Source organism: uncultured Anaerobiospirillum sp., assembly GCF_902485895.1.
GTDB lineage: Bacteria > Pseudomonadota > Gammaproteobacteria > Enterobacterales > Succinivibrionaceae > Anaerobiospirillum > Anaerobiospirillum succiniciproducens.
This window is the reverse complement of record NZ_CABTML010000068.1, coordinates 1-46,636: the sequence shown is the minus strand read 5'-3', so window position 1 is coordinate 46,636 and position 46,636 is coordinate 1. Positions and strand designations below refer to the sequence as shown.

Annotated in this window: 27 protein-coding genes, 1 tRNA gene and 1 pseudogene; 7 read left to right on the top strand and 22 right to left on the bottom strand. The window is 43.6% G+C overall.

All coding sequences use genetic code 11. From position 1 onward, the window contains the following. Nucleotides 1–938: 938 nt before the first annotated feature. Nucleotides 939–2,591, top strand: a complete 1,653-nt coding sequence (locus tag RDO37_RS05750) for a methyl-accepting chemotaxis protein (RefSeq protein WP_308498410.1) — start codon at nt 939–941, stop codon at nt 2,589–2,591. 722 nt (nt 2,592–3,313) lie between these two features. On the opposite strand, the gene RDO37_RS05745 is transcribed toward RDO37_RS05750, so the two are convergent. The 9 genes from RDO37_RS05745 to RDO37_RS05705 all read right to left on the bottom strand — a co-directional run bounded on the left by RDO37_RS05745 (nt 3,314) and on the right by RDO37_RS05705 (nt 15,850). Then, nucleotides 3,314–4,291, bottom strand: coding sequence for a hypothetical protein (locus RDO37_RS05745; protein ID WP_308498409.1), 978 nt, complete (start codon nt 4,289–4,291; stop codon nt 3,314–3,316). A gap of 724 nt (nt 4,292–5,015) precedes the next feature. Then, nucleotides 5,016–6,173 (bottom strand): pyridoxal phosphate-dependent aminotransferase, encoded by a 1,158-nt coding sequence (locus RDO37_RS05740; protein WP_027939871.1) that lies wholly within the window; start codon nt 6,171–6,173, stop codon nt 5,016–5,018. A 627-nt stretch (nt 6,174–6,800) separates the two neighbouring features. Next, on the bottom strand, nt 6,801–8,198 hold the full coding sequence (locus RDO37_RS05735; RefSeq protein ID WP_308498408.1) for an FAD-binding oxidoreductase: 1,398 nt from the start codon (nt 8,196–8,198) through the stop codon (nt 6,801–6,803). A gap of 584 nt (nt 8,199–8,782) precedes the next feature. Further along, nucleotides 8,783–9,445 (bottom strand): methionine ABC transporter permease, encoded by a 663-nt coding sequence (locus RDO37_RS05730; RefSeq protein WP_308498407.1) that lies wholly within the window; start codon nt 9,443–9,445, stop codon nt 8,783–8,785. A gap of 2 nt (nt 9,446–9,447) precedes the next feature. Further along, entirely contained in the window at nt 9,448–10,536 is a 1,089-nt protein-coding gene (locus RDO37_RS05725; RefSeq protein WP_308498406.1) for an ATP-binding cassette domain-containing protein, read from the bottom strand. A 184-nt stretch (nt 10,537–10,720) separates the two neighbouring features. Further along, nucleotides 10,721–11,716 carry a MetQ/NlpA family ABC transporter substrate-binding protein gene (locus RDO37_RS05720; protein ID WP_308498405.1) on the bottom strand — a complete coding sequence of 332 codons (996 nt, stop codon included), beginning with the start codon at nt 11,714–11,716 and terminating at the stop codon, nt 10,721–10,723. A gap of 914 nt (nt 11,717–12,630) precedes the next feature. Next, a complete protein-coding gene (gene pal, locus RDO37_RS05715) occupies nt 12,631–13,233 on the bottom strand; it encodes a peptidoglycan-associated lipoprotein Pal (protein WP_027939873.1) in 603 nt (200 codons plus the stop codon). A 52-nt stretch (nt 13,234–13,285) separates the two neighbouring features. Continuing rightward, on the bottom strand, nt 13,286–14,587 hold the full coding sequence (gene tolB / locus RDO37_RS05710) for a Tol-Pal system beta propeller repeat protein TolB (protein WP_044121810.1): 1,302 nt from the start codon (nt 14,585–14,587) through the stop codon (nt 13,286–13,288). 468 nt (nt 14,588–15,055) lie between these two features. Next, nucleotides 15,056–15,850, bottom strand: coding sequence for an MBL fold metallo-hydrolase (locus tag RDO37_RS05705; protein WP_308498404.1), 795 nt, complete (start codon nt 15,848–15,850; stop codon nt 15,056–15,058). A 120-nt stretch (nt 15,851–15,970) separates the two neighbouring features. Between RDO37_RS05705 and RDO37_RS05700 the strand changes: the two genes are divergently transcribed. Continuing rightward, the gene (locus tag RDO37_RS05700; protein WP_308498403.1) at nt 15,971–16,867 is read left to right on the top strand and encodes a LysR family transcriptional regulator; all 897 of its coding nucleotides are present in this window, start codon (nt 15,971–15,973) and stop codon (nt 16,865–16,867) included. A 100-nt stretch (nt 16,868–16,967) separates the two neighbouring features. On the opposite strand, the gene RDO37_RS05695 is transcribed toward RDO37_RS05700, so the two are convergent. The 9 genes and pseudogenes from RDO37_RS05695 to ruvC all read right to left on the bottom strand — a co-directional run bounded on the left by RDO37_RS05695 (nt 16,968) and on the right by ruvC (nt 27,028). Then, nucleotides 16,968–18,788 carry an IS1634 family transposase gene (locus RDO37_RS05695; RefSeq protein WP_308498402.1) on the bottom strand — a complete coding sequence of 607 codons (1,821 nt, stop codon included), beginning with the start codon at nt 18,786–18,788 and terminating at the stop codon, nt 16,968–16,970. 283 nt (nt 18,789–19,071) lie between these two features. Beyond that, nucleotides 19,072–19,551 (bottom strand): hypothetical protein, encoded by a 480-nt coding sequence (locus RDO37_RS05690; protein WP_308498401.1) that lies wholly within the window; start codon nt 19,549–19,551, stop codon nt 19,072–19,074. A gap of 333 nt (nt 19,552–19,884) precedes the next feature. After that, a complete protein-coding gene (gene tolA, locus RDO37_RS05685; RefSeq protein ID WP_308498400.1) occupies nt 19,885–20,826 on the bottom strand; it encodes a cell envelope integrity protein TolA in 942 nt (313 codons plus the stop codon). Nucleotides 20,827–21,066: 240 nt separating this feature from the next. After that, nucleotides 21,067–21,507, bottom strand: a complete 441-nt coding sequence (tolR, locus tag RDO37_RS05680) for a protein TolR (RefSeq protein ID WP_027940056.1) — start codon at nt 21,505–21,507, stop codon at nt 21,067–21,069. 710 nt (nt 21,508–22,217) lie between these two features. After that, nucleotides 22,218–22,898: pseudogene (gene tolQ, locus RDO37_RS05675) on the bottom strand (protein TolQ); the annotation flags it as partial. A 611-nt stretch (nt 22,899–23,509) separates the two neighbouring features. Next, nucleotides 23,510–23,953, bottom strand: coding sequence for a YbgC/FadM family acyl-CoA thioesterase (locus tag RDO37_RS05670; protein ID WP_308498399.1), 444 nt, complete (start codon nt 23,951–23,953; stop codon nt 23,510–23,512). 380 nt (nt 23,954–24,333) lie between these two features. Continuing rightward, complete coding sequence (gene ruvB / locus RDO37_RS05665; RefSeq protein WP_303074541.1) at nt 24,334–25,410, bottom strand: Holliday junction branch migration DNA helicase RuvB; 1,077 nt, start codon at nt 25,408–25,410, stop codon at nt 24,334–24,336. Nucleotides 25,411–25,720: 310 nt separating this feature from the next. Further along, nucleotides 25,721–26,383, bottom strand: coding sequence for a Holliday junction branch migration protein RuvA (gene ruvA / locus RDO37_RS05660; RefSeq protein ID WP_027940058.1), 663 nt, complete (start codon nt 26,381–26,383; stop codon nt 25,721–25,723). A 96-nt stretch (nt 26,384–26,479) separates the two neighbouring features. After that, complete coding sequence (ruvC, locus tag RDO37_RS05655; RefSeq protein WP_308498398.1) at nt 26,480–27,028, bottom strand: crossover junction endodeoxyribonuclease RuvC; 549 nt, start codon at nt 27,026–27,028, stop codon at nt 26,480–26,482. Between the two features lie 1,350 nt (nt 27,029–28,378). Here ruvC and RDO37_RS05650 point away from each other — a divergent pair. Together RDO37_RS05650 and RDO37_RS05645 are read left to right on the top strand one after the other, a co-directional pair. Further along, nucleotides 28,379–30,895, top strand: coding sequence for a ribonucleoside-diphosphate reductase subunit alpha (locus RDO37_RS05650; protein WP_308498397.1), 2,517 nt, complete (start codon nt 28,379–28,381; stop codon nt 30,893–30,895). 707 nt (nt 30,896–31,602) lie between these two features. Further along, on the top strand, nt 31,603–32,643 hold the full coding sequence (locus RDO37_RS05645) for a ribonucleotide-diphosphate reductase subunit beta (protein ID WP_027940061.1): 1,041 nt from the start codon (nt 31,603–31,605) through the stop codon (nt 32,641–32,643). Between the two features lie 229 nt (nt 32,644–32,872). Here the strand turns inward: RDO37_RS05645 and RDO37_RS05640 are convergent, their stop codons facing one another. From RDO37_RS05640 to RDO37_RS05630, 3 genes are all read right to left on the bottom strand, one after another. Then, the gene (locus tag RDO37_RS05640; RefSeq protein ID WP_308498396.1) at nt 32,873–33,280 is read right to left on the bottom strand and encodes a hypothetical protein; all 408 of its coding nucleotides are present in this window, start codon (nt 33,278–33,280) and stop codon (nt 32,873–32,875) included. A 221-nt stretch (nt 33,281–33,501) separates the two neighbouring features. Next, nucleotides 33,502–34,209, bottom strand: a complete 708-nt coding sequence (locus RDO37_RS05635; protein WP_027940063.1) for a response regulator — start codon at nt 34,207–34,209, stop codon at nt 33,502–33,504. A gap of 322 nt (nt 34,210–34,531) precedes the next feature. After that, complete coding sequence (locus RDO37_RS05630) at nt 34,532–38,749, bottom strand: ATP-binding protein (protein ID WP_308498395.1); 4,218 nt, start codon at nt 38,747–38,749, stop codon at nt 34,532–34,534. Nucleotides 38,750–39,668: 919 nt separating this feature from the next. Here RDO37_RS05630 and RDO37_RS05625 point away from each other — a divergent pair. The 3 genes from RDO37_RS05625 to RDO37_RS05615 all read left to right on the top strand — a co-directional run bounded on the left by RDO37_RS05625 (nt 39,669) and on the right by RDO37_RS05615 (nt 43,487). After that, a tRNA-Thr gene (locus RDO37_RS05625) sits at nt 39,669–39,744 on the top strand. 1,696 nt (nt 39,745–41,440) lie between these two features. Further along, on the top strand, nt 41,441–41,821 hold the full coding sequence (locus tag RDO37_RS05620; RefSeq protein WP_027940458.1) for a RidA family protein: 381 nt from the start codon (nt 41,441–41,443) through the stop codon (nt 41,819–41,821). A gap of 493 nt (nt 41,822–42,314) precedes the next feature. Then, nucleotides 42,315–43,487 carry a PatB family C-S lyase gene (locus RDO37_RS05615; protein ID WP_308498394.1) on the top strand — a complete coding sequence of 391 codons (1,173 nt, stop codon included), beginning with the start codon at nt 42,315–42,317 and terminating at the stop codon, nt 43,485–43,487. 1,794 nt (nt 43,488–45,281) lie between these two features. On the opposite strand, the gene galK is transcribed toward RDO37_RS05615, so the two are convergent. After that, entirely contained in the window at nt 45,282–46,466 is a 1,185-nt protein-coding gene (gene galK, locus RDO37_RS05610) for a galactokinase (RefSeq protein ID WP_308498393.1), read from the bottom strand. Nucleotides 46,467–46,636 lie beyond the last annotated feature (170 nt).

The following is a 46,636-nucleotide window of genomic DNA, read 5'->3' as shown; positions in this document are numbered from 1 at the left end:
TTCAGACGTGTGCTCTTCCGATCTTTAATTATTTATGTATGGATAAAAACTCCAAATATATGGGATTGCTCAAACAAAACAAAACATACAGGCCATCTTTTTGAGTGAGTTGTGTTTGTCAAAGCGAATTGGCAGTGGTAACATGCTTGAGAGAACAAATGTCTTGCGAATTTTTATCAAGTATGAATACATAAAGCTTTGTGTAATTTACTCATACTATGCTTTACAATTTGCACGACACTCAAGTATACATTTTGCCTATCTAGGCTTATGTTTACTTGTTTCTTAGTTATGTTGATACATTTGCATTAACATAACTTATACACAAAGCAAATAGCCGTTTTGTCAGTTTTGACTTTATACAGCTATCGCCTTAGTCGTGATTTTAAATTAGCTGACTATAGCTGCTTTGTGCGCATTGATCTGAGTTGTTAGTTGAGCGACTCTCTTCAATGCGAGGCCGTCAACTTGATCGACGATGTTATGCATTGCTAGTCTTGCTTCTCTCTGATGCTTAGCACCTTAAGTCTGCTTGAGACTGCATTGTATAGCATCAACAAGTACTGCTATCCGTTTTAGTATCTTGTTGGCATAACTTTAAATTGTGAATTCATATTTTGTAACACTGTAGCCCTTGCTAAGTTGCGCTTGGATTGGCTGTCAACCTATGTACTAGCCAGGCTGATTTTAGTTAGTCTTGGCAATACGTTGTTGATTTGCTGCCTGTGCTCTCTTTGCAAGCATAGGTCTGTCCTCTTGTTTAGGTCACGACCTATTCACACCTTGTACTTGAGCTTTAGCTAAGATTACATAACTTGTAATACTACTTGCTAGTGCATATGAATGCTTATTTATAGGCATCTAATGTGATAATAAATAAAGCTTAAGGCACGATAGCGTTGCGTCATTGAATTTGCGAGCTTAAAAAGGCAAAACCTATGCTTTTCTTTTTCAATATGAGCACAAGAGCGAAGCTTCTAACTAGCTTCTTAGTTGTTATTCTCATCAACTTAGTTGTTTCTGTAACTACTATCGTCTCTTTAAACAATGTTCAAAAGAACGCAACTACAGTAGAAGATGTACTTAACGGTGCATTTACCCGTATTTACAATATCAAAGAGAGCCTCGAGAACCTTGAGCATCTTTTAAGCTCCGACTTATCTGACGCAGCAGCTGGCGAAAGCTTCCCTAACTTACAATCAGAGACTGTGGCAGCAGTAAACGATCTGCGTAAAGCCGCTGATGTTATCAACGTAGATTATTTAGGTACTATTCAGTACAACCAAACTGCTAGTGCTCTGCGTAACAATATCTACACTGCCTTAGGCTTCGTCGATAAAGAAGTCATCCCTCGTCTGCGTGGCAACAATATCGACCTGCAAAAAGCCTACGAAATCTACATGGAGAAGGCTGAGCCTGTTGTCTTTAAGGGCATTCAGAACGCCTCTGAGATCTTCAAGCTCCAAAATCAGTACTGTATTGAGCTTTTTGCTAAGTCTACTGACAAGGCAACTATCTACGTCGACATTGCTATGACCATTTTAGGCGCAATCGTAGCTTTGTCTTTAGCCATGATGATATCTAACTACATCTCCAAATCACTCGAACACCAAATTGCACTTTTAGATAACCTAAACAAGGGTGACTTCTCTGTAAGCATTCAAGATGGTTACAAAGATGAGTTTGGCAAGAGTCAGAAGATGCTCAAGGCCATGCGTAATACCTTATCAGACGTCATCTCTATGACTAAGACTGACTCTGAGAAACTACAAAAACAGATGCAGGATCTGCAGCAGATTGCTAAGCGCATGACTGACGTATCTGACAGCATCCAAAACCAGTCTGTAACTGTAGCCGCTGCAGCTGACCAAATGGTATCTACCACTACAGATATTGCTCATAACTGTGAAAGCGCAGCAGCAAGCTCCAAAATGTGTCGTGAGATCACCAATGGTGGTGTAGAAAAGGTTAACAGTGCAGTTAGCAACATTCGTCTGCAAAGCGAGCACACTAAGGATAACGCTGCCAAGATTGAGAATCTGGCCCGTCAAACCAACGATATTGGCTCTATTGTTTCCACCATTGACGATATCGCTGCTCAGACTAACTTACTGGCTTTAAACGCAGCTATTGAGGCTGCTCGTGCTGGTGAGGCAGGCCGTGGCTTTGCCGTGGTTGCTGATGAAGTTCGTGCGTTAGCATCTCGCACCTCAAGCTCTACCCAAGAGATTTCTCGCATGGTTAAGAGCATTCAAGAAGAGGCTGCCACTGCTACTAGTTCCATTAATGACTCTGTTGCCAATATGGATATCGTGGCCTCTGATGCAGAGCAGATTATGACCATCTTAAGCGACATTAATGAGCACGTAAGCGCCGTTAATACTCAGATTACCCAGATTGCAACTGCAGCAGAAGAGCAGACTGCCGCAACTGGTGAAATCTCCGGCCACATGCAGACCATCACTCAGGTTGCCTCCGACATGCGTGAAGATGCTCAGCATCAGTATGGAGTTATGGAAGGCACCACTAAAGACCTCAATGACCTCTTAAAGGAACTCTCATTCTTCAAGACTCACCCAAAGCACAGCTAGTCTCAATAGCAAGACTGTGCGCATAAGGCCTACTAATGTGTAGGCCTCCATCATAATCTAGCGCCCAACAGCGCAAATTGCAGTTAAGATTAAAAGCAGTCTGGTGTTTAACTCGACTGCTTTTTTATTCTCAGCGCACACAAAAACGCATCACCATCAGCGCCTACCTAGCCCCACTTTCCTTTCAGCGCCCGCACACAGAATCAGTTGCAAATATAGTTTGTCGCACATTCCACCATGTTTTATCATGCCACCTGCAGTTTTTCTTTTCAGTAAGATCCTTCGTCTTTCTCGCACTGCACTTGCCTTTAGCCACAGTGCATTGACAGCGGGTGAGGCCTTATCTTGATGTCAGCTTACAGGTAGTAATAGCTGTATTGATTGCATTATGAATGGAGTGCGTGAATGCATACGTGACTTGTGAAAGAGCTGACTGCGTGAATGCATACATGGATTTTGAATGCAGTGACAGCATGATTGTTAGATTGATTGCTTGCTTGCTTGCTTGCTTGCTTGCTCGCTAGTTTCTTGCTGGCCCGTTTGCCCGTTTGCATGCTTTCAGGTTGGCTAGCTTGATAGATAGTTCGGTGAGCTGGATTGGTGGGATAGCTATTGATGAGGGGTTATGATGTGCAAACGGCTGCACCAGGCAGCCGTTGTAGTGATGTTTGAGCTTGTGAGCTATAAGATGGTTTTGGTCTTGCTCAAATGCAAGTTAATGGCTATGAGTGAACACCGCCAACCTTGAGCCAGTTTTCAAAGCAGTTTTTGTTGTGCCACAGTACATAGCGTGGATCTGGCCAAGCACTGCGATCGGCAGGAAGGATTAACTCCTTACCATCATAGGCCATGTAGTCCTCACCATAGGCAGTACGTACGGTGGAGCTAACCTTAGCAACTAACTTTTGACCCCCGTCAGTATAGATAAAGGTGATATAGCCAGTCTTGAAAAGCTGATAGAGGTCTTGACGCAGTACTACACCATTAGCTGACTTTTGGAATTTAGAGTCATAGAAAGGCTGGATATGCGCAACAGCCAGTACCGGCAGAGCACGTACACCTGAGATTGCACAGCGGAAATCGTAGGCATTTAAGACACGAGCTTGGAACTCAGCAACATATGTCTTGGAGTTACGATGTGATGCAGCATAGTACATTCCATGCCAATCAGCGCCATCATTGGAGATGTAATTGTCGCGTCTTTCAAGCACACGGGACTTAAGGTAACGACCACAAGGCTCGCTTAAAGGCAGTGTGAACTGATGTCTTTCGCTAATGTACTGATCAAGCTCATGAGGCAGCTTAATCACATCGCCCGTATCAAAGATGAAGGTATGAGCAAGCTGTGCCATGGATAAGGAGCTATCCTCATTACCGCCACGCTGCTTAATGTCGTTTACAAAGTCATCAAAGTTATAAGCGCCATTATGTACGCCATATAAATCCCAAGCATCACGTACGCTTAAGGACTTCCAGCGTAAGAAGTATGCGCCGCCAATTACGTAGTAAAAAGAATCTTCTTGTCTAAAGAGCAAGACCAAGGTGCCAGGGTCAAGGTTAGAGCACTCTTTGTCGAACTCATTATCGCCTAAAGACCAGAGGCTGGCGTTATTAGATCCACCTAACAGGTATTCTTCAGTAAGGATATGTGCAAGCTTCTCTGAGGCTCTCCACATCATAATTGACTTAGGCTTATCCATCAAAAACTCCTTTAGGCACTGATCCTACCAAGGACAGCAGATCTTAGGCTTAGCCCTAAGCTGTATCCTTAGGCCCTGAACTTCTAGGCATCCCTCTTTGAGGTTGCATCCTCTATTGTAGTGTCAAAACGACCTAAGGTTTTACTTAGCTCAACATTTTTTGTGCCCGCGCACGTTTTACCATCTGTAAAGTGCCTGTAACGGCAACCATCCTAGGTTAATTAACCACTCAGAGAGCATCAAGTGCCACGATCGCAATACGGGACGCAACGCTCCCTTGTCCAATACCAGCTAATAATTGCTCAACTGCTATGGTTTATCTATGACGTTCAATACTAAGTGTGGCTGTTGCTTATGTAAATGGAGCATGTTCAGATTGGTAGGCCATGGCCATAGATAGGGTTTTAAAGTCACAAAGATGTGGTGGCAGCAGATAAGATTCTGTAAAAGCTCTTGCGCGGCTTGAAAGCTTAACTCTTTTGAAGAGCCCATATTGGCCAAGAGCACTTAAATCTTTCATGGGGATTGTACTTGTCTTGAGTGCAGTGATGCTTGCAGGTAAGACAGACCAAGGATAAGGCTGCGTAAGCTTTATCCTTGGCAAGGGGCAAGAAGATAAGGCCGACTTAGCTTTATCCTTGCAAGTGGCAAGAAGATAAGGCCGACTTAGCTTTATCCTTGGCGTGGGCAAGTAGATAAGGCCGATCGGGCTTATTTGATGGTCTTAGCGCTTAAGGGTATAGATATTCTTAAGGCGCTCGAGTGCGGCTTTGAGAGTTTCGTCTTTTTTGGCAAAGTGGAAGCGGATGTAGTTTTGGACATCTTCTTTGAAGAAGGATGAGCCTGGTACTGCGCCTACACCAACTTTTGCAGCTAAGTCCTCACAGAACTCATGATCTGAGCTATAGCCAAAGTCACCAATATCTACTAGTACGTAATAAGCACCCTGAGGGCTATAGTAACTTAGACCAATCTCATCTAGACCTGAGCAAAATAGTGCACGTTTTTGCTCATACTTTTCTTGAAGATCTTCATAATAGCTATCTGGCAAGGTAAGGCCTGCAATTAAAGCCTCTTGCAGTGGAGCTGCAGCGCCTACGGTTAAAAAGTCGTGTACTTTACGCACCGCATCGATAATGTGAGCAGGACCCTGTACATAGCCTAAACGCCAGCCAGTAATGGAATAAGTCTTAGAAAAAGAGTTGCACACTAAAGTACGCTCTTTCATGCCATCCATAGTAGCTAAGTGAATATGCTTATATGGCTTGTAGATGATGTGCTCATATACCTCATCAGTGATCACAAAGGCATCATAGCGCTTCACAATCTTGCAGATAGTCTCCAGCTCTTCTTGAGTAAAGACCTTACCGCATGGGTTAGATGGGTTACATAAGATAAGTGCCTTAGCTCCCTGCTTAAAAGCATTCTCTAGTTCCTGCTCATCAAAGGTGAAGGCTGGTGGCTTGAGCGGAACATAGATTGGCTGAGCATCACATAAGATAGAGTCAGCACCGTAGTTCTCATAAAAAGGTGAGAAGATTGCTACCTTATCCCCAGGGTTTACAGTAGCTAAAACACTAGCCATCATGGCCTCAGTCGAGCCACAGGTAATCACCAGCTCGCTATTGGGATCGACCTTTTGTCCTGAGAAGTGCTCAATCTTCTTAGCTAAAGCCTCACGTACATTCTGCGCACCCCAAGTAATGGCGTACTGATGTGGGCCGGTTAAAGCTACCTTACTTAAGCACTCAGTGAGCTCTTGTGGCGGATCAAAATCTGGAAATCCCTGAGAAAGATTAATAGCATCGTATTTGAGACAAACTCGAGTCATGCGACGAATAACCGAGTCGGTAAATGAAGCGGTACGTAATGAAGTTTGCATCGATTATCTCTTTTTAATCAAAAAGTCCCAAATGAGCACGCCCTGCAAAGCAAACAAACCGTCTAGCTGTGCAAAGCCATATAAAGCAAACTAAGCCTCTCGCTATGCAAAGCCATGTAAATGCTAAATGTTTTGCAAAGCCATTACCGGCAAGCGCTCAGCAATTCAAGTTACAAGCTTGAGCCGTGTGGCAATGCCTTGCGCACATCATCTAGCGCCCGCACACGAGAGTGCATAGAGCAGCAAAGAGCACATAGCAGCAAACTGTTGATAGCTGCAATCAGCACATACTGCACCATATTGCGATCTGCAAATGGTGCCAAGAGCAGTTAACAGGTGCAGCGCAAGATCTTATGGCTTGTAATCTTATGGCCTGTTATCTTTCGACCTTGCGATCTTAAGCTTTAATAGACTCTGCACGGTCCCTGTACTCTTTGTATGCCTCGCCTTTATTAGCATGTGAGATCTGGCTATAGAGCTCATAGTGAGGTGGACAAGTGGATGCTCTGCTGCTGATTTTTCCTTTGGGAATAAATTAAGTGACAGTGGCATAAATAAGAGGCCTGATGGTCTAAAGCTATTGCTATGATTGTACTTGAAGCCTCTTATGCTGTATCTATTTATGAGCTATTGAGAATAGCCGCTGCCACGATTGAATAAGTTATCTGGGTCTAAGGCTGACTTAATCGCTCTCATGAGAGCTAGCTCGTCTGCATTAACCTCAGATAAGAAGTAATCACGCTTATGACGGCCTAGACCATGCTCAGCTGCTACCTTGCCGCCAAGCTCATAAACTCGATGGTAGAGTGATGACAAGATATTCTTTAAGGTCTCAGGCCATAAAGAGACGGCTAAATCATCCTTGAGAATGCACAGATGTACATTACCATCACCTGCATGACCAAAGGCAAGGATACGCACACCAGACTTCTCGGATAGCTCTGATACATAGTCTACAAAGTCGGCAATGGAGCTTAATGGCACAACAGTATCTACAGGCTCCCAAATACCAGAGGCTTGCACGGCCTTGGCTAAGGCTGAGCGTACTGTCCAGACAGTGTTAGCAGTTTGCTCATCATCAAGTGCTAAGAACTCAATGTCATGATGTTCTTTGAGTACTTGAGCGCATCTTAATAAGCGCTCATGTGCCTCTCCTTCTTGACCATCAAAAGTGACGACGAGATATGCAGTGCACTGTGATAACGGGAATGACTTTCCAACAAATTCCTCACCAATAGCAATAACTTTGCGTTCCACAAACTCAATGGCGGTAGGCTCTAGCAGTGCACGCTTAATCTCATTTACTGAAATGATAGCCTCATTAAGCGACTTAAAGCCCACTAAGGCATGACAAGTACTCTCAGGCTTGTCGATAAGACGTAAATAGCACTTAGTGATGACGCCTAAAGTACCTTCAGACCCAATCAATAAATGCTTAAGGTTTAGTCCAGTACTATCTTTTAGGCACTTAGTGCCTAAGGTTAAGAGCTTGCCTTGAGGGGTCACCACTTCAAGTGCCAATACATAGTCACGAGTAACACCGTACTTAACTGCTCGCATGCCGCCAGCATTAGTAGCGATATTACCGCCAATGGTGGCGTTCTTTTCGGCAGGATCTGGTGGATAGAATAAGCCACGCTCCTCAACATAAGCTTGCAAGTGACAAAGCAGTACGCCAGGCTCAACAACAATAGTTCTATTGTCCTCATCGAGCTCTAAGATACGATTAAGTCCACTGACATCAATGACAATGCCGCCTTGAGGAATAGTTGAGCCTACTAGGTTAGTACCTGCTCCACGCACGGTAACGCATTGCTTGTGCTCATAGGCCCACTCTACTACCTTTTGTACATCTGCAGCTGAGGCTACCTTTACATAGACTGCAGCATTACCAATCATGTGGCCTAAAAAGTCGGTTAACAAATGCTCATCAATGGCTCTACCAACTACTAATTGAGCATCAGCACTAAGCTCATCTTTAAGCTTAGTGAGGCTCTTATCTAAAGCTAAGTTATTGCTTTGCATATTCTTTTAGCCAGGAGTAAAAAATCCTGGCCACTCCAAAATTAATCGATTTTACGACCCACAGCCCCACCCTCACATCCACGCTGTAACGAGCTTAATGCCCCGCGATCCCACCGACATCTGATTACGCCTAAGAGCTATAGCCTCTATCAAGCTATAGTCTCATGCGTGCCCTCAACTGCGCTACCTCGCCTAGCTCTATGGCTCAGCTCTACAGCTCTTCATCTTGGCGCTGACGCTGCCAGCTAGATGCTGCAACGCACTTGTCAGGACAGCAAATGCACACCATAGCTACTCATCGGCTCCTTTAGCTATTAGCAATTAATTGCTATGAGCTTGTCTAGTAGCTATAGAGGCTTTAGCAGCCATTATGTGCTGTGCGCTGCCGGTGCAGCTGCAGTTGCAGTTGCATGAGCAGGTGCTGGTGCAAGGCCTTTGCTGAAGACCCTCTTAAATTATTGAGGAAAACGTCTTTGCAAAAGGCACTGTGGTCTAGTTTGTGGCACCTTTAGCTTATGGTTTATCGGCTTTTCGGCTTTTATTGGGTAAAAAAGTCTGATGCGGTAGTGAGGTGCTTGTGGCTGCTATTTGCTAAGATTGTTGGCCCACTTGTCGCCAAGGTACTGTACTAGCTGTACAAAGAGCACCAAGAAGACAATGACAAAGAGCATCACGCCGGTTTCGTAGCGGTAATAGCCATACATAATGGCAATGTTTCCAATACCGCCGCCACCGACCATGCCAGACATGGCAGAAAAACCGATGAGGCTAATGAAAGTCACGGTAAAGCCACGAATTAAGCCAGGTGCCGCTTCAACTAACAAAACCTCTTTAATGATGAGAGACTTGCTTGCGCCCGAGGCAATCGCTGCCTCAATCACACCTGCATCAACTTCCTTTAATGAGCCTTCAACTAAGCGGGCATAAAAAGCAATGGCGCAGATAGATAAAGGCACTGCAGCTGCCACTGGACCAATCTTGGTGCCAATAAGCGCAAAGGTAAATGGCAGCGTGAACACCACTAAGATAATAAAAGGAATGGAGCGCACTACATTTACGATATAGCCAAGTACTGAGTTGAGCTTGCGAGAGTTAATAAAGTCCTTGTGATCGCTAAGGTAGAGCACCAAGCCACAAATAAGACCAAAGACAACACCAAGCACAGTAGAGATGCCGAGCATGATGGTCGACTCCCAGGCAGCCTTAGCAAACTCACGAGAAAGAATTTCTAAAGTAGCGTCTAACATGGTTACTCCTTAGTCTCAACTGACTTAGTTTGAGTGCCATAATCAATATTTGCTACTGAATCCATGGCTTTAGAGTTTAGATCTACTAACACTTGGCCGTGCTCTTTGATGGTCTTGATAAAGGCACTGTGTCCAATAAAATCTAGCACTTGACCATGGTCTACATTGGCTTTACGCACCGAGATAATGAGGTTGCCTAGCGGCTTATCGGCAATATACTCAATACGACCGCCTAAGATACTAATGTCTGCATCAAAGCGCTTAATGGCCTGAGCAATAACACTGTCGTAAGCTTGCTCTTCTTTGTAAGTAATCTCGTAAAGATTGTCCTCACTTTCAAGAAGCTGACGTGGCAGCAACAAGGCATCATGACGTGCAATCATTGCCTTGCCGTATGCAGAACTTGGCTTTGCAAAGAGATCGTAAGTACTGCCGTTTTCTACCACACGGCCATTTGCCATCAGAGCCACCTTGTTAAACAAGCTTTTGGCGACTTCCATTTGATGGGTAATGAAAAGTACAGTTAGGTTACGCTCTTGTTTGAGCTTTTTAAGCAGAGCTACGATTTCACCTGTGGTATCAGGATCTAAAGCTGAAGTAGCCTCATCACACAGTAAGATCTCAGGATCATTAGCTAAGGCACGTGCAATAGCCACACGTTGCTTTTGACCACCTGATAGTGATGGTGGATAGACACTCTCTTTGCCTGACAGTCCCACTAAAGCTAAGAGCTTAGGGACTTTTTCTTCAATTTCAGAGCGACTTGCACCACAAGCCTTTAAATTGAAGGCTACATTTTCAAAAACTGAGGCATTTTTGATGAGGTTAAAGTGCTGAAAGATCATACCGATCTTAAGGCGCATAGCACTAAGCTCTTGAGCGCTTAGTTTGTCACTTACCTCTTTACCTGAAACTATGACACGACCTGAGCTTGGCTTTTGCAGCAAGTTCACAGTACGCACTAAAGTTGATTTGCCAGCACCTGATTGGCCTAGCACTCCGTAAAAGTCGCCCTTTTGTATATGCAGCGACACGTTATCAACAGCTACATAATCACCAAACTTAACAGAAACATCCTCAAAGCGGATCATGATGTTCTCCTAAGTGCAGCCATACGCATCAAAAAACAAATGCTCACGACAGCTAAGGACATAGATATCCCCACTCTGCCTTAATGACTGCACTACAATTACTTAGACGAGCCTTGCTTTAGGCCACATCAAAGACCTATCCTCTGTCTTTTACGTTAATATGGCCTTAAAAGCATCAGTAATATTAGGCTGCTACCTTAACTAAGGTCTCAGCAAACTTAGGAGAGAACATCATGGCTGTCTTGTCGCCCTTTGCAGCATCCTCTGCATCATCTGCAGGTGCGGCATCTGCAGCTGGGGCAGCTGCGTCAGCGGCGGTGTCAGCGGACTCATCGGTGGCCGCTACCTCATCCCACCATACAGGACGGGTGAATTGATCAAATTTGCTATCCTTTACAATAGCGTCTTTGAACTTTTGTGAGTGGATGACCTTGTAAAAGAGATCCTTTAAAGCCTTGTTGTCGGCCTTGACAGCTACTACGTTCTTAATTGGCTCTTTAACGTCCTCGACGCTCAGGGCCTTAGAAAAATCTAAGTTAGCAGCATAGGCAAAGTTGCCTGGTACAAAGCCTATGGCTACAGAATCTAAAGAGCGAGCAATCTGAGCTGCGTCCATTGGGACAAACTCAAGAGAGTATTTGTTCTCAGTGATATCAGCGATGCTAGCCTTGTTGTCATTAACTTGCTTGTTGAGCTTGATAAGACCTGCTTTTTGCGCCACATCTAAAGAACGGCCAAGATTAACTGGGTCATTAGCAATAGCTACTTTGTCACCGGCCTTAAGCTCATCATATGATTTGATGTTAGCTGAGAATACGCCCATGCCTAAGGTTGGGACGTTAATAACTGACTCAAGCTTAACGCCTTGAGTCTCAACAAAATTGTCAAAGTAAGCCTGGTGCTGGAATAAGTTAGCCTGGATATCACCGCTATCTAAAGCTAAATTTGGCTGAACATAGTCACTAAAAGTAATGACCTCAACCTTGTAGCCTTCCTCAGTTAATAGCGGGGCAATCACGCTCTCAACCATATAACCATATGGGCCTGGACAAACGCCTACCTTCATGACCTGCTCACTAGCAGAAGTAGCTTGAGCGGTCTTTTGGTTATCGTCACCGCCGCAGGCAGTTAAGAAGAGTGTGACAGCAAAGAGGCTGCCTACTAAAGCTTTGGTTTTCATGAAAAATCTCCACTAGATGCACATTAACAGTGCTCTTTTCTCGCAATGCGCCGCTGCGCTTTCCTACCTAACTCATCAGAGCAATCAACACTTGGCTACCTTGGATTAAGTAGTATTAACTGAGGGGTACAGCAAGCAACATTTAGTTTTGCAGCCTACGTCGCCTAAGCGACTGCAGTGTTATGAATACATTGATTACCGAATGTGTTTTAACTGTAAGCTTTTGAAGTTTTTTTGGTCAATGCGCTATAACTACATGCATTTTTTCGGTGCTAGAAAAATGCCCTTTGATAAATAAAAGTGCAGTATTTGCTCTCATTTAGCCCAAAATAGGAAGTAAATCACATCAAAAGCCGTTCAAACGTATGGTTAATGCACCATTATTAAGACCTAACGAGTGCTAGTCGGATATTGCTTATTGGCCGCACTGAACCTTGGATACAAATGCCTTTGCTAGTCTTGAACATAAATGCCCTGGCTCTACTTAGATTGCCAGAATGGATCTCCTTGCTGCATGCGACTAGCTTTGAATGGCTTGCTTGATGGCATATGACTGGCCTTGCTTAGCTTGGTTGGACAGCCTTGGTTGAGGGTGCACTGGGCTTGCTTAGCTTGGCTGGACAGGCTTGGATGTGGATGCACTGACTGTGCTTTGCTTGGTGAAGAAGGGATGCATTGATTTTACTTTTCTTTTAGAAAATGATGCTCATTGGCCTTGGATGTGGATAGCGGTGGTGCTTGTGTTATTGAGGGGTGCTGGACTGATGGCAATTGCAAATAACAGGATCTAAAAACGCAAAACCCCCGAAAGCTTTGCCTACGGGGGTTTTGCGGGGAATCTTAGCTGCTAGATAAGTGATGCATGGGCATCTAAAGTTAGGATGCCTTTGCAGGACTTATTGAGCACTAAGGTATTAGTAGTTGATAACAGCGCGGCGGTTCTTCTGCCATGAAGCCTCAGCGTGACCTGGGTCTAAAGGCTTCTCCTCACCGTATGAAACGATAGAGAGCTGGTTTACATCAACACCTAAGTTTTGCATGTAGCGGGCTACAGCACGAGCACGGCGCTCACCTAAAGCGATGTTGTACTCAGGGGTACCACGCTCGTCGGTGTGACCTTCGATGATGATACGAGAATCTGGGTTATCACGTAAGTACTGAGCATGAGCCTGCATTACAGATACGTACTGATCTTGAATCTGATCAGAGTCGTACTTGAAGTAAACAGTGTTGTTCTCGCGCAGAGCCTGTGGGCCTGAGTAGTTAGGATCGTAAAGACCGCCTTGTGGTGCATTTGGATCGCCAATTACTAAAGCGCCAGATGAATCAACGCCGGTCATAACGTTCTCATCGATACCGCCATAACCTAAGTTATCCTCAACGAATACGTCACCTGACATGTTATCCATGCCATTGCCATCTTCAATCAACGCACCGTCTTCGGTTGAGGTGGAGCAAGCTGTCAGGCCAAACATCATTACGCCTGCAAACAATGCTAAGTAATGTCTCATCTTCATAATAAAAAATCCTTAATTGCCTGTATGCAATAAGCTAGATATCAGTAAGTGCCTATTTTTCAGGCAATGGGCCCCAAGATGGAGCGCTGATTTCGCCGTTGTTGCTTGAAGGAAGATTTGCCTTGAAACGACCATCGGTAGAAACAAGAGCTAGACCCTTACGGCCTTTGTAAACTGTTGAGTAAATAACCATTGAACCATTAGGCGCAACGGAAGGTGACTCGTCTAAGTTAGAGGTAGTCAGCATGTAGATGGAACCATCCTTATCTACACGAGCTACACGGTAGCCATTTTGTCTAGTGATAACAATCAGAGCGTCAGAACCTGGAATTGGACGGCTTGATAAATTCATAGCGCCCTGATAGGTAATACGCTCAGCTTCGTTAGTGCCAATATCCACAGCATAAATCTGTGCACGACCACCACGCTCTGAGGTGAAGTATATACGCTTAGAGTCTGATGACCAAGATGGCTCAGTATCAATAGCACGGTTGTTAGTTACACGATGGTACTTAGAGGTTACCAGATCGTAGTAATAAATTTCTGGCTGGCCGTCCTTAGACAGAGTAAATGCAATCTTGTTGCCATCTGGTGACCAAGCTGGTGAAGAGTTTAAGCCTGGGAATGAAGCAAGCTTAGTACGCTTCTTAGTGAAGATATCCTGAACATAGATAGTTGGTGCTCTACGCTCGAATGATACATACACTAAACGCTTACCATCTGGAGACCAGTTTGGAGTCATTACTGGCTCGGTAGAGCGCAGAATGGCTACTTCATTATATCCGTCATAATCAGAGGTCATGAGCTGATATGGGAAGCGATCGCCAAAGCGGTGCACGATATAAGCAATACGTGTTCTAAAGGCACCTGGCTGACCGGTTAATAACTCATAGGTTCGATCTGAAACTAAGTGAGCAGCCTGACGTAACTGACGGGCGTTAGCAGTAACACCGCGACGCTCGGTTAATGGCTTGCCCTTGTTAGCACCCTGTACACCGTAGATCTGATAAACCACTTGGAACTTATCAGAATTAGCTACAGGAACAACTTCGCCTGAAACCACTGCTTCAGCACCGGATGAGGCTAAAACGTCGAAGTTTACACCGCCATTTACAATCGCACCTTGCGGCAGCTGATTGTAAGTAACTGCAGCAAACTTGCCCGAACGGGTAAGGTCTGCACTGACGATACCGCTAACATCAACAGGTACTTGACCTGTAGTCTTAAACGGTAACACTACGACACGACGGCCCTCATTGATACCGCCAGTGATCTCTAGTTGTAGTGCTGCCTGTGCGCTTGTCATTAAAACAAGACATGCCAAGGCAGCGCCTATGAATCGAATAAAGCGCATGGATCCCCCACTTTGACAATACAGTAGCGATAGTTTAACAAAGCAAACGGCTTTGGCGTCATATTAAAGTGCAATTTTGTTGGTTGTACACCATCACTTGCCCAAGCTGGTGCAATCACTTTGACAACGTGTAATATCTAGGCAATTTGAGCAAAGCCTTATCTATAAGCCTTTTGTAAGCAATTCGCAGCATGTGTGCACACAAATTAGGCACGATCTTAAAAGACAAGAGCTTTGTCAGAAAAAACTAAAAACGTCCCTTTGACTTGGTACTCTAGATCTAATATGCACTATTAGGATTAAAGCAACTTGATGGGAGCAACCTTACTTAATTTTCAAGTTCTTTAAAACTAAAAAGCCTCAGTCTCAGGACAAATCTAAGACTAAGGCTATTGTCGGCAATAATATCAGCAGTTAAATTAGGATGACCAAGCTAAGCTAAACAGTACCAAAGGATTTATGGAGATTTTAGAAGCTAAAAGACTCTCCATCTTCTGGGATAATAAAGTTTGCTATTTGTCTCTTAGTTAACAAGCCTCTCATCTCATACCTACTTATTGAGGCATGAGCTACTGTATCCATATGAGAAATAATAAGATGAGCCTCAGGCAAGGTTGCAGCTACACAAGCTACATCTTCATCGTTCATAATTAGCCTACCAAAGCCCTCAAGTTCGGCTGCACATGCATTTAGCAGTACAACCTCAGGATTATGTTTACGTAGTGCCTCTTGCAACTCTGAATACCAAATAGTATCACCACAAGCCATAAACTTGGGCTCTTGATAGGACTCAAGACAAAAGCCACTAGCTTGACCACAAGTCTCAATTGTTCCATGACGACATGGGGTTTTAGTAATAGCAATACCCTCAAAGTCAGTGCCTTGTGCTGACAAAACTCTAACATCTTTAAAATTATTTTGCCTCAGAATGCTAGCATCTTCATCGTTTTGTACAAAAACAGGAAGATCGTGAGGTAAGCAATCACCTATATGACCATTAGGCATCATATCTACATGATCAGGGTGTATATGGGTAATAATAATGGCATCAACATCACGTAAAATTTCCTCAACACTCATAGGCAAAGGAGCAATAGGCATAGGAATATTAGCCTTCATCTTATCTTGCAACTTAAATACATTAGGTACCATCTGTGCAATAGAGCCTAAAGCATATTGAGGCGCTAACCATGGGTCTATTAGTATAGACTTATTCTGATAGGATATTTTTACAGTAGCATTTCTAATCTGCTGAACTAACATACATTTTCCTCACTAACGAAAACAGCTATGAAGTGATGAGAAAATTCTATAAAGCTATCATTACTATGAAAAGCAACTAACATGAAATAATACGCAACCATATGGTTGCTGGAAAAGCAGATGAACCTACATCATTTAGAAATCTTTTTAGCCGTTTGCCATGCAGGTAGCTTACAAGGTGCTGCCGATAAATTAGGCATATCTCGTCAAGCAGTTAGCAAAGCTATCAATGCTTTAGAAAGCTCATTAGGAACAGCTTTGTTTATTAGAGAAGTTAGAGGCATTACACTAACTACCACTGCTTATGTATTTAAAGAGCATGCTCAAAAAGTAGCCATAGAGCTTGCAGCTATAAGAAAATTAAGAAATATTGAGCTACTTCCACGTCGCCCGCTCATGATTTATGCTTTAGATCATGTTTTTTCCTATATTGGCTCTGACTTTATGGTCGAGTTTGCTAATCAAGAAAAACGAATCACCTTAAGTGTAGTAGAAAGTACTGACGAAAATGCTTTATTAGCTTTAGAAGCAGGTAAGTGTGAGTTAGCTATAGTGTATGGCCCTTTTGATGAAGAACGTTTTGAGGCTATACCTTTGTTCGATACCAGATATACAGTTAGAATGCTTGCTACCCATCCTTTAGCAACCAAAGAACTGCTTACTCCTCAAGACCTACTGGGCCAAAAGATTATTGGCAAAGGTCGCTCTTATAGCTGTTTTACTAAATCTTTTGATGAGATTTTAAACAAATATAAAGAAGAGGTAGATATCATTGCTGAGACCTCTGATGAGGCTCTTTTAACTGAGCTAATATTAAAAACTAACGCTCTTGCTGTAGGCTATGACTACTCATACCAATTAGACAATACTCTCATAGTTGAAAAACCTTTGCATAAAACTCCTCACGACACCAAAGTCACCATCTGTTTAGTTAAAAGAAGAGGTACTGTATCCACCTATGCAGCCTCTGCTTTTGAGCAGAGTCTAATTAATTACTTAGCCACCAAGCACTCCTGATTGCTCCCTTAAGAGCTTGTATACCTCGATTCAAAGAACTCCAGACCTGCCTTTTAGCAGACACGGGTTAGCTTTTTTAAATTTGTCCAATCTTTAGACCTTAGATGTAGATTGAGCCATCTTCTTTAAGCGGGAATTTAGTTCGCAAGCACCCAGAGAGAGTGGTTTTGGATACCACTGACGGAAGACGGTATAAACCTACTGCACGCATAATTGCAAATTGTGCATACTTCAAAGGAACTTCTTTTAATAGGCCTTCATTTGCAACATCATGAGCTCTGTAAGTTCTATCGTCAGTTATCGCCTTGTTTACGATGTATACAGGCTCAGTATTTGTGTTGATTTGAGTCTTGCTAAGAGTCATATTGTTCATAACCTCTATGATTTGCTCAAGGTTTAATAAATGACCCTCGTCATGCAGTTTCTTCTTAAGTAAACACACTAGTGTCAGAGCCATGAAACACAGTAGTACATGTGCTTTAATATGCCCGGATGTATATCCAAACACCGGCATGATCTCAAGATCGCTCTGCATGATTCTAAAGCAATCTTCAATATGCTTAAGCTGACCGTAAAGCGATGCAACCTGATTGACACTTATCTTAGCTACCCCAGCGCCATTTTCTACTGCTAAAAATTCCATGCATCTGTATCCAGCAATCGCCCTTTGCTTAGCCACATAGTCATGATTAACACCGCTAATCTCACGACCGTCACTGCTTTCTTTTGTTATTGCATAAGCAGCATAGCAACTATTTAAATAGTTTATCTTGGCTTTGTCTTTAACCATCTGCTCAACTTTGGCAACCGCTTGATCGATAGCAATATCATCACGCTTCTTACTTTGCTCATCAAAAGTGAAGATTAAGTTGCTTGCAATCTCACTACCGTCTGTATACTCATGGGTATAGTCGCTAACTATCTTGTACTTTGAGCATGGGTCATTCTCATAAATGTCTTGGTAGCCCTCTAAATCAAGCATTTTCTGTTCATAAGCGCCTAGGCTTGATACTTTATGCAAAACGATAAAGCCCATTCCTAAGCTCTTTATCATATTCAGATTTTGTTCAGAGTTTAGATAGCTATCGGCAACAACAATTGCGTTGTTGATGGCGTACTTTGCTTGTAAGCCCTCTATGGCTTCTCTTAATGTGTGAACCTCAGACTCATTGCCTGAAATGACATCATAGTCCACAGGAAGACCATATTTATCAATGACAAGTAATACAGAACCTGCTTGATGCTCAAAACCGTTCTCTTGAGCTTGACTGTTAGTATTAGCTACCTCGTAAAAGAACAAAACAAACCTATCTTCACCGTAGTTCTGAGTAATTGCACGGTTTATTCTAGCAATCAGCATGTCCTTGTTTTCTTGGATGATATCTAAAGCACTGTACATGTCTGAAAGAGAAAGTGGCTCTTTTGTCGTTCCTAAAAAATGAGCATGGTTGTTGTATGTAGCTTGTAAAGAGCTACCGCCTAATGCCTTTTTAAACACCAAAGTAGAAACTAAGGCGTTTAGATCTAATTCGGTCTTGTACTTTTGATTCTTTAGATAGGTCAGCGGATCGTGCATTTTAAGCACATCGCTCCACAGTCGCTTAAGTACAAAATGTCCGTAGATGAAAGACTGTGAATATGACTCATACAAATCAGCATCAGGCGCATCTGAGTCGATGTATTCCTCATTACGCACGGCTAAAGCTTGCCTTTCCTTAGCTCTGTCTTCACGCGACTTGTACTTTTTCTTGAGCTCGTCAAGAAAGCCAGGGTTCTCTTTTTCAAGTACATCCAGTCTTCCGAAGTTCTGAATCTTTCTTTTAGTATTCTTGCCGGTCTTTGGATCGCGAATGCTTTCCAATAGATATACGTACTTCGTAACCTTATCTTTGACTTTTCTTGTTTGGACTGAAATATACATACTAACCCTTGTATAACCTTTTTTTGTATCTACATTCTAGTGGATTATCAAGACCCCAAAAAATGCAATTGCATGCGGTTTATCGCTACAATTGCTTCTTAGAAAGTGCTAAAGTCGGGTATAAGCCTTTTGTAAGCAATTCTTATCATGTGTGCACACAAATTTGGCACGTTCTCACAAGACAAGGGCTTTGTCAGAAAAACTAAAAACACCCCTCATACAGTGTGAAAGACAAAAGCCATTATTAATAAGTGGGGGCTCACCGAATCAGATCGCATGTTATCTAATTATTTCCATTCTCATAAATGATTACATTTAGCTGAGGTTTGAAGCTAAAAAGGTCATCAGTAATGGTTTTTATCGAAGGATATAACTCTTCGTATAATTGCTCGGCATCTCTTTGTGGGCTAAGAGTGCGAACAAGCTTAATCGTAGACCCTGAAATGAAGTTACATGGAGAAGGCATACCCGGTATAAGTAGCTGAAGTATTAGATTGTAGCCGTTATAGAAAGCTGCAATCTCATTTGCACTATTGAGGTTAAAGCACCTTGCTATCATGATTACCATATGCACTATATGCACAGGATATACTACGCGACCTGGACTTCTTGCATCCTTAATCCGTGAATTTACTGTTTCTAAAAGAGCATGGATCGAGCTTAGGTCATAAGTTTTCAATCTTTCATAGATTGCCGTCGCCTCTGCAAGCACCAGCTGTGCATCAACTCCGCACTCTTCCTTGCGCCTTCTAGCTCGTTGCAAAAAACTCCTCTGATAAGGACGCAAATGCCTCAGTGGATATTGGACATACCTTAGATCGAGCTATACCACCTTCTTTAAGAATTGCCGCAAAACGCAAGACCTTTTCGTTTGCTCGCATACCTTTACCTCTGCTTAGAATTAATAATTTGATTCATTAAACCTAAGCATAGCCATATGATAAGAAACTACAATAGCTGCAGCTGTTTGATTATTGATTTGCCTACTAAGACCAAATGCTACTGTTGTTTGTTGTTAACCACATACAACAGCGCCACTGCTTTTAAGGGCAATGGCGCGTAAATTAGTCGTTAACGTTAGCTTACGTTAGCAGCACTAAATCTTTGGTGTCATGGTGATCACGATAGTGCTGCAGTCCTTACATCCTTGTGGAGGACGAGGCAACATACCAATTAGATTAAGGGTAGAGACGGCACTAGCACATACTGATTTATCGCCATCGCATTTTAAGTTGTAGATTTGACCACCATCATCAACTGATACAGTCACCACTACTTTCTTACCATTCATCGATGGATCAATACGCCAGTTCTGCTCGATTAACTGCTGAACCTTAGCACCATAAGTCTGAGATTCATTTGAACCAGTACCAGAGCCTAAACCTACGCCATCATTAGTACCATGAACCTGTCCTAAAAGATCACTTTCAAGATCATCGGCCTGCTCTTTTTGCTGTGCCTCAAGACGCTTTTGTTGGTCTTCAAGCATTTGCTTAGCTACTTTTTCAAGCTCAGCCTTCTTTTTGGCCTCTTCTGCTTTCTTTTTAGCTTCTTCGGCTTTCTTCTTCTTTGCCTCTTCCTCAGCCTTCTTCTTAGCTTCAGCCTCGGCCTTCTTCTTGGCCTCTTCCTCAGCTTTCTTCTTAGCCTCAGCCTCCGCCTTCTTCTTAGCCTCTTCAGCCTTCTTCTTGGCCTCTTCTGCTTTCTTTAGCGCAATAGCCTTTTGGCGTTCGGCCTCAGCTTTCTTTTGAGCCTCTACTTGTTTAGCAAGCTCAGCTCTCTTTGCAGCCTCTGCCTTGGCCTTAGCTGCAGCTTCAGCCGCTTGCTTGGCAGTATCTTGAACTTTATTTTGCTGAGGCGGCTTGCCTTGTGGTGATCCTTTAGCTGGGGGCACATTAACCATGGTGGCATGCATGATTTGGCCGGTCTTTTCTTCTGGACGCTTAGGTTTGTCTAAAGACACGTTAATCGCTAAAACAGCTAGCAGAACGCCGTGAATAGCCAAAGCTATAACAAACGCTGGACCAATTCCGAGTTTCACAGACTACTCCACCATTTAACTAAAAACCTAAAGTACCACCAAAGCTTGCAAGCTTGTCCACCAGCTACCTAAATGGGTGGGCATGGAAGCTTTGTTTGTACAAACGCGCTCTTGCCTATTTACCAGCTACCTAAATGGGTCGGCATTGAAGCTTTGTTTGTACAAACACGCTCTTGCCTATTTACTAGCTACCTAAATTGGGTAGGCATTGAAGCTTTGGTAGTACAAACGCGCTCTTGCCTATTTACCCACTACAGGAATTGGGTCGGTAACTAGACCTACGCTTTGTACGCCAGCTTGCTTTAAAGCATTCATTAGACGAATGACGCTATCGTAAGCAACCTGGGCATCGCCTTGAACCACTACAGGACGGTTAGGATCTTTGCGCAGTTCTTCGGCAACTACTTTGCCTACAGTATCGAGATCAGGGATCTTAACGCTCTGAGTATCGACACTAACAAAGTACTGACCTGCCTTATCTACAGTCGCAATAATTGGGGTACGCTGATCTTCATTCATAGCCTCAGCCTCAGCTTGAGGCAGATCAACTGTTACACCCTGCATTACTACTGGAGCGGTGGCGATAAAGATAACGAGCAGCACCAACATAACATCGATGTATGGCACTACGTTAATCTCGGCTACAGTGCGGCTCTTACGTCTACGACCACGGTCTGCCATCTACTTAACCTCCAAAAACTCTAGGGGCCATCAGCACCTGATGGGCGATTGCGACGTGGAGTCTGACCACCTGGAGAAATGTAGTGCGGAGCGTCATCAGCCTTCTTTTGCTGCTGACGGTTATCAAAGTTATTGCCTGAGCGATAAGTGCTCTCAGGCTTTAAACCCTGATTTGGCTTAACTGCAGTTGCAGGGCCGCCTGGTAACTGGGCATTTACATTGTTATTGCTAGCATTGCGTGGAGGCACTACACCGCGATAACCTGCAGCCATATTGCGATCGTTAAGCTGCTGAGGGTTTAAGTTGCGGTTTGCGGCGCTCACACCACCTAAGGTGTTAGCAGCTGCTCTGCGGTTTTGATTTTGCTGAGCTGCACGCTGTGCATTCATATCCTGATTTGCCACAGCAGGACGGGCTTGCTCTTTAATGCTTGGCACCTGAACTGGATTTGGATTGGACTTATGACCAGCTACAGCCTGAGCGATAGATGCAGCCTCATCAGACTGATCAAATGGCTCGTCATACTCTTGTTGGTAGCTATCGCCCTCAGGAGGTCTAGATGGATTAATGGCATTAAGGTTGTTCATTGCACTTAAATCATTGCCATCTGGAGAAGAGCCCATGTTTACAGCAACTGGAGTTGGAGCACTTGGCTGTGCTTGGTTCTGAGCATTGTCCTGATTAAACTGCTGACGATTTAACTGGGTGCGAATGGTTACTAAACGACGATTTAAGATGGTGGAGAACTCATCCATGAAGTTGTAGTAGCGATTCTCTAATGCCTCAACCTTAGTTACGAAACGGTTGTAGAACATAACAGCTGGAATAGCCGCAAACAGACCCATAGCAGTTGCAATCAGCGCCTCAGCAATTGGAGGGGCAACCATGGCTAAAGTAGCGTTCTTAACTGCAGCTAATGCTACGAAGGCATGCATAATACCCCAAACGGTACCAAACAGACCGATATATGGACTGATAGAACCAATGGTAGCTAAGGTTGGCAGATTGGTTTCAAGCAACTCTACTTCACGTGAGCAAGCAACCTTCATCTGACGGTATGTGCCGTCCATAACTACGTCTTGATCAGCTGGTCCTGAGTTAACTAAACGCACGAACTCTTTAAAGCCTGCTGAGTAGATAACTTCTAAACCAACGAGATCATCAGGACGCTGCATACACTCTTGGTAGAGATTATTAAGGTCAATACCTGACCAAAAGCGATCTTCAAAGGCATCAGCCTTGGCTCTACCCACGCGATACTGATTATTACGCGAAATGATGATGGTCCAGGATGCAATGGAAAGTCCTAATAAGAACAGCATCACACACTGTACCAAGAAGCTGGCATTAAGGACCAGCTCGGTAAAGGAGAGCGCTTCCTGAGGTTGCATAAATCAGTATTCTCCACACTATGAAGCAAATTTGAGTGTATCTACTAGAATCGCCTGCCCCATAGATAATATGGATTGCAATAGCGTTCTTTTCATTATTCGATGCACAGCATCAAAGCCAAGCCAAAGTCTCTTGCACAAAGCTTTGGTGGCGTTCATAAAACTATGCCGTCTTTATAAACAGCAACTGCAGAATCGTGACAAAAGATCACACCCTTCAATTGCGCTTAATGATGTACAGCTAATAAAGCTAACAATTGTACAGTCTTTTTGCTGCTTACTAGCTGATTTTTTTCAGCATATAGACAAAGACAGCACCAAAAGGGTCACTAAGATCAAAGTTAAGCGATACAAAACCAAAGGCGAAAAGATCTTAGCTTGACTAAAACGAGTACAAAACTACAAGCCGAGTACAGAACTTCAAGCACTGCAAAATGCCCATCTTATGCTTGTATGATACAAAGATGCTATTAGGCAAAACTTAGCAGCATCTAAGCTTTAGCAAAAGTGCTACTCTCTTAAGGCCCTCGCAAAAGTGCTACCGTCTTACGGCCCTTGAAAAAGTGCTACTGTTTTAAGGCCATAGCACTAATTCTTGTAATTATTTGGGGCTAGCACAGAGTCTTGTAATCCTCAGGAGCGAGCACCTCTTTAACCTTGTCTGAAAAATCTGCAGGAATTACCTCTGGGCGATTAGATGCAAAGTTGATATGCGCAATGGTTGAGCGCATGGCAAAGAGCACCTGACCTGCGTCATTTTTGATCTCTTGGTACATCTCTAAATAAGAGCGGCGCAACAGCACAGGCACACAAGTTACGGTGAGCATATCCTCAAGTTTTGCAGAAGAGATGAACTTAGCGGTGATCTTGGAGACCACAAAGCCCTTTTTCTCCTCATCTAAATGTTGTTGCTGATTGTAGCCTACTACCTCACGAACAAAATCAGTCCGTGCTCTTTCACAGAACTTAAGATAGTTTGCGTGGTAAACAATGCCGCCGCAATCAGTATCTTCGTAGTAAACCCTAAACTTACAAGAAAACTCATTAAGGCTCATCGCAAACTCCTGCTATGCCTAAACAACAATATACAAATATCTAATGACAGCCTAAAAACCAAGCAACTCATGAGCTACCATCACAGCAAGACCACTATGAGATTACACTTACGTACACGCGCACATGAGGCTCCTGCAAATTCGGCAATATTCTCAGTGGCTGTTTTGCCAAAGCATCAAGACACTAGCACGAGATCAAATGTAAGCACCATGATACGCCCACAGAGTTCTTAGCGCTCCTATCTTAAGATAACATCGGTAAAGAAAAATGGGCTATCGCTCTTTTAGGCTTGCATTGGAGGATGCTCGATCGCTACAAGCTACTGAAATAATTGCAGCTGAAAAAGGTGCTTAGTGCAAGATCTTGCTCTTCAGATCTATTAGCTATTTGCTCGTGCGGCAGCTAAACGATCCATAGCATCGAACTTTTCATAGGCTTTGTCTGTGGCCACACGTCCCATACGGCTGCGCTGCACAAAGCCTTGCTGCAGTAAGTATGGCTCGACTACGTTTTCTAAGGTTTCTCTTTCGTAGCCTAAGGTAGCAGCAATGCTTTCGATACCAACTGGGCCGCCATTGAAGTCAAAGATCATAGATCTTAAGTAAGCACGGTCAAAATCGTCAAAGCCATCAACGTCGATCTTTAAAGTATCTAAAGCTTGCTTAGCCACTTCTTGAGTGATCGCGCCATTCGACTTTACCTCAGCAAAATCACGCACTCGCTTTAATAAGCGGTTGGCAATACGTGGAGTACCACGAGAGCGCTTGGCAATCTCCATGGCACCTTCCTTATCAATTGGTACATTGAGCTTCTTAGCTGAGGCACTAATAATGATAAAGAGCTCTTCTGGCGAGTAGTACTGCAGCTGCAAAATGATGCCAAAACGAGCACGCAGTGGTGAAGTTAAGGTACCAGCACGAGTGGTTGCACCAATGAGAGTAAAAGGTTGCAGACCGATCTTAACTGAACGAGCTGATGGGCCTTCACCAATAAGCACATCGACTTGATAGTCTTCCATCGCAGGATACATAAACTCTTCAATAACTGGAGAGAGACGATGGATTTCGTCAATAAAGAGCACATCTCTTTGACCAAGGTTGGTTAAAAGAGCTGCCGCATCGCCCTTCTTTTCTAAGGCAGGGCCTGAGGTGGTGCTTAAAGTAACACCGAGCTCATTGGCAATAATATTAGATAAGGTGGTCTTACCTAGACCTGGAGGGCCGAAGATCAGCACATGATCTAAAGCCTCGCCTCTTTTCTTGGCTGCTTGTAAATAGATCTCAAGCTGTTGCTTGGCATCTTCTTGGCCGATGTAATCTTTTAAAGTTCTAGGTCGCAGTGCGCGGTCTTCAGATGAGTCGAGAAGTTCTTGAACTGTTTCCTCTACAGTCTTTTCAGGACTGACATCGCGCTGAACCTCAGTCTCGAGTGCATCAGCAACAATACCTTTTCCCACATCAACCTCCTAACTGAAGATTACAAGCTAACCTAAAACAAAGCAGCCTAGGCATAAAAAGGCTGCTTAAGTGAGCTGTAAATTTTAGCACACGGAGGCTAATGAGGCCTATATCAGGATGTACTTGTGCCAAACTTTTCTGACAAAAGCCATAGCAGTACATTTAATAAGCCAACGTAATTAGCAGCACATATGAAGCTTTCCTTTTAGCCTCAGCTGTTAATTGCTCTTATTATGCCAAAGGCTATGGCGACACGACGGCTCTTGCGACTCGTTTGTGCTTACAAACGAGCTTGGTTGTTAATTACTCTTAGCGACGGGATTTGCTGCTCAGGATGGCTAAGGTGGCCTTGAGTACCTGCTCAGTGGTCATGCCATTTTCGTAAACTGACTTAACTGCAGGGATGGCTTGCTTGTCGGTAAAGCCTAAAGCCTTTAAGGCCATGACTGCATCCTCACAAACAAAGGCTGCATTAGTTGAATCATCAGCGCTGCTCTCCTCTTCAGGTAAGAGGCCATTTGAAACAGCAGTGGTTCCAACGGTGGATACGCTAGCAGCTTCCATAATGCGCAGCTTATCAAGGCGATCTTTCATTTCTACAATAATGCGCTCAGCGGTCTTTTTACCCACGCCTGGGGTGGAGATTAGGGCATTGATACGGTTTTGATTGATAACCTCAATAAAGGTCTTAAGGTCAAAGCAAGATAATAAGGCCATACCTACCTTTGGACCTACGCCATTGATCTTGATGAGTTCTCTAAAGAGTAAACGGGCCTCTTTGCTCTTAAAGCCATAGAGGAGCTGAGCATCTTCACGGACTACAAAGTGGGTGTAGACAAAGCACTCTTCACCAACAACAAATTCAGTAAGTAAGTTACCTGGAATCTCCACTTCATAACCAACGCCCTGAACTTCAATCAAGGCCTTAATGCCCTCAAAACCTAACAGCTTTCCGCGTAAAGAACCAATCATGATAAAAACCTTAAACCTTAGATTACGAATACATCTTGAAGCAAGACGCTAACAAGCGCCCTAAATTGTAGTATTTCACGCTACGAGACTAAGCTGCTACACCCGATAGTTTTGCAACATTGGATTAGTCAAGTTAGTCCCATTTTTGATATTGGCCTTCATCAGAGTAGATACCTGATGGGTATAGCCATGGCAAATAGCACATGCCAGAGCATCGGCAGCGTCTGCTTGAGGATTGCCTGAGAGCTTTAGCAGTGTTTTAACCATGTACTGAACCTGTTTCTTTTCAGCCTGGCCATAACCTACTAATGACTGTTTAATCTGAGTTGGAGTGTATTCAAATACTTTAATACCTGCCTTTGCACCAGTTACTAAAGCTACAGCACGTGCCTCAGAGAGCTTAATGGTCGACTGCGGATTCTTTGACACGAAGGTTTGCTCCACAGCCATCTGATCGGGCTTAAATTGATCAATGATCTCGCTAATCGCCTCTAATATTACTAAGAGGCGTTCATGCAGTGGGTCTTCAGTTGTACCTGTCTTGATGCAGCCTGAGCCTAGATAAGTCAATTTATTACCTACCATACTCACCACACCGTAGCCGGTTTTAAGCGAACCTGGGTCAATACCTAATATCACTGCCATCTAAGCTAAGTCCTATCTATAAAGCTTCGAATGCGCTCCATGCTAGCAAAACTAGTTGCTTTTGCAAGCAAGAGGCTTAAGCAAAACTCTCACAGCACTTGCCAAGTCTCATAGCTTGCTACCTGCAACAACTGTCAATCACAGCGATCATAAGAATAGCGCATGATCTTAGCGCCAACGAAGATCAGCGCAACAAAAAGTTAAAATCGCATATTTATCAGCTTAAAGCGTCCCAACCCAACTTTTTATTGCCTAGCACACCGCAACAGACTTTTAGCATCTAAGCTAAACATATGAAGCTGCATGTAGCTATATAAAGGTGGCATTAGCCACCACTTGCGGAACATGCCTCTCAAGCCATTTACTGTTAATTACTCGCAATACTGCAGACAATCACTGTGCAAGTGCCGTTTACTCACGCCGTGCTTGATATGTTCTAAATGAGGCGCACAGGCTGATTGCTCGCGCTTGTGCCGTATTTGCTTTGGGCGCGTAGTGAGGAGCAATTAACAGTGGGCGAGTATGCAGTGATGCGCTTATCGTGAAATATTTCGGCTGCCATGTTCACGATCTCTGATCGTAATGGCGCAGAACACATCATAATCACTTACAAAGCGATGGAGATGCTTTGATCTAAGTTGTCCGATCTGTGGTCATTAGTGCTAATTGATAATATTTTGTAAAGGCCTATGTGCAAACCTTGAGTATATCTAGAGTCTGTAAGGGTGAGAAAAATGTCAACAGTCTATTGAGCAAAAAAGTTCAAAAAAATTTGAAGCCCATTAAATCGGACTTTCTAAGAGTAGCCTTGGTTCGCTTACGGCGTATTTACGGGCTTTTGTTGCTTTTTGTGTTCATATGATTATTCGTTTAGACTTTAGGCATTCTGACAATTTTTGTGTAGAATCAGTGCCCTTTGAGGATGAGCTCATCATCTAAGTCATGCTCGGTAGTGCGAGCAAACGACAGTTGCTAAATTTAGCCATGATTGGAGCTTTTAGCCTCAATAGCATATATAATGCGCACCTCAACTTTAGATCCATGGCGCTAATTTACCTATGCTCTTTAGTTGACTAAATGTGCTTCCAAGCCGCGATCTTTCATGGCTTCAGAGTGCTAAAAGAGTTGTCTTTTTGCATCTTAGCTATGACTCTTAGTGTTGGTATTTGATGGTTAATTAACCACCAAGCTTGGGCTTATGGATTTTTTGGTTGTCAGCAATGCACTTGAATACTTGCTTTTGCATTCATGTGTAGCTGATAAATGTTACTTGTTTAGGATGGGGGTCATGCCCATAAGTGCAAGAGCTTACTTAAAGCGCTTGCCACTCATGACAGTCAGGAGATAGCCTTGCAAATCATTAAACGCTCAGGTCAAACCGCAACCTTTGATGGTAACAAAATCGCTTTTGTTATCTCCAAAGCTTTCGGCAATGTCGGTCAGGTTCTTACTGACGAGCAAAAAGAGTCTTTAGTCCGTGTTATTACGGAGAAAGTCCAAAAGGCTACCGAGAAGACTGTAGAGAACATTCAGGACATCGTAGAAGAAACCTTAATGGAACAAGGCTTCTATGCTGTTGCTAAGAGCTTCATCTTATATCGTCAGAAGCGCTCTGAGCTGCGTACTGCTCGTATTGCTTTAGTAACTGCCACTGGCGATCTCACTTTAGACAAGTGCCTTGAGCGTATTCAAAAAGACTTCTTAGAGCCTGAGTACTCCTTAAATGTACTCTCTGCTAAGTTCGTTTCTATATCCAAGCCATCTTCATCAGTTAACGATCAGTTAAACTCCCTTATCAAGGCTGCTTGCGAACTGACCACTCAGACTGCTCCAAAGTTTGAGATGATCGCTGGCCGTCTGCTTGCTCACAAGTTCCACCGTAATCTTGAGATTGAACTATCAAAGCTCAACTTACGTGGCTTTTATGACAAGCTCATCTACTTAACTGAGGCAGGCCTTTACGGTGCGTATATCTTAAAGAGCTACTCACAAGATGAAATTGAGCAGGCTTACTCCTTTATCGTTCCTGATCGTGACAACCTCTTTACCTTTGCAGGCCTTGACCTCTTAGTTAAGCGTTATGTGATTTCTTCACATAAGCACGTACCTTTAGAGACTCCACAGGAGATGTTCTTAGGTATCGCCCTGCACCTTGCCATGAACGAAACTCACAACCGTATGTCTTGGGTACAGCGTTTTTACAACATGCTCTCCAAGATGGAAGTGACCATGGCAACCCCAACTCTTGCCAATGCACGTAAGCCATTCCATCAGCTTAGCTCCTGCTTTATCGACACCGTACCTGATAGCTTAGATGGCATCTATCGTTCTATCGATAACTTTGCCCAGGTTTCTAAGTTTGGCGGTGGCATGGGTATGTACTTAGGTAAAGTACGTGCCATGGGCTCTGCTATTCGTAACTTTGAAGGTGCAGCTGGCGGCGTAGTTCGTTGGATTCGTCTTATCAACGACACCGCTGTTGCAGTAGATCAGCTTGGCGTACGTCAGGGTGCTGTTGCTGTTTACCTCGATATGTGGCACCGCGATTTACCTGAGTTCCTGCAGCTGCGTACTAACAACGGCGATGACCGCATGAAGGCTCACGACGTGTTCCCTGCTGTTTGTGTGCCTGATTTCTTCTGGCGACAAGTACAAGAGAACATCGATGGTGACTGGTACTTAATGTGCCCATACGAGATCAAGAAGGTTAAGGGCTATTGCCTCGAGGACTTCTTCGGTCACGAGTGGGAGTCTAAGTACTTAGACTGCGTTCACGATAGCCGTATCGGTAAGCGTCAGATCGCCATTAAGGATATTGTTCGTCTCATCATCAAGTCAGCTGTTGAAACTGGTACTCCATTTATCTTCAACCGTGACATCGTTAATGAGGCTAACCCAAATCACCACGTTGGCTGCATTTACTCATCCAACCTGTGTACTGAGATTGCTCAGAACATGCGTGGTATTGAGTCAATTAGCCGCTCCATTAAGACTGAAGATGGCGAGATTCGCGTAGTTACTGAAACTAAGCCAGGCGACTTTGTTGTATGTAACTTAGCCTCCTTATCCTTAGGCCGCATCCCAGTGCAGGATGGTGAGTACTTAGATAGCTTAGTTGCTACTGCAGTACGTGCTTTAGATAACGTAATCGACCTTAACTTCTACCCAACTCCATACGCTGAGATCACCAATCGCCAGTACCGTTCCATCGGTCTTGGTATGAGCGGTTATCACCACATGCTTGCTAAGCACGGCATCAAGTGGGAAAGCGAGGAGCACTTAAACTTTGCTGATAAGGTCTTTGAGCGTATCAACATGGCCGCTATTCGCGCCTCTTCCGATATCGCTGCTGAGAAGGGTTCTTATAAGTACTTTGAGGGTTCTGATTGGCAAAACGGTCAGTACTTCATCAAGCGTAAGTACAACAGCCCACAGTGGGAAGAATTACGTCGTACCGTACAGCATCAGGGCATGCGCAACGCCTACTTACTGGCTATCGCCCCTACCTCTTCTACCTCCATCATCGCAGGTACTACCGCAGGTATCGATCCAGTAATGAATCGCTACTTCCTTGAGGAGAAGAAAGGCTCCATGCTGCCACGTGTAGCTCCAGAGCTCAGCCAGCAGACTTGGTGGCTGTACAAGAACGCTCACAACATTGACCAGAGCTGGTCTGTACGTGCTGCCGGTATCCGTCAGCGCCACATCGATCAGGCTCAGTCTATGAACCTGTACATCACCAACGATTACACTATGCGTCAGGTATTAAACCTTTACCTGCAGGCTTTTGAAAGTGGCGTTAAGACTATCTACTACGTACGCTCCAAGGCCCTTGAGGTAGAAGAGTGCGAATCCTGCGCCTCATAAGATCACAAAACTACTAGCTACCTAGTAACGATCTCACAAACGCCGAAACTCCCTCGAGTCTCGGCGTTTTGCTTTTTCAAGCACCTATCCTACCCACGCCCCCACTTCAAAGGCACGGCCAATAGCCCTCGCTTCTTACAGACTCCACGCCCTTATTCCAAGATAAGCTTATTTTTCACGATCTTTCATCGGGTCTGACTTACCCATAGCCATGCTCTGATTCATTGCTCTAAGATCATCTACTCTCCGCCTGTGATCTTTAGACATTTGTGCTGTTTTAGAGTTTATGTTTTGACTATTAAAGATCATGACCTTGCGGCGATCTTGCGTAGTGCAAAGCTGCGATCCTTAAACAAAATACACGCTCTGCACATTGGTATTAATGCCAATTTATGCTTTTGTCCCCATCATAGACTTTTGATATAAATCTTCATTCATGGTGATCTTTTAACTGCAAATGCCGCATTTAAGACAAAACCAAATATTTAAGATCGCACTACCACAACGGAAAGTATATATACTAGATTTTCAACACTTAATTTAAAAGCTATAATAGCTGTTTGTTTTGAGCCTATTACAGCTAGAGAACGCTTTGTGGCGTTAGCACTAGAGGCTCTGTTTTTAAAGGCCTAGCTTGCCTCGCAAGTTAGTATTTTTCACAAGTTTTGATGGACCAATGATTGGTCCGAGAGGTCAAGGTCCTAAGAATGGAACTCGTCAAGAAGAAGCTGTTTAACCCACAGGGTGACACCAACGTAACTAATTGGAAGATGATCGGTGGCAACACTACCAACCTCAACGACTTTAACAATATGAAGTATCGTTGGGCTTCTGATTGGTATCGTCAGGCCATGAACAACTTCTGGATTCCAGAGGAGATCAACCTCTCTCATGACGTTAAGGACTATCCAAAGCTTGATCCTGCTGAGAAGCAGGCTTATGACAAGATCTTAAGCTTCCTTGTCTTCTTAGACTCTATTCAGACAGCCAACCTGCCTCGTATTGCTGAGTATATTACCGTCTCTGAGGTTAACCTGTGCCTGTCTATTCAGACTTTCCAAGAGTGTATCCACTCCCAAAGCTATAGCTACATGCTCGACTCTATCTGTTCACCAGATGAGCGTAACTCCATCTTGTACCAATGGAAGGACGATGAGCACTTACTTGCTCGTAACACCTTCATTGGTAACCTTTACAACGAGTTCCAAGAGCATCAAGATCCTAAAACCTTACTTAAGGTTTTAATGGCTAACTACATCTTAGAAGGTATTTACTTCTACTCAGGCTTCTCTTTCTTCTACAACTTAAGCCGTAACGGCAAGATGCCAGGCTCTGCTCAAGAGATCCGTTATATTAACCGTGATGAGAACACTCACTTATGGTTATTCCGTAACATCATCAAGGAGCTGCAAAAGGAAAATCCAGAGCTATTTACCAAAGAGACTGTAGATGAGCTACGCGAGATGATGCAAGAGGGCGTTCGTCAGGAGATCGAATGGGGTCACTATGTTATCGGCGATAACATCAAGGGCCTTAACAAAGAGATGATCACCGACTACATCTCCTACCTTGGCAACTTACGCTGGATGGGTCTTGGCTTCCCATCTTACGACAGCCGCTATGAGAGCGAGCCAGAGTCCATGTCTTGGGTATCTCAGTACTCTAACGCCAACATGGTTAAGACCGACTTCTTCGAGGCCCGTTCTACTGCCTACGCTAAGAGCACCGCTTTAGTTGACGATCTCTAATACAAAATAGCTGCAGATTGCAGCTATTAAGATCGCCAAAACACAACAGCCCCTGCAGGACATGATCTTGCAGGGGCTGTTGCATTTTCGGCCGGCTAATCTTTCAAATGCCCTACTTTAACTACCAGATGCCCTCAATTACTTAGCGTGATGACCTGATGGCATCAATTAGTTAGCGTGATGGGCTAATGCCTCTCTTTCTTAGCGCGAGGATCTAATGACCTCATTCTTAGCGTGAGGAGCCAAAACCGCGCACGGCCATATACATGCCTTTTACGGCGGCTAAGAAGCCACAGCCTAAGGTCATGTACTTAAATGACTGATAGACAAAGATGGCGTGCTGTAAATTGGCCTCAAAGACTTGAGGATCAATGCCTTCTTTGTTGTTATTGATGTACCACAGCTCGCCATAGAATGCCCATGGGATCACGGCTGCAGCACCTAAAAAGACTGAGCTAGGACGACGATGCTCTCTTTGTAAGAGTAAGGCACCGTAAAACAGCCATACTGAGGCAATGGCGAGCATGCCGTACTCAAGATAGCCATTAGGCGTTAAAGGTGCGGTGATATAGGCTACTGCATACAGAGCAAGCATGTATGATGCATTGAGCATCACTGGGCGATAGTCGTCTAACATGTCTAAATCCTTTTTGTTAGCATTGCTATATACGCAAATGTAGTTATCAGCAAAAAAGCTATGAGCTGTTTATACAATTCCATGCCCACCTGGCACTACTCACTATGCTTAAGGGCTGGCTATGAGCCATTGAAAAAGGCCTATAGTATAGCAAGTGCCTGATAGGATTTGTATTTTGCACGCTGATTAATGCACAGCCACTGAGCTTTGCATTGCCGTATTTAGGATGCCTGTGGTTTGAGTGCCAGACGATAACCTACGCCAGATTCAGTGAGCAAAATGGATGGATTTGATGGATCATCTTCGATCTTATTGCGTAAACGACCCATGTAAATACGCAGGTAATGAGGGTGCTCAATATACTCAGATCCCCAAACCTTTTGTACGATGTAGCGCTGCGTTAATACTTTTTCAGGCTCTGAGAGCATGACAAGCAGTAATCTAAGCTCAAGCTTAGTTAAGTGCACCAACTCACCACCCTTGGTAACTACCTTTCGCTCAGTATCAACCTCGACATCCTTGCCAAGCTTAATGATGGACTCATTTTCACGATCGGCAGCATCTTGTTTGCGGCGTAATTGCACACGTACACGCACTAACAGTTCACTAATACCAAATGGCTTAGTCAGATAGTCATCAGCGCCCATATCTAAAGCTTGTACCTTCTGCTCTTCATTGATACGAGCAGACAGTACGATCACTGGCAGCATAGAGTAAGCACGAATTTCTTTTAATATTACCAAACCATCACCATCAGGCAGCGCTAAATCAAGCACTACTAAATCAGGTGATCTAGTTGCAGCTTCCACTAAGCCCTCTTTGAGGGTACCAGCAGTAAAGACGTTATAGCCCTCATCGGAAAGAACTCCTGCTAATGAGGTGGCGATATGTTCCTCATCCTCTACAATCAAGATAGTTGCAGCACTCATAACAATGTCTCCAGAGAGCTATAAGCATGTACAGAATTCAAATTTTGCATATTGTGGCATAAAAAAGCCAATTTCCTAAGCAAAGTATACTTTTGTTTACTATCCACCCCCAAGGCACATAAAATCGCCCGCTCCAGCTTTGCCTTGATTTGGCTTGCTTTGACTTGCTTTGCTTTGGCTTGCTTTGGTTTGGTTTGGTTTGGTTTGGTTTGCTTTATTACGCCCCAGCACTAACTAAGAAGAAAGCTAACGCTATGTGCGCCTTTACCCTGGATCATAGCGGTGAGTGTACTGATATGGGCTATAGATTGTGGAGCTTTCTTTAGGCCTTTGGTGGTGTTTGCACCTTGGACTCGGCTGCTGCTTGGTCTTTTGCATCAAGATCTTGGGCGGTGGTGTCGAGCTCATGGTCTACAGGGAAAAGCTCATCATCAATATCTTCCATTGCGGCGATCTTCTCCATCATAGCCTCTTCATCCTCAAGCTCAGGCATTGGAACGGCTTTCATGACTAAGGTAAAAGCGGCACCTCCAAGCGATGAGTTACCTGCAATCAGCTTAGCATCGTGTACCTTAGCAATAGTGTTACATATAGCTAGACCTAAACCTACGCCGGTGATGTTGCTCTCAGCATGACCTCGCTTGAATGGGTCAAAGAGTAAGGCACCTTCAATATCTTTTGGCAGACCGGGGCCATTATCCTCAATACTAATCGAGACATGCTCTTCATCTCCCCAGGCATGGAACTGAATAATAGAGCCAGCAGGACAATACTTAGCGGCATTATCTACTAAGTTAGCCACCACACGCTCGAGTAACACTGGATCGCCAAAGAACATTGGGCAATCATCTTCAATAATGGTCTTAACCTCATAGCGCTTTAGGCGGATCTTGTGCATGGCCTTAGCCATACCAATGAGCTCCTCAGGTGGAATCCAGGTACGGTTAAGGGTAACAGCATCATTTTGCAGACGAGCCATTTCAAGCAGGTTACTCATGAGAGTAATCATGCGTTGGGCACTATCGATGATCTCAGTGGCACTATTTTCTGCAGCATCGTATTCTTGGTGACGAATCTTGGATAGCATATTCTCTGCATTGTTCATGAGTGACGTGAGAGGAGTACGTAAATCATGAGAAAGCGACTGCAAAAGAGAGTTACGCAGCTTAGTTGCTTCCATGGTCACAATGGTTTGACGAGCTTCTTCAATAGACTGCAGACGGTCGATGGTTTGTGACACTAAAGAGACCATGGTTGAGAGCACACGCTGTATCTCAGGTAGAGAGTCTGCGGACATACTATCTGGATACATTACGGCAACACCATACACACCATCGCGCACGTTGAGAGGAATATACAGATATGGGCTATCGGAGAATACCGCTCTACCTAAACCGCACTCTTCTTTCATCACCAAACAGTATTGCAATGCATCAGGGTCAACATTGGAAAGACGAGGACGCACGCACTCAAGCTTAGCGCTCTTATCCATACATACCCAGAACTCACTATCTACCTTAAACTCGCTTTGCAAAATCGCTGCAGTAGAGTTGAAGACTCGCAGTTCATCAACAGCAAAGGCTGCAGAACGAGCTGCATCGTACAAAATACGAGTATGGCGCTCTTTGGCTTGAGCGGTATTGGTGATCTGTACATTACGACTAATCAAACGTGAGGTCATTACACCCACAGTAGACATGATGATAAGCGTCATGAACATCTGAAAGTCATCAAAATAGAGCACACCCACAGGTGGTCTAAAGAAAACATAAAACGACGCTACCGAGAATACGGATGACGCTATGGCCGTAAATACGTTGTACTTGAGCGAGAGCATGAAGGTCATCAATAAAAAGACCATAAAGATACTCGTTTGACGCATCGTAGCTTGGACTGGGAACATAATCAGCGTCAAGACCATGGTAGATAAAAATGCTGTCAGGACGCCATTGCCATTTTTAATGCTGGCATCAAAGAAAAGACTGGCGCGCTTTTGTATGCCCACACGTTTTGTACTGCAAGGCAAAAAGAGCATATTCGCCTCAGGTAGCATTCTAGCTAACTTGGCATAGCGCATTCTAAAAAATGGTGTTCTGTGCTCTGGGGATACTACAATAGTAACAATATCGTGCGAGTGAGCGTACTCAACGATAGTATCGTAATAGTTGCCGACTAAAACCTCGGTTGAAGCGCCGAGTGACTGAGCCATTTCTAAAAGCTCATTAATGGTTTTACGCTCTAAATTAGTAAGCTCGCGTCCATGGCCTACCCACACGCAATGCCAATTAGCATCGCGGCTACGTGCAATATCAGAACAGCGCTTGACCGTCTCTGTGGTTGAAGAGATATTGAGCAAAAGCAAGATATCACTTGGAGATGAGATGGCCATATTCTCGCGTTTGATGGTCTGATAAGCAAAGCGCTTATGAGCCATCTCACGCAGACGTAATTGACGTAAAGTCAAATCACGTAAGGCGATAAGCGTAGACTTCTTTTTGTAAGTATCAAGGTGTGGAGCCCATTCAGCAGGAAATGAGACCTTGCCCATCTTGATACGCTGCAAGATCTCATCTGCGGAGGTATCAACAAAGCTCACCTCATCAGCCGCATCAAAAATCACGCTTGGTACAGTTGAAGATGACTTACAACCAGTAACGCGAGCAACAATCAAATTAAGCGTATCCAGCTGCTGAATATTGAGCGCTGAGTACACGTCTAAACCTGCATTGAGCAATACCTCAATATCCTGCCAACGATATTTACGTGGCGAACCTAGAGGATTGGTAGTGGCAAAATTATCTACGACCACCAAATCAGGCTTAGCATCGATAATAGCCTCAACTTGCAGTGACCTACGCTCACTTTCATTTTGAACATTAACCTTGATAGGCTCTTCTAATTCTTCTACTTTGACCTTACTTACTGCATCAACAAAGTTATCAGCCCAATCGATACCACCAACGGTTAGAGCATCATAGCCATCATCTTGACTCTTATCTGACTCTAAATGACGATTTAACTGAGAGTCTAAGTTGCCTGAGCTCGGCTTAACATACTTACTTGAAGAGCTCTCACCTTTAAAGAGCTTAGCTATGCTACGAGTATTATCCTTATCAGCCTTCTTTTTACCAGACTGAAAGTATGAGCTAAAGACATCAGCAAAGGCCGTATTACCAGCCTCTTTGAACTTAGTTGCATGAGACTCGTCTTGTTGCTCATTGTCCGCGTCTCTATGTTCCTCTTTGCTTTGGCCAAAAACGTCGATACCCCACTTATCTGAAGGCCAGTTTTTGTCATGAGTCTCTTTGTGCGATTCATCATCGCCTTGCTCTGAGTTATTGCCATATTCTAAGGTGATGCCATTACAAATAATGGCACCATCTTGCCTTAAGCATTTAACTAAATCTTCAGTCTCATAATTGCTATGGCTGCCGATACCGGCTACGACTACCTTTTTGCCACTACGTACTTGATTAAGCGCATCCTCAAGCATGGCAAAGGTTTTACCAGCTCCAGGCGCAGCGCCTAAGAAGAGACACAACTTGCCACGACGACGTGGCATATCGAGCGTCTTATGAGTCTCATCAACTGCACTAGCTCTATGTATAGCCTCAGACTCTTTAGCTTTAGTGCGGGTATGACTTAAATCATCAGAAGATCCCTTATCTTCATTTACAGTTACACTACTAGCTTTGATATCTTCTAAAAGCTCTTCTTGTTTGCGACCAATTTGAGCTAATTGCTCCTTGTTCTCCTCCTTTTCTTTTTCAGGACTAGAGCGCAAGTTACGCGTATCAGAAACTAATCTAGAAGGGGTTAAGGTGGGATCGACGCTACTTGCGGTCTTGCCATATGTAGAAATCGAGTATAAAAAATGAGGACGCTTTGAGTCTACTTTGGCAAGCTCACTTTTAAGTCTCTCAGCTGATTCCCGTTCCTCTGCTACATTTTGCTCTGACTCTGAGGCCGGGGTTGGTACATAGTATGTTGTGCCATACTCGCATAAGCTTTCGATATCGGCATACTTAGAGTAGTCATCGTCGGCAAAGGTCTTTTCTTGCACTAAGATAGATGGAATCAGACCATCTTCAAACTCTTTATAGGCACTACGATTCTTTTTGCGACGGAATAAGGTTAAGGGATTTTTGCTGCCACGCTGAGCTTTGCTACCACTAGATATAGTGTCTTCTTGAGATTGCTTGACACCCTCACCATCATCACTAGAGCTCTTATTTATAGTGGTGCTAGCCTCATGATCCTCAGATACACTAGCACTTGCTGACACCTCTTTATCATGATCTAAAGAGTCATCTTTATGAGAGCTATCAGACTGTTCTTTGCAAAAGAAGGCACCTCCTGCATTCCACAAATCGGCATAAAACTCATTGTTTTTGCGGCGTTCTTTGACCTTAGAGCTATCTTTATCATGGGTAGCATCTGTCTTAAATCTCACGTCATCGCCAGGGTTTAAGCATGAGTGCTCACTAACTGCAGCTTGTTGGAGCTTGCTCTTATTGTGCTCTGCCTTTGTGTCTTCCATGATGAATCCCTTGGCACCTTATTTTTTGATTGTGCTAAGCATGTTGTTATGAAGTGCCATCAGCGCAACATTTAGTTGCAGCAACTAATACATACGTCTTGTGCGGCTATGACTATATTTTATTAGCATGATAGCCTATGGCAAATAGGCATACAATGGCATGTAAAGGCTATAGTGGCTAAAGATGTGACTTTGCAATAGTTGTGAGCAAAAGACAAAAAGACAAAAAAGAAGACAATTAGGCAAAGAAAGTCTAATACACTCAAAGTTACGCTAAGCTAAACTAAGAATTAGCAAGCAATTAAGCAATTGCTTGAACTAGAAGAAAGAAACACAAAGAAAAAAGCACGTGAGATGACAGAGTATTCTAGTTACTATAAATAAGCGTGTGAGATGATAGTAGTAACCTAGTAACTAGAATAGAAATAAGCGTGTGAGATGATAGTTGTTAAGAATGTGACCTCAGGCAGCATACAGACTCGACTCTACGCAACATATCGAGAATGTCAGCTCTAGCTGAGGTCATACACGAACTAGATTATTTAGCTGTGAGGCGTTTGGCCATATCGCAAGATTAAATTAACAGGCCCACTCATCATGATTTTTTTATATAAGCATGCAAGGTAGATGAGTACGCTTCAAGCAACTAGTTCAGTTGCATTCAGCTTATGGTTGCATTGTATTAATTTGCTTGTATATGCGGCATTAAGGTTTTTAACTGCGATGTAAATAAGTTGTTAGTTTTTCAATGCCCCAAAAATTTAAGGCGTTGGTTATGATTGCATCAACATTTAATCTTCACTTAACATTAGTGTGATCTTGGTTAAATTTTGCCCTACTCATACTTACCTTTACAGTCATCTAGCTGTTTGTTAGAATAACGCCGCTTTCTCAAGGGACTTTCTGGCCCTGTGTCTATGCTGGATTAGCTCAGTCGGTAGAGCAGTTGATTCGTAATCAAAAGGTCGCAAGTTCGATTCTTGTATCCAGCACCATTCTCTAAAAGCCTTTATTTATCAGCTTTCTAAGCAAGCTCACCTCACTAACACCCATCTCTTTTTCATCTAGTTATTTACAAAGCTATATCTACAAGCAAAAGTGATCTAACTAGCTACAATATTTTCCATCTGATCACTTTTAGCACTCTAAACATAATCTTAAATCACGCAAAAAGCCAGTATATACGGCATTTTCACACAATACAAGATACAACATTTAACCTTTGTCATATCTATGATCAACTATGACGAAAAGTTGTATAGTTTTGCTCAAAATGATTGTCAAACCTTACACTTTTTGCAGGATTATCCACAAAATTTTTGTGGCATCCCTCGCTAATCTTGATCACATGCCAAATAAACACATTCGATCAAAAGATGATCTAAATCGTTGTATCTACATGTAAATAAGCTGTTAGTTTTTTGTATACAGCGTTAATCTCCAACCCAAAAATCTACAAAACCATGCTCCATAAGCGATTATCACAATGTTCCTGCCACGACTTTCACCATCCTTGTGAATTACAAGCCAAGCATAGATATACAAATAACAGCACTAAATAACATAACTACAGCAAGATTGATAAAGTTAGTAAAGCCGCTGCCCATCAGCATGTACGCCACCCAAATAGATGCAACAAAACCAACTAAGCCACGTATAAAACTAGATCACATACAATTTTCAATAATCAAAGCCACCATCACAGCCCCACTCCTCAGCACAACATAATCATAAAACCGCATAAACATCAGCAATAAATGCAAACTCACTCATAATTATGGCAGCACTGACACATGCTTTTGTATAAGCCCTAAGCAAGCCTATTTCTTAAACAATAATCACTCTAGTTACAGACTTTTATTAACCCCATTAATAAGCCATCATTGCACTACACTCCCCACTTGCCATCTCGTTAGTACTTCATTTACATGGCCATTAGCCTTTTGTTACAGGGGCGCTAGCCTTTGTTTACAGGTACTGCTGACCTTTGTTTACAGGGCCGTTAGCTTTTTGTTTACATGGTGCTGCTTACCTTTGTTTACAGGGCCATTAGCTTTTTGTTTACATGGTGCTGCTTGCCTTTGTTTACAGGGCCGTTAGCTTTTTGTTTACATGGTGCTGCTTGCCTTTATTTACAGGGCCATTAGCATTTTGTTTACATGGTGCTGCTTGCCTTTGTTTACAGGGCCGTTAGCTTTTTGTTTACATGGTGCTTTGCAAGGAGGGCACTTCGTGGTGATGGTTTAGTTGGCAGTGGATGTCATGGCTTTTGTAACTTTATATTTGGTGTAAAAGACATACACAGACATAAGGAGGCTTGCTCTTGTCTTGAGCAGAACTTTTTTAAGATTTATGCCAGTAACATGATATATGTGCGGATGAGAGATGAGTGTGGTCTGAGATGCATAACACCAAAGTGATACAGAGCAATTAGCATTATTGCGCAGCGTAAAAAGATGTGGCAAAGTTTATTCAAGTCAAACTCAGCAAAGCTGTATGGCAACTAAAGATTGTGCCTAGCTTTCTTGTGAGACTAATGGCTGCATTGCTAGCTGCAAAGTGTGCTTTTTTTACCTTTTGGTCGTCTCGATCTTGGCCTTAGGCTTTTATGGCTTTTGGGCTTGTAGTGGAGTGCGCTTTAGTAGTGGCTAGCTGCAGATTGATTTACTTTCTTTCTTTTTGAGGTTGAACATGTCTAATACTGTTGTACGTTCAGACAATGCTCCTAAGGCTATTGGCCCATACTCTAGCGCTATGCAAGTTGGCGCTAACATGCTCTTCGTATCTGGCCAGATCCCTGTAAACCCACAGACTGGTGACATGCCATCTGACATTAAAGAGCAGGCTAAGCAGTCTCTTACTAACTTAAAGGCTTTAGTTGAAGCTGGCGGCTTTACTATGGCTGATGTAGTGAAGACTACTGTTTTCATCACCGACATCAACGATTTTGCTGCCGTAAACGAAGTTTATGCCACATTCTTTGCAGAGCCTTACCCAACTCGCTCATGCGTAGCTGTAAAAGAGCTGCCAAAGGCTGCTAAAGTCGAGATTGAGTGTATCTGCGCTAAGTAAGAGCATTTTGGGCCTCTCTAAATATTGAGCCATAGTTTGCATCTAAAGTTAAGGCATGGTTATGCCTTACTTTGGTACACGGCAAGCTTTGTTTATTGCCAGTGATACCGGGCAATCTTTGTTTTTTATTGCCTTCACAGGTGCGGCGATTTATGTTTATTGCCCGAGGATGTGATGGACTTACTTGAGAGGCTTTTTTGATAAGTACGCTGCATCTAAAAACTCATTGCTATCGAGCTTGGCTTTATAAGTTGATAAACACGCTGGTGGAATTGCTTATTCAGCTTTTTAGATGGCACTACATGGGATTATGATGCATGAAGCGTATAGATGATTACATCCTATATGACAAGCTTATTTGCGGCAGAGCGCTTTGATGGGTATGGCCTTTGCCATGATATCTACTATGGCGTTTGCTGTTAATTGCTCTTTACCATAGCTCTTTGCTTGCTTTGTATAGAATGTAAGTAACCTTAACAGAGGGAACAATCCCGTGTTAGATTTTACAAGCGTTATTAATCGCTGCAACACCGACAGTTGGAAGTGGGATGCACCGATTCACGCGATAGGTCGCAAGGACCTCATTCAAATGGGCTGTGCAGATATGGACTTTGTAGGTCCTCCTGAAATTTCTAAAGCCCTTAGTCAAGCTGCTGCAACCGGCCTTTATGGCTACACCATGCTCAACGACGCTTTTAAAAGCGGCGTACAGTCTTGGTATGCACAGCGCCACAATTGCCCTGTAGACAAGCAGAGTATTGTCTATATTCCACGCATTGTTATGGCCGCCTCATTATTTGTTGAGGCATTCTCGCGCCCTGGAGACAGCATCATCTTAAGCGCACCATACTACCCACCACTGCATGATGCTGCAGTCAATAATGGCCGTAACATTATTGAGCCTGCTTTAGTTGAGCGCGATGGCCGCTATGTTATGGACTTTGAGGCCTTAGAAAAGCAAGTTACCAAGAAGACTAAAGCTTTTATCTTTGTCTCACCGCACAATCCAACTGGTCGCGTCTTTACTCGTGAAGAGCTAGAACAAGTTGCATCCTTCTGCATTGCCCATGATCTCATGCTCTTTGTAGACGAGATTCATAGTGACTTTGTAAGCAAAGGTCACAAGTTTATCTCCTGTGCCTCTCTTAAAGGTGATATTGAGCAAAAGCTCATCGTAATTAACGCACCATCTAAAACCTTTAATGTGATGGGCTGTCACGCCTCTTACCTTATCATCCCAAATGCCAAAGTAAGAGCACAAATGGTTGCAGAAATTGAGCGTAGCGGCCTTGCTGAGCCAAACTTCTTTGCTAACGCTATGATGAAGTGTGCTTATCAAGATTGCGGCTATTACGTTGACGAGGTCAACAAGGTCATCGACGCTAACGACGAGTATTTGCGAGAAAAACTTACTGCCCTCTTTCCTAAAGCTAAGATCACCACTCGTGAAGGCACCTTCTTATTATGGGTTGACTTTAATGCGGTCTTTGCCTCTGAGGATGAAATGTACTCATTTTTCCTCAACAAGGCCGGTGTGGTACTGCTTAAAGGCTCCAACTTCTCCAAGCAGTTTGCGGGATTTGCTCGTATTAACCTTGGTTGCCCTCGCGCCACCCTTGAAGAAGTGGTAGCTCGTATCGAAAAAGCTCTGCAAGACCAAGCTTAGTAGCCATGCGCACATCGTTAAAGCTATAAAGCGCTAAAGCTCTACAGCAATGAGGCGCTGCGGCTATATGCTTAATTGCAGCAAGTGACATGAGATAAGAACTCAAGCACAGCTGACAGTGCTATAAGAACTAGAGCACAACTGACGAACTCGAGCACTGCTAACGATGCTATAAGCACGCAAGCAAAATAGTGTGATACTTCAAAGTATCTTGCTGTAGCGCTAACAACCAGGCCCTAGCAAACCATTTTGTGGGGGCCTTTTGTTTTAGATGACACTGCTTGCACCTTCATATGTGCTGTAGCTGCGTGTTTATCGGGCAGCTATGCTGGGTCTTGAAGTAGCATATGAGATGGCAGTGGTTAAGCTGAGCACTAAAGATCATTAAGGACGTGTTGCTCTTTTGGCCTTTGCATTAGGCCTATTTAGCTTAATGCACGGCATAGTGCAATGTCGCTGTGCCTCGAAAAAAAGGCCTCGCAGCTGCAACTACAAGGCCTATTCACCACAGTGCCGGGGTAAACATCGGCACTAAGTATCAAAGGATATGTATGGTAAGCAAGCTATGCTTACTTATAAACATCAAGCAGGAGCTGAGCTTGGTGCTGCCACTTGATTACTTATCAGAGCCAAACTTAAGGTCAATTGAGCTTGATACTGGCCTTAAGGTGGTTCTGCATTTGTACCTAACTGCTAGAGCTTAGCAGTGCCATAACTTCACAAAGCCTCGCAATGCTCACTGAGAGTATTGTTACGCCTGAGCATGTAAACGTTTACACCCTCAAGTAAAACATATTGATGATCTGAGCATTGTTAAGCCTTGAGGCTCTATTTCCATGTACTGCCTTAATTCCATGGGCTTTGCAAGATAGATCTTAAAGGTACAAGCGTGCTCTACATTCTGCAAAAACTAGCAATAACGCTCTACAAAAGCTTAGCTTGAAAGCTTGTGTAAACGTTTACATTCGCATAAATATCAGAAAGCTGAGACACGATTATATTTTACCATAAATTAGCGATAATGCCCCAACCTACACTAAAGCGAGTCCGGAGATGAATCGCATCCGCTACATCTAAACTAATGATCGTCTGACTAAGACTGTGCATTCCTTAGCAGGTAAATTGTACTTCCCTTGACCAAAAGCGCGATGGTATAGCCATTTTGATAGCTATCCAGTTAATACAAAACTGCTCGTGCTGTTGCTTAGTATCCTTGTTTTGTGCCATTTGCAGTTGCTTAAAAGCCTTGTGTCGTGCCTTGTGCTGTTGCTTGGTATCCTTGTGTCGTGGCTTGTGGTGTGGCTTTGATTTTTGCCTTGAAAAGTGGCTTGTATTTCAGGTTTGATACATTAAAAAGGCCCTGAGATGAATGAACATCTACAGGGCCAAAGGTGCAGCATCAGCTGCGTTGTTGTTTTATGTGTGTTGTGCGATCACCGAAAATTCCGATGATACTCATGCAGAGGCTAAGCATGCCGCATAGGATATGGAGCCATTAAGATTGAACCAATCCTAAAAGCACCTTTTCCTAGCACTTATCTTGAGCATGTTTGCATGCATACTCATGTTTGCATGATTGTTATAGTTGCCAGCCTATTTAGGTAAAACCTTAAAAGGCACGCGGCTGTTGGTCTAAAAAACGCAAGGATTAAGACTTTTTAGCTTAGAGTTAAGACTGTTTTGCTAAGACTCAAGACTGTTTAGCTAAGACTTAAGTGTTTTGGTCTAAGCATTAGACTTTGTTCTTAAGCTTAGAAGACTTGATCCTCACGTTTAACTTATGGACCAAAAATCTTAAAACTTAGTGAAGACGGTGCCGTCAAAAGCATGGGTCTCGATGATAGTAGCCTTGCGACCTGCAATCTTTTCGTACTTCTCATCGATAGCAGCCTTGACCTTCTCTACATTCTTAGGATCTACTACTGCTACAACGGAGCCGCCAAAGCCGCCGCCAGTCATACGTACTGCAGCATTCTCACCAATAGCCTCGCGGATAATCTCAACTAAGCCGTCAATCTCAGGGATGGTAATCTCAAAGTCGTCACGCATAGAGCAGTGAGATGCGTACATTAACTCAGAAAGCTTGGCTAAGTTGCCTTGTTCAAAAGCCTTAACTGCCTCAAGCACGCGATCATCTTCAGTGATAACGTGGCGTGCACGACGATAAGTTACGTCGTCCATCTTGTCCTTAGCAGCATCTAACATTTCCATGGTGGCATCACGCAGAGCCTTAACACCTAAAATCTTAGCGGCATTTTCACACTGCTCACGACGCTCGTTGTACTCACCACCGACTAAGGCATGCTTAACATTAGAGTTAACGATGAGGATGTCTAACTCCTTTGGTACAGGGATCTGCTTTAACTCTAATGAACGGCAGTCAATTAACAGAGCGTGATCGGCGCTACCGCAAGCAACGATGGTCTGATCCATAATGCCGCACTTACAGCCGTTTAAAGCCTCACAAGCCTGACCAGTAAGAGCAATCTCTTGCAGAGGAATGTTTAAAGAGAAGATAGAGGATAAGAGGTTACCAAAAGTAACTTCTAAAGATGCAGATGAAGATAAACCTGAGCCTAGAGGAATATCACCAGTAATAGCTACGTCGATACCTTCAACCTTGTGACCTTTTGATACGATTAAGGAGGTCATGGCACGTAAGTAGTTTGCCCAAGTCTTGCTCTCGTGAGCCTGATACTCACCGCTAATGGTGAACTCATCGGTCTCACCATTGATATCAATGGCTAACAGACGAATCTTATCGGTGCCGTTCTTGCGTGCAGTCATAGCAGTACCAAACTTAATGGCACATGGCAGCACGAAGCCGTCATTGTAATCAGTGTGCTCACCGATCAGGTTCACACGGCCTGGAGCATAGCAAAGATACTCAGGCTTGCAGCCAAAATGCTTCTCAAAAGCCTCAGCGCTCTTTACACGTACGTCGCTCATCTTCATTCTGTTCCAAAAAAAGTTGTTCAAAGTTACACATCCTTATTGGACTTATCCGCACTCTGTTGACGGCATAGGTGGTTAGTATCCTCACTACCTATGTCGCAACTAGAGCCTATTGATGCCCAGTTGCACCGGAGAGACGTTCTAGCAGAATTCTCTTTACCTCTTCCTTCTTGGTGTACCTTGAAATTTCGGTA

Bases quoted from the DNA above. Each gene is read 5' to 3' on its own strand.
- ruvC (WP_308498398.1), bottom strand. From the start codon at position 27,028: ATGGCAGTGATATTAGGTATTGACCCAGGTTCGCTTAAAACCGGCTAC.
- RDO37_RS05695 (WP_308498402.1), bottom strand. From the start codon at position 18,788: ATGTATATTTCAGTCCAAACAAGAAAAGTCAAAGATAAGGTTACGAAG.
- RDO37_RS05670 (WP_308498399.1), bottom strand. From the start codon at position 23,953: ATGAGCCTTAATGAGTTTTCTTGTAAGTTTAGGGTTTACTACGAAGAT.
- RDO37_RS05735 (WP_308498408.1), bottom strand. From the start codon at position 8,198: ATGCAAAGCAATAACTTAGCTTTAGATAAGAGCCTCACTAAGCTTAAA.
- RDO37_RS05640 (WP_308498396.1), bottom strand. From the start codon at position 33,280: ATGTTAGACGACTATCGCCCAGTGATGCTCAATGCATCATACATGCTT.
- RDO37_RS05730 (WP_308498407.1), bottom strand. From the start codon at position 9,445: ATGTTAGACGCTACTTTAGAAATTCTTTCTCGTGAGTTTGCTAAGGCT.
- tolR (WP_027940056.1), bottom strand. From the start codon at position 21,507: ATGGCAGACCGTGGTCGTAGACGTAAGAGCCGCACTGTAGCCGAGATT.
- RDO37_RS05720 (WP_308498405.1), bottom strand. From the start codon at position 11,716: ATGAAAACCAAAGCTTTAGTAGGCAGCCTCTTTGCTGTCACACTCTTC.
- RDO37_RS05630 (WP_308498395.1), bottom strand. From the start codon at position 38,749: ATGGAAGACACAAAGGCAGAGCACAATAAGAGCAAGCTCCAACAAGCT.
- ruvA (WP_027940058.1), bottom strand. From the start codon at position 26,383: ATGATTGGTTCTTTACGCGGAAAGCTGTTAGGTTTTGAGGGCATTAAG.
- RDO37_RS05740 (WP_027939871.1), bottom strand. From the start codon at position 6,173: ATGCAAACTTCATTACGTACCGCTTCATTTACCGACTCGGTTATTCGT.
- tolB (WP_044121810.1), bottom strand. From the start codon at position 14,587: ATGCGCTTTATTCGATTCATAGGCGCTGCCTTGGCATGTCTTGTTTTA.
- RDO37_RS05645 (WP_027940061.1), top strand. From the start codon at position 31,603: ATGGAACTCGTCAAGAAGAAGCTGTTTAACCCACAGGGTGACACCAAC.
- RDO37_RS05620 (WP_027940458.1), top strand. From the start codon at position 41,441: ATGTCTAATACTGTTGTACGTTCAGACAATGCTCCTAAGGCTATTGGC.
- RDO37_RS05635 (WP_027940063.1), bottom strand. From the start codon at position 34,209: ATGAGTGCTGCAACTATCTTGATTGTAGAGGATGAGGAACATATCGCC.
- RDO37_RS05700 (WP_308498403.1), top strand. From the start codon at position 15,971: ATGAACCTACATCATTTAGAAATCTTTTTAGCCGTTTGCCATGCAGGT.
- RDO37_RS05725 (WP_308498406.1), bottom strand. From the start codon at position 10,536: ATGATCCGCTTTGAGGATGTTTCTGTTAAGTTTGGTGATTATGTAGCT.
- RDO37_RS05750 (WP_308498410.1), top strand. From the start codon at position 939: ATGCTTTTCTTTTTCAATATGAGCACAAGAGCGAAGCTTCTAACTAGC.
- RDO37_RS05745 (WP_308498409.1), bottom strand. From the start codon at position 4,291: ATGGATAAGCCTAAGTCAATTATGATGTGGAGAGCCTCAGAGAAGCTT.
- RDO37_RS05705 (WP_308498404.1), bottom strand. From the start codon at position 15,850: ATGTTAGTTCAGCAGATTAGAAATGCTACTGTAAAAATATCCTATCAG.
- pal (WP_027939873.1), bottom strand. From the start codon at position 13,233: ATGAAGATGAGACATTACTTAGCATTGTTTGCAGGCGTAATGATGTTT.